This window comes from Bradyrhizobium sp. SZCCHNRI1009 (genome assembly GCF_032487575.1).
In the GTDB taxonomy this organism is placed as follows: domain Bacteria; phylum Pseudomonadota; class Alphaproteobacteria; order Rhizobiales; family Xanthobacteraceae; genus Bradyrhizobium.
Window position 1 is genome coordinate 57509 of sequence record NZ_JAUEUL010000021.1, and the last position, 55096, is coordinate 112604.

Annotated in this window: 54 protein-coding genes (1 of these 54 only partly in view); 33 read left to right on the plus strand and 21 right to left on the minus strand. The window is 65.6% G+C overall.

The genetic code is table 11. The features are described from left to right. From QX010_RS26630 to QX010_RS26675, 10 genes are all read left to right on the plus strand, one after another. Positions 1–823, plus strand: partial view of an ABC transporter substrate-binding protein gene (locus tag QX010_RS26630; RefSeq protein ID WP_316182841.1) — the 3' portion only. It extends 797 nt beyond the left edge of the window; the window shows 823 of its 1620 coding nt (coding positions 798–1620); its start codon lies beyond the left edge, outside the window; it ends in the stop codon at positions 821–823. Between the two features lie 170 nt (positions 824–993). Then, on the plus strand, positions 994–1947 hold the full coding sequence (locus QX010_RS26635; RefSeq protein ID WP_315805220.1) for an ABC transporter permease: 954 nt from the start codon (positions 994–996) through the stop codon (positions 1945–1947). Positions 1948–1949: 2 nt separating this feature from the next. Further along, on the plus strand, positions 1950–2852 hold the full coding sequence (locus QX010_RS26640) for an ABC transporter permease (RefSeq protein ID WP_316182842.1): 903 nt from the start codon (positions 1950–1952) through the stop codon (positions 2850–2852). A 223-nt stretch (positions 2853–3075) separates the two neighbouring features. Next, complete coding sequence (locus QX010_RS26645; protein WP_315805218.1) at positions 3076–4125, plus strand: oligopeptide/dipeptide ABC transporter ATP-binding protein; 1050 nt, start codon at positions 3076–3078, stop codon at positions 4123–4125. Positions 4126–4154: 29 nt separating this feature from the next. After that, positions 4155–4352 (plus strand): hypothetical protein, encoded by a 198-nt coding sequence (locus QX010_RS26650; RefSeq protein ID WP_315805217.1) that lies wholly within the window; start codon positions 4155–4157, stop codon positions 4350–4352. Beyond that, positions 4349–5761, plus strand: a complete 1413-nt coding sequence (locus QX010_RS26655; RefSeq protein WP_316182843.1) for an amidase — start codon at positions 4349–4351, stop codon at positions 5759–5761. Before QX010_RS26650 ends, QX010_RS26655 begins: the two co-directional genes overlap by 4 nt. 235 nt (positions 5762–5996) lie before the next feature. Next, positions 5997–6980: an ABC transporter ATP-binding protein gene (locus tag QX010_RS26660; RefSeq protein ID WP_316182844.1), complete on the plus strand. Its 984-nt coding sequence runs from the start codon at positions 5997–5999 to the stop codon at positions 6978–6980. Positions 6981–7104: 124 nt separating this feature from the next. Further along, positions 7105–7374, plus strand: coding sequence for a GlsB/YeaQ/YmgE family stress response membrane protein (locus QX010_RS26665; RefSeq protein ID WP_316182845.1), 270 nt, complete (start codon positions 7105–7107; stop codon positions 7372–7374). 194 nt (positions 7375–7568) lie between these two features. Next, entirely contained in the window at positions 7569–9311 is a 1743-nt protein-coding gene (locus QX010_RS26670) for a type I secretion system permease/ATPase (protein ID WP_316182846.1), read from the plus strand. Beyond that, positions 9308–10648 carry an HlyD family type I secretion periplasmic adaptor subunit gene (locus QX010_RS26675; RefSeq protein WP_315805212.1) on the plus strand — a complete coding sequence of 447 codons (1341 nt, stop codon included), beginning with the start codon at positions 9308–9310 and terminating at the stop codon, positions 10646–10648. The genes QX010_RS26670 and QX010_RS26675 overlap by 4 nt, the downstream gene beginning before the upstream one ends. A gap of 211 nt (positions 10649–10859) precedes the next feature. Here QX010_RS26675 and QX010_RS26680 read toward each other — a convergent pair whose 3' ends face one another. The 3 genes from QX010_RS26680 to QX010_RS26690 form a co-directional block, all read right to left on the minus strand. Then, on the minus strand, positions 10860–11342 hold the full coding sequence (locus tag QX010_RS26680; RefSeq protein WP_315805211.1) for a CinA family protein: 483 nt from the start codon (positions 11340–11342) through the stop codon (positions 10860–10862). 87 nt (positions 11343–11429) lie between these two features. Continuing rightward, positions 11430–12740, minus strand: coding sequence for an MFS transporter (locus tag QX010_RS26685; RefSeq protein ID WP_316182847.1), 1311 nt, complete (start codon positions 12738–12740; stop codon positions 11430–11432). 120 nt (positions 12741–12860) lie between these two features. Beyond that, positions 12861–13781, minus strand: coding sequence for a transcriptional regulator GcvA (locus QX010_RS26690; RefSeq protein WP_315805209.1), 921 nt, complete (start codon positions 13779–13781; stop codon positions 12861–12863). A 113-nt stretch (positions 13782–13894) separates the two neighbouring features. Here QX010_RS26690 and QX010_RS26695 point away from each other — a divergent pair, with 113 nt between their 5' ends. Together QX010_RS26695 and QX010_RS26700 are read left to right on the plus strand one after the other, a co-directional pair. Further along, complete coding sequence (locus QX010_RS26695) at positions 13895–14098, plus strand: DUF1127 domain-containing protein (RefSeq protein ID WP_316182848.1); 204 nt, start codon at positions 13895–13897, stop codon at positions 14096–14098. A 77-nt stretch (positions 14099–14175) separates the two neighbouring features. After that, positions 14176–14796: a GNAT family N-acetyltransferase gene (locus QX010_RS26700; RefSeq protein WP_316182849.1), complete on the plus strand. Its 621-nt coding sequence runs from the start codon at positions 14176–14178 to the stop codon at positions 14794–14796. A 260-nt stretch (positions 14797–15056) separates the two neighbouring features. Here QX010_RS26700 and QX010_RS26705 read toward each other — a convergent pair whose 3' ends face one another. Beyond that, positions 15057–15758, minus strand: a complete 702-nt coding sequence (locus QX010_RS26705; protein ID WP_316182850.1) for an SDR family NAD(P)-dependent oxidoreductase — start codon at positions 15756–15758, stop codon at positions 15057–15059. A gap of 93 nt (positions 15759–15851) precedes the next feature. Further along, a complete protein-coding gene (locus QX010_RS26710) occupies positions 15852–16871 on the minus strand; it encodes a glutathione S-transferase family protein (protein WP_316182851.1) in 1020 nt (339 codons plus the stop codon). A 110-nt stretch (positions 16872–16981) separates the two neighbouring features. Between QX010_RS26710 and QX010_RS26715 the strand changes: the two genes are divergently transcribed. Beyond that, positions 16982–18766 (plus strand): acyl-CoA dehydrogenase family protein, encoded by a 1785-nt coding sequence (locus QX010_RS26715; protein ID WP_316182852.1) that lies wholly within the window; start codon positions 16982–16984, stop codon positions 18764–18766. Between the two features lie 220 nt (positions 18767–18986). Beyond that, entirely contained in the window at positions 18987–20075 is a 1089-nt protein-coding gene (locus tag QX010_RS26720) for a Zn-dependent alcohol dehydrogenase (protein ID WP_316182853.1), read from the plus strand. 183 nt (positions 20076–20258) lie between these two features. On the opposite strand, the gene QX010_RS26725 is transcribed toward QX010_RS26720, so the two are convergent. From QX010_RS26725 to mbfA, 3 genes are all read right to left on the minus strand, one after another. After that, a complete protein-coding gene (locus tag QX010_RS26725) occupies positions 20259–21728 on the minus strand; it encodes an amidase (protein WP_316182854.1) in 1470 nt (489 codons plus the stop codon). A gap of 82 nt (positions 21729–21810) precedes the next feature. After that, a complete protein-coding gene (locus QX010_RS26730; protein ID WP_315805201.1) occupies positions 21811–22341 on the minus strand; it encodes a cytochrome b in 531 nt (176 codons plus the stop codon). A gap of 77 nt (positions 22342–22418) precedes the next feature. Continuing rightward, positions 22419–23390 (minus strand): iron exporter MbfA, encoded by a 972-nt coding sequence (gene mbfA, locus QX010_RS26735; protein ID WP_315805200.1) that lies wholly within the window; start codon positions 23388–23390, stop codon positions 22419–22421. Positions 23391–23591: 201 nt separating this feature from the next. Here mbfA and QX010_RS26740 point away from each other — a divergent pair, with 201 nt between their 5' ends. Then, positions 23592–24314 carry a hypothetical protein gene (locus QX010_RS26740; RefSeq protein WP_316182855.1) on the plus strand — a complete coding sequence of 241 codons (723 nt, stop codon included), beginning with the start codon at positions 23592–23594 and terminating at the stop codon, positions 24312–24314. 82 nt (positions 24315–24396) lie between these two features. Here QX010_RS26740 and QX010_RS26745 read toward each other — a convergent pair whose 3' ends face one another. From QX010_RS26745 to QX010_RS26760, 4 genes are all read right to left on the minus strand, one after another. Then, positions 24397–24774, minus strand: coding sequence for a hypothetical protein (locus QX010_RS26745; RefSeq protein WP_316182856.1), 378 nt, complete (start codon positions 24772–24774; stop codon positions 24397–24399). Between the two features lie 95 nt (positions 24775–24869). Then, positions 24870–25940: an alpha/beta hydrolase gene (locus tag QX010_RS26750; RefSeq protein WP_316182877.1), complete on the minus strand. Its 1071-nt coding sequence runs from the start codon at positions 25938–25940 to the stop codon at positions 24870–24872. A 245-nt stretch (positions 25941–26185) separates the two neighbouring features. Next, complete coding sequence (locus QX010_RS26755; protein ID WP_316182857.1) at positions 26186–27724, minus strand: acyl-CoA synthetase; 1539 nt, start codon at positions 27722–27724, stop codon at positions 26186–26188. A 180-nt stretch (positions 27725–27904) separates the two neighbouring features. Further along, entirely contained in the window at positions 27905–29077 is a 1173-nt protein-coding gene (locus tag QX010_RS26760; protein ID WP_316182858.1) for an acetyl-CoA C-acetyltransferase, read from the minus strand. A 138-nt stretch (positions 29078–29215) separates the two neighbouring features. Here QX010_RS26760 and QX010_RS26765 point away from each other — a divergent pair, with 138 nt between their 5' ends. The 8 genes from QX010_RS26765 (at position 29216) to QX010_RS26800 (ending at position 38429) form a co-directional block, all read left to right on the plus strand. Then, entirely contained in the window at positions 29216–29875 is a 660-nt protein-coding gene (locus QX010_RS26765; protein ID WP_316182859.1) for a TetR family transcriptional regulator, read from the plus strand. Between the two features lie 90 nt (positions 29876–29965). Then, positions 29966–30724: an SDR family NAD(P)-dependent oxidoreductase gene (locus QX010_RS26770; protein ID WP_315805194.1), complete on the plus strand. Its 759-nt coding sequence runs from the start codon at positions 29966–29968 to the stop codon at positions 30722–30724. A 156-nt stretch (positions 30725–30880) separates the two neighbouring features. Then, the gene (locus QX010_RS26775) at positions 30881–31687 is read left to right on the plus strand and encodes an enoyl-CoA hydratase/isomerase family protein (protein ID WP_316182860.1); all 807 of its coding nucleotides are present in this window, start codon (positions 30881–30883) and stop codon (positions 31685–31687) included. 41 nt (positions 31688–31728) lie between these two features. Beyond that, on the plus strand, positions 31729–33597 hold the full coding sequence (locus QX010_RS26780) for an AMP-binding protein (RefSeq protein WP_316182861.1): 1869 nt from the start codon (positions 31729–31731) through the stop codon (positions 33595–33597). A 135-nt stretch (positions 33598–33732) separates the two neighbouring features. Continuing rightward, a complete protein-coding gene (locus tag QX010_RS26785; protein WP_316182862.1) occupies positions 33733–34860 on the plus strand; it encodes an acyl-CoA dehydrogenase family protein in 1128 nt (375 codons plus the stop codon). A 122-nt stretch (positions 34861–34982) separates the two neighbouring features. Then, entirely contained in the window at positions 34983–36227 is a 1245-nt protein-coding gene (locus tag QX010_RS26790; protein ID WP_316182863.1) for an acyl-CoA dehydrogenase, read from the plus strand. 122 nt (positions 36228–36349) lie between these two features. Beyond that, positions 36350–37597, plus strand: coding sequence for an acyl-CoA dehydrogenase (locus QX010_RS26795; protein ID WP_316182864.1), 1248 nt, complete (start codon positions 36350–36352; stop codon positions 37595–37597). 184 nt (positions 37598–37781) lie between these two features. Beyond that, positions 37782–38429: a nitroreductase gene (locus QX010_RS26800; RefSeq protein WP_316182878.1), complete on the plus strand. Its 648-nt coding sequence runs from the start codon at positions 37782–37784 to the stop codon at positions 38427–38429. Between the two features lie 634 nt (positions 38430–39063). On the opposite strand, the gene QX010_RS26805 is transcribed toward QX010_RS26800, so the two are convergent. The 4 genes from QX010_RS26805 to QX010_RS26820 all read right to left on the minus strand — a co-directional run bounded on the left by QX010_RS26805 (position 39064) and on the right by QX010_RS26820 (position 42625). After that, the gene (locus QX010_RS26805; protein ID WP_316182865.1) at positions 39064–39747 is read right to left on the minus strand and encodes an acyl-homoserine-lactone synthase; all 684 of its coding nucleotides are present in this window, start codon (positions 39745–39747) and stop codon (positions 39064–39066) included. An 82-nt stretch (positions 39748–39829) separates the two neighbouring features. Further along, positions 39830–40564, minus strand: a complete 735-nt coding sequence (locus tag QX010_RS26810; protein ID WP_316182866.1) for a LuxR family transcriptional regulator — start codon at positions 40562–40564, stop codon at positions 39830–39832. 157 nt (positions 40565–40721) lie between these two features. After that, positions 40722–41516, minus strand: a complete 795-nt coding sequence (locus tag QX010_RS26815) for an enoyl-CoA hydratase/isomerase family protein (protein WP_316182867.1) — start codon at positions 41514–41516, stop codon at positions 40722–40724. Beyond that, positions 41513–42625 (minus strand): ion transporter, encoded by a 1113-nt coding sequence (locus tag QX010_RS26820; protein ID WP_316182868.1) that lies wholly within the window; start codon positions 42623–42625, stop codon positions 41513–41515. Before QX010_RS26820 ends, QX010_RS26815 begins: the two co-directional genes overlap by 4 nt. Positions 42626–42918: 293 nt before the next feature. Between QX010_RS26820 and QX010_RS26825 the strand changes: the two genes are divergently transcribed. The 4 genes from QX010_RS26825 (at position 42919) to QX010_RS26840 (ending at position 45689) form a co-directional block, all read left to right on the plus strand. Next, the gene (locus tag QX010_RS26825; RefSeq protein WP_315713745.1) at positions 42919–43587 is read left to right on the plus strand and encodes a cyclic nucleotide-binding domain-containing protein; all 669 of its coding nucleotides are present in this window, start codon (positions 42919–42921) and stop codon (positions 43585–43587) included. 20 nt (positions 43588–43607) lie between these two features. Further along, the gene (locus QX010_RS26830) at positions 43608–44489 is read left to right on the plus strand and encodes a DUF6537 domain-containing protein (protein WP_316182869.1); all 882 of its coding nucleotides are present in this window, start codon (positions 43608–43610) and stop codon (positions 44487–44489) included. A 317-nt stretch (positions 44490–44806) separates the two neighbouring features. Further along, positions 44807–45157 carry a DUF3307 domain-containing protein gene (locus tag QX010_RS26835; RefSeq protein WP_315805268.1) on the plus strand — a complete coding sequence of 117 codons (351 nt, stop codon included), beginning with the start codon at positions 44807–44809 and terminating at the stop codon, positions 45155–45157. A gap of 139 nt (positions 45158–45296) precedes the next feature. Continuing rightward, positions 45297–45689: a hypothetical protein gene (locus QX010_RS26840; protein WP_315805267.1), complete on the plus strand. Its 393-nt coding sequence runs from the start codon at positions 45297–45299 to the stop codon at positions 45687–45689. A 24-nt stretch (positions 45690–45713) separates the two neighbouring features. Here QX010_RS26840 and QX010_RS26845 read toward each other — a convergent pair whose 3' ends face one another. Continuing rightward, the gene (locus QX010_RS26845) at positions 45714–46034 is read right to left on the minus strand and encodes a YkgJ family cysteine cluster protein (RefSeq protein ID WP_315805183.1); all 321 of its coding nucleotides are present in this window, start codon (positions 46032–46034) and stop codon (positions 45714–45716) included. Then, on the minus strand, positions 46027–46725 hold the full coding sequence (locus tag QX010_RS26850) for a YafY family protein (protein WP_315713748.1): 699 nt from the start codon (positions 46723–46725) through the stop codon (positions 46027–46029). Before QX010_RS26850 ends, QX010_RS26845 begins: the two co-directional genes overlap by 8 nt. Before the next feature lie 219 nt (positions 46726–46944). Between QX010_RS26850 and QX010_RS26855 the strand changes: the two genes are divergently transcribed. Further along, complete coding sequence (locus QX010_RS26855) at positions 46945–47673, plus strand: glutathione S-transferase family protein (RefSeq protein WP_316182870.1); 729 nt, start codon at positions 46945–46947, stop codon at positions 47671–47673. 190 nt (positions 47674–47863) lie between these two features. Here QX010_RS26855 and QX010_RS26860 read toward each other — a convergent pair whose 3' ends face one another. Then, positions 47864–48487 carry a pyridoxamine 5'-phosphate oxidase family protein gene (locus QX010_RS26860; protein WP_316182871.1) on the minus strand — a complete coding sequence of 208 codons (624 nt, stop codon included), beginning with the start codon at positions 48485–48487 and terminating at the stop codon, positions 47864–47866. 120 nt (positions 48488–48607) lie between these two features. Between QX010_RS26860 and QX010_RS26865 the strand changes: the two genes are divergently transcribed. Beyond that, positions 48608–49492, plus strand: a complete 885-nt coding sequence (locus QX010_RS26865; protein ID WP_316182872.1) for a LysR family transcriptional regulator — start codon at positions 48608–48610, stop codon at positions 49490–49492. Between the two features lie 5 nt (positions 49493–49497). Here QX010_RS26865 and QX010_RS26870 read toward each other — a convergent pair whose 3' ends face one another. Further along, the gene (locus QX010_RS26870) at positions 49498–49911 is read right to left on the minus strand and encodes a PaaI family thioesterase (RefSeq protein WP_316182873.1); all 414 of its coding nucleotides are present in this window, start codon (positions 49909–49911) and stop codon (positions 49498–49500) included. Between the two features lie 407 nt (positions 49912–50318). Here QX010_RS26870 and QX010_RS26875 point away from each other — a divergent pair, with 407 nt between their 5' ends. The 4 genes from QX010_RS26875 to QX010_RS26890 all read left to right on the plus strand — a co-directional run bounded on the left by QX010_RS26875 (position 50319) and on the right by QX010_RS26890 (position 53905). Beyond that, a complete protein-coding gene (locus tag QX010_RS26875) occupies positions 50319–51338 on the plus strand; it encodes a TRAP transporter substrate-binding protein (RefSeq protein WP_316182874.1) in 1020 nt (339 codons plus the stop codon). A gap of 252 nt (positions 51339–51590) precedes the next feature. Further along, entirely contained in the window at positions 51591–52100 is a 510-nt protein-coding gene (locus QX010_RS26880) for a TRAP transporter small permease (RefSeq protein WP_315805177.1), read from the plus strand. 6 nt (positions 52101–52106) lie between these two features. Continuing rightward, entirely contained in the window at positions 52107–53426 is a 1320-nt protein-coding gene (locus QX010_RS26885; protein WP_315805176.1) for a TRAP transporter permease, read from the plus strand. Then, positions 53426–53905 carry a DUF3237 domain-containing protein gene (locus tag QX010_RS26890; RefSeq protein ID WP_316182875.1) on the plus strand — a complete coding sequence of 160 codons (480 nt, stop codon included), beginning with the start codon at positions 53426–53428 and terminating at the stop codon, positions 53903–53905. Before QX010_RS26885 ends, QX010_RS26890 begins: the two co-directional genes overlap by 1 nt. Before the next feature lie 210 nt (positions 53906–54115). Here the strand turns inward: QX010_RS26890 and QX010_RS26895 are convergent, their stop codons facing one another. Further along, positions 54116–54442 carry a hypothetical protein gene (locus QX010_RS26895; RefSeq protein ID WP_315805725.1) on the minus strand — a complete coding sequence of 109 codons (327 nt, stop codon included), beginning with the start codon at positions 54440–54442 and terminating at the stop codon, positions 54116–54118. Positions 54443–55096 lie beyond the last annotated feature (654 nt).

A 55096-nucleotide genomic window follows, 5' to 3' on the forward strand; every position in this document is an offset into this window, starting at 1 on the left:
TGATGCGCTGCCCGAGATCAAGCAGCGCGGCTTCAAGCTCTACGCCAATGAGCAGCCGCATGTCTGGCCGTGGCAGTTCTCGCGCATCGAAGGCTCGCCGTGGAACGACATCCGCGTCCGCAAGGCCGCCAATCTCTGCGTCGATCGCGAGGGTCTGCGCGACGGGCTGCTTGCCGGCCTGATGGTGCCGGCGACCGGCACGTTCGAGAAGGGCCATCCCTGGCGCGGCAACGTCACCTTCGAGATCAAATACGACAAGGCGGCCGCGCAGAAGCTGATGCAGGAGGCGGGCTTCGGGCCGAACAAGAAGCTCGAGGTCAAGATCCAGACCTCGGCGTCGGGCTCGGGCCAGATGCAGCCGCTGCCGATGAACGAATACCTGCAGCAGGCGCTGGCGGAGTGCTATTTCGACGTCAAGCTCGACGTCATCGAGTGGAATACGCTGTTCACCAACTGGCGGCGCGGCGCTAAGGATCCGTCCGCCAACGGCGCCAACGCCACCAACGTGACCTATGCTGCGATGGATCCGTTCTTCGCGCTGGTGCGCTTCCTGCAGTCGTCGATGGCGCCTCCCGTCTCCAACAATTGGGGCTTCATCAACAATCCGAAGTTCGATGAGCTGGTGAAGAAGGCGCGCCAGACCTTCGATCCGGCCGAGCGCGACAAGGCGCTGGCGGAGCTGCATGCGGCTTCGGTCGATGACGCCGCGTTCCTCTACGTGGCGCATGACGTCGGTCCGCGCGCGATGAGCCCGAAGGTGAAAGGCGTGGTTCAGCCGAAGAGCTGGTTCATCGACTTCTCGCCGATCTCGGTGGAGCCGTAAGCATCCACCATCTACACTTCATCATGGCCGGGCTTGACCCGGCCATCCATGCTTGACCCGCGGAGGGAGCGGTGTGGATGCCCGGGCCTTCGCCGCGCCGAAGCGGCTTCGGCCGCGCAGGCGGGTCAAGCCCGGGCATGACGCTCGATAGACTTTCAGTAAGGTGACTCGTGCTTTCTTATGCTGCCCGGCGGATGGTCTATGCGATCCCGATCATCATCGGCGTCGCGCTCGTCTGCTTCATGCTTGTTCACATCACGCCCGGTGATCCGCTCGTCGCGGTGCTGCCGGCCGACGCGTCGCAGGAGCTCGCGCAGCAGCTGCGCGTCGCCTACGGCTTCGACAAGCCGCTGCCGGTGCAGTTCGGGCTGTGGCTGTGGCGCGCCGTCAATGGCGATCTCGGCAGCTCGATCGCGACCGGCCGGCCCGTGCTCGCCGAGGTGCTGCGCGCGGTGTCCAACACCGTGACCCTGGCGATCGCAGCGGCCATCATCGGCTTCTCGCTCGGCCTGTTCTTCGGCCTCGTCGCCGGCTATTTCCGCGACAGCTGGATCGACAAGGTCGCGACCTCGATCGCGATCGCCGGCGTGTCGGTGCCGCATTACTGGCTCGGCATGGTGCTTGTCATCATCTTCTCGGTCGAGCTGAACTGGCTGCCCGCGGTCGGCGCCGGTCCGTCCGGTTCGGGCGCATGGTCGTGGGACTGGGCCCATATCCGCTTCCTGGTCCTGCCCGCGATCACAACATCGGTGATTCCGATGGGCATCATCACCCGCACCGTGCGCGCGCTGACCGGCGACATCCTCAGCCAGGATTTCGTCGAGGCGTTGCGCGCGAAGGGCCTGCGCGAAACCCAGGTGTTCCGCCATGTGCTGAAGAACGCCGCGCCGACCGCGCTGGCGGTCATGGGCCTGCAGCTCGGCTACATGCTGGGCGGCTCGATCCTGATCGAGACGGTGTTCTCTTGGCCCGGCTCGGGCCTGCTGTTGAACTCGGCGATCTTCCAGCGTGACCTTCCGCTCTTGCAGGGCACGATCCTGGTGCTGGCGATGTTCTTCGTCATCCTCAATCTCGTGGTCGACATCGCGCAGGCCGCGATCGATCCGCGCATCAAGCGAGGCTAACGATGAGCGTCAGTCCCCCCGGCGCCATCGACGACGCCTCGCTGCAGGCCGCGCCGGTCGCGAACGCACGCGGCTATTGGGCGACCGTCGGTCGCCGGATCGTCCGCGACAAGGTCAGCATGGTCTGCGTCGCGATCCTGCTGCTGATCTTTCTCTCGGCGCTATCAGCGCCCTATCTGCATCTCGCTGATCCCTATCAGGGCTCGATGATCCGGCGCCTGCGCCACATCGGCACGCCGAACTATCCGCTCGGCACCGACGAGCTGGGACGCGATATGCTGGCGCGGCTGGTCTATGGCGGCCGGCTGTCGCTGCTGATCGGCATCTCGCCGGTCATTCTCGCGTTCGGCATCGGCACCATGCTGGGCCTCGTCGCCGGCTATGTCGGCGGCTGGGTCAACACCGCGATCATGCGCACCATCGATGTGTTCTACGCGTTCCCCTCGGTGCTGCTGGCGATCGCGATCTCCGGCGCACTCGGCGCCGGCATCACCAACTCCATCGTCTCCTTGACCATCGTGTTCGTGCCGCAGATCACCCGCGTCGCCGAGAGCGTCACCACGGGCGTGCGAAACCGCGACTTTGTCGAGGCTGCGCGGGCCTCCGGCGCGAATGCCTTCACGATCATGCGCGCGCATATGCTCGGCAATGTGCTCGGGCCGATCTTCGTCTACGCGACCGGCCTGATCTCGGTGTCGATGATCCTCGCCGCCGGTCTCTCCTTCCTCGGCCTCGGTACCAAGCCGCCGGAGCCGGAATGGGGCCTGATGCTGAACACCTTGCGTACCGCGATCTACGTCAACCCCTGGGTGGCGGCGCTGCCCGGCGTGATGATCTTCGCGGTCTCGATCTGCTTCAATCTGCTGAGCGACGGCCTGCGCAGTGCGATGGATATCCGGAGCTGATAGGCATGGCCATTTTAAACAACGGTCGAACGGCATCGGCAGTGCACCTCTCCCCGCCTGCGGGGAGAGGTCGGATCGCATCGCAAGATGCGATCCGGGTGAGGGGGTACAGGTCTCACCACATACACTTCCCGTGCGGCTGCCCCTCACCCCAACCCTCTCGCCGTAAGAACGGGGAGAGGGAGCGCAGCGGCATCTGCCGCACCTACCTGGGTCTATCGCTATGAGTGAAGCAACAGCTGTCATGGGTCTTGCCCCGATCGAGGATCTCGGCGGCAAGGCGCAGCCATTGCTGCGCGTTGATGGGCTCACGAAGCACTTCCCGGTGCGCGGTGGCCTGTTCGGCGCGCGCAAGACGGTGCGCGCGGTCGATGATGTCTCGTTCGCGATCGGCAAGGGCGAGACGGTCGGCATCGTCGGCGAGTCCGGCTGTGGCAAGTCGACGACGGCGCGGCTCCTGATGCATCTGATGGACCGCGATGCCGGCGAGATCATCTTCGACGGCCGGCAGGTCGGCCAAGAGATGTCCCTGCGCGAGCTGCGCCGCGGCATGCAGATGGTGTTCCAGGACTCCTATGCTTCGCTCAATCCGCGACTGACGATCGAGGAGTCGATCGCGTTCGGGCCGAAGGTGCACGGCATGGCGGATGGCGCGGCGCGCGCGCTTGCCCGCGATCTGCTCGGCAAGGTCGGGCTGCGGCCCGAAACCTTCGCCAACCGCTATCCGCACGAGATCTCCGGCGGCCAGCGCCAGCGTGTCAACATCGCGCGCGCGCTGGCTCTCTCGCCACGGCTCGTCATCCTCGACGAGGCGGTGTCGGCGCTCGACAAGTCGGTCGAGGCGCAGGTGCTGAACCTGCTGATGGACTTGAAACGCGAGTTCGGCTTGACCTATCTGTTCATCAGCCACGACCTCAACGTCATCAACTACATCTCCGACCGCGTGCTGGTGATGTATCTCGGCGAGGTCGTCGAGCTCGGCCCGGTCGAGCAGGTCTGGGCCAAGCCGGCGCATCCCTATACACGGGCGCTGCTGGCGGCGATGCCGTCCTCCGATCCCGACAGGCGCACGGAGGTGCCGCCGCTGTCCGGGGATCCGCCCAATCCGATCGATCCGCCCGCCGGCTGCCGCTTCCACACCCGCTGTCCATTTGCCGAGGCGCCATGCGCGAATGTCGCGCCAAGGTTGACGGAGCTGGATACAATGGGCCATCAGGCCGCCTGCCACATGGCGATCCCCGGCTCGGGACACAGCCGGGCGCCGGCCGCCTGACGAGCGGACACCAGCAGCGAGAAGCGTCAATGACCAGACCCACGCCCCAGCAAGTCCAAGCCATCGCGGAGGCCTCCGGCCTGCCCGTCGACAAGGAGGTTGCGACCCGGATCGCCGACTCGATCGGACCGGCCTTCGACAACTTCGCGGCCGTTGCCGGCACCCTGCCGTTCGACCTGGAGCCGGCGAGCTACGTCGTGGCGCAGACGCTGAAGGTGGGCCGATGAGCACCGAACCTGCCTTGATGACCCTGATGGACGTCGCGAAGGCGATCGCGGACAGGAAGCTCTCTTCGGTCGAGGTGACGCGCTCCTGTCTGCATCGCATTGCGCAGTGGCAGCCGAAGCTGAACGCCTTCATGGCGATCGAGTCCGAGCCGGCGCTGAAGGCCGCCGCCGAGGCCGATGCCGCGCTTGCCAAGGACGGCCCCAAGGGTCCGCTGCACGGCGTTCCGCTCGCGCACAAGGACATGTATTACGAGGCCGGCCACATCTCGACCTGCGGCTCGCTGATCCGGCGCGACTTCGTCGCAACGACGACCTCGACCGCGCTGCAGCGGCTGAAGGATGCCGGTTCGATCCGGCTCGGCACCTTGCAGATGGCCGAATTCGCCTACGGCCCGACCGGGCACAACGCGCATTACGGTCCGGTGCACAATCCCTGGAAGCTCGGCTACGTCACCGGCGGCTCGTCGTCCGGCTCCGGCTCGGCGGTCGGCGCGCGCCTGACCTTCGCGGCGCTCGGCTCCGACACCGGCGGCTCGATCCGCATGCCCGCGAATTTCTGCGGCGTCACCGGCCTGAAGGTGACCTGGGGCCGCGTCAGCCGCGCCGGTGCGATGCCGTTGTCGCAATCGCTCGACACGGTCGGGCCGCTGGCGCAGACGGCGGAGGATTGTGCGCTGATTCTCGGGCTGATGGCTGGTCCCGATCCCGAGGATCCCACCGCCAGCGCGGCGCCCGTGTCGGACTATGTCGCCGCCACCCAGGCCTCGATCAAGGGTCTCAGGATCGGTGTGCCCAAGGCGTTCTATGTCGACGACCTCGATCCTGAGGTGGCGCGCTGTCTCGATGCGACCATCGCGGTGCTGAAGACCGAGGGTGCCGATGTGGTTCAGGTCGAGCTGCCGGATCAGCGCCAGCTCACCGCAGCCTGCCAGCTCGTGCTCGCGGTCGAAGCGGCGGCCTTCCATAAGCGCTGGATGATCGAGCGTCCGCAGGACTATGGCCCGCAGGTGCTGATGCGGCTGCAGAACGCTCTGGCCGTCTCCGGCGTCGCCTATCTCGAAGCGTTGCGCTGGCGCGGTGCAGCCCTGGCGGCGCATGTCGCGGCAACCTCCGGCGTCGATACCGTGATCGCGCCGGTGTCGCCGCTGGTGACGCCGTCGATCGCCGACAGCGATGTCGGCGGCGCGCCCGGCGCGGAAGCCGTGATCCAGCGCATCACCCGCTTCACGCGCCCGGTGAACTATCTCGGCCTGCCGTCGCTGGCGATCCCGACCGGCTTCACGTCGACGGGACTTCCGGTCGGCATGCAATTGATCGGCCGCTCCTTCGATGAAGCCACCATCCTGACCATCGGCGCCGCGTTCCAGCGCGCGACGGATTTCCACGCCAGGGTGCCGACGCTGCCATGAAGCGTAGCGCTCGCTCCTCACATTCGGTGTCGTCCCGGCCAAGCCTGACGTCGCGCAGCGACGGCAGGCGCAGAGCCGGGATCCATAGCCACCGGCCGTCGTTTTGCGATGGCTCGGAGTGGCGATGGTGCCGCAATTGTGGATCGGGAGTATGGGTCCCGGGTCGGCGCGCGACGGCGCGTTGCGCCGCCGTGCTTGCCCGGGACGACACCGAGTTTGTCAGGATCAGATTGCCATGACCAACCTCGTCGAGATCGACAACCTCACCATCCGCTTCACCGGCGAGCGCACGGTGCATGCGGTGAACGATGTCAGCCTCTCGCTCGGCGATGGCGAGGTGCTCGGGCTGCTCGGCGAGTCCGGCTCGGGCAAGAGCGTAACGATGCGGGCGCTGATGCGGTTGTTGCCGAAGAAGCGCACCCAGATCGCAGGCCACGTCAAGGTGCTGGGCCGGGACGTGCTGGCGATGAGCGATGACGAGCTGTCGCAGTTTCGCGGCCGCTCGGTGTCGATGATCTTCCAGGAGCCGGGGCTGGCGCTCGATCCGGTCTATACGATCGGCCGGCAGATCGCCGAGACCGTGATGCGCCACGAGGGCAAGAGCTACGCGGAAGCCTCCGCGCGGGCGCTGGAGATGCTCGACGTCGTCCGCATTCCCTCGGCCAAGCGGCGGCTGGAGTCCTACCCGCACGAGATGTCCGGCGGCATGCGGCAGCGCGCGATGATCGCGCTGGCGCTGGCGTGCCGGCCGAAGGTGCTGCTCGCCGACGAGCCCACCACCGCGCTCGACGCCACTGTTCAGATCCAGATCCTGCTGCTGCTGCGCGAGCTGCAGCGCGAGTTCGGCATGTCCGTCATCTTCGTCACCCACGACATCGGCGTCGCCATCGAGATCTGCGACCGCGTTGCCGTGATGTATGCCGGAGAGATCGTGGAGCAGGGCAGCTTGCGCGATATCGTCCGTCAGCCCGTGCACCCCTATGCCCGGGGCCTGCTGGCTTCGACCATTCACGGCGCAAAACGCGGCGAGCGGCTGCAGACCATCCCGGGCACGCCGCCCTCGCTCGACCAGGCGCCGCGGAGCTGCTCGTTCGCACCGCGCTGCGGCCTGGCGCAGCCGCGCTGCGCGGAGGCGCCGCCGCCGAACGTCGCGCTCGGCCCGCAGCGGCTGGCGCGCTGCATCCTCGCGGAAGCTTCGGCAGGTGTGGCGGCAACGTAACGGTTGGCCCGAAACGCTCCATTCCCAGGCCGGAACTGTGCATCGCGTGTCGAAGCGTCGCGGTCGCCTCGCTAAGGTGCGGCAATGCGCGCCCTCGATCGGCCGCGCCGGTTGAGGACATGCCATGCACGTATCGAACGAAGGTATCTTGGTCATCCTGTTTGTCGGTCTGATCGCTGGCTGGCTGGCTGGCAAGATCGTCCGCGGCACCGGCTTCGGCCTGGTCGGCGACATCGTGATCGGGGTGCTCGGCGCCTTGGTCGCGAGCCTGATCTTCCCGCGGCTCGGAATCCGGATCGGGACCGGCCTCGTCTCAGAAATCGTCTATTCCGCGCTCGGCGCCATCATTCTCCTGCTGGTGGTGCGGCTGGTGCGGACCGGCGGGCGGCTCTAGGGCTCGCGATCCTGCGCGGCTGAACGTTTGCACCGGGCTATGCGACATACCCGAACACATCACTAATTTACGCTAAAGTGAGCATCGTTGGACGCTCACCGCGGGAATCAGTATATTTCGCCTTGTTTACCGCCAGTTTGTGCCTTTGATCGGCGGTCATGCAGCTCATTTGATCAATTGAAGAGATGGTGGTGATGGCGGCCGCACCTCACGTGAGGCAATCCGAGCTCAGCGATGCCTTGCGCGGTTGCCGCAGCGCCTTCATCGGCGTCGGGGTGATGAGCTGCATCATCAACCTGCTGTATCTCACCGGCTCGATCTTCATGCTCGAGGTCTACGACCGGGTGCTGCCGAGTCGGTCCGTGCCGACGCTGATCGGCCTCATCATCATCGCCGCCGGGCTGTACGCCGCCCAGGGCGCACTCGACATGATCCGCAGCCGCATTCTCGGCCGGATCGGCACCGCGCTCGACGAGAGCCTGAACGCGCGGGTGTTCGACACCGTGGTGCGGCTGCCGCTGTCGGCGGGCGGCCGCAACGAGGGGCTGCAGCCGCTGCGCGACCTCGACAACATCAGGAGCTTCCTTGGCAGCCAGGGGCCGGGTGCGTTCTTCGACCTGCCGTGGCTGCCGCTGTATCTGGCGATCTGCTTCGCCTTCCACGTCATGCTCGGCGTCACTGCCCTGGTCGGCGCCGTTATCCTGGTGACGTTGACGCTGATCACCGAATTCCTCACCCGCACGCCGGCCAAGGAGGCGATGGGGCTCGCCGCGCGCCGCAACGATCTGGTCACCGCAAGCCGCCGCAACGCCGAGGTCCTCGTCGCGATGGGCATGACCGGGCGCATGCTGTCGCGCTGGAGCGAGACCAACGAGAGATATCTCGCCGGCAACCAGCGCGCCAGCGACGTCGCCGGCGGCCTTGGCGCCATCGCCAAGGTGCTGCGCATGATGCTGCAATCGGCGGTGCTCGCGGTCGGCGCCTATCTCGTGATCCACCAGGAGGCGACCGCCGGCATCATCATCGCCGGCTCGATCCTCAGCGCGCGGGCGCTGGCCCCGGTCGATCTCGCGATCGCGCATTGGAAGAGCTTCGTCGCCGCGCGCCAGAGCTGGCACCGTCTCAGCCATCTGTTGCAGACGATACCGCAGCGACCGGCGCCGACCCTGCTGCAGCCGCCAGTCGGCAAGCTCTCGGTCGAGGGCATCTCGATCGTGGCCCCGGGCGACCAGAAGGCGATCGTGCAGGACGTCAGCTTCGCGCTGTCGGCCGGCAACGGCCTCGGCATCATCGGTCCGAGCGCGTCGGGCAAATCCTCTCTGGTCCGCGCGCTGGTCGGTGTCTGGCGTCCGGTGCGCGGCCATGTCCGGCTGGATGGCGCCGCGCTCGACCAATGGTCGACGGATGAGCTCGGCCGCCATGTCGGCTATTTGCCGCAAGACGTCGAGCTGTTCGCCGGCACCGTGGCGCAGAACATCTGCCGCTTCGACCCGAATGCCTCGGCCGACGGCATCATCGCCGCCGCCAAGGAGGCCGGCGTGCATGACATGATCATCAAGATGCGCGAGGGCTACGACACCCAGATCGGCGAGCAGGGCGCGGCGCTCTCCGCAGGGCAGGCGCAGCGTGTGGCGCTGGCGCGCGCGCTCTATGGCAACCCGTTCCTGATCGTGCTCGACGAGCCCAACTCCAATCTCGACACCGAGGGCGACGAGGCGCTGTCGCGCGCCGTGCGCTCGGCGCGGGCGCGCGGCGCCATCGTCATCGTCGTCGCGCACCGGCCCATCGGCATCGAGGCGGTCGATCAGGTGCTGGTGATGAAGGACGGCCGGGCCCAGGCGTTCGGTCCGAAGGAGACGGTGCTGGCGCAGGTGCTGCAGCCGCGTGCGCCGTCGCCGATCAAGATCGTCTCGGAAGCCGGAGTGGCGAAGCCATGAGCAGTCAGGTCATTGCCGGTCCACTTCCTGGCGGCCGCAAGACGGAAAGTGTGCGCGAGTCGATCCGCCGCCACCTGCTGATCGGCATGGGCGTCGTCGTCGCGGTCGCCGGCGGGTTCGGCGGCTGGGCGGCAACGCAGCAGATCTCCGGCGCGCTGATCGCGCCCGGCCAGATCGTGGTCGAATCCAACGTCAAGAAGGTGCAGCATCCGACCGGCGGCGTGGTCGGCGAGCTCCGGGCGCGCGACGGCGACGTCGTCAAGTCCGGCGACATCGTTGTCAGGCTCGACGACACCGTGACCAAGGCAAGTCTCGCCATCGTCACCAAGAATCTCGATGCGCTGCAGGCCCGCGCCGCGCGGCTGGAGGCCGAGCAGCGCGGCTGGGCCAAGATCCTGTTTCCGCCGCAGCTGCTGCAGCGCATGAGCGATCCCGAGGTCAAGAGCCTGACGGCGAGCGAGACCAAGCTGTTCGAGGTCCGCGTCAACGGCCGCATCGGCCAGAAGGCGCAGCTGCGCGAGCGGGTCACCCAGCTGAACGAGGAGATCGAGGGGCTCTCGGCGCAGGTCAGTGCCAAGGACCAGGAGATCGCGCTGGTGCAGAAGGAGCTCGACGGCGTGCGCCAGCTCTATGAGCAGCATCTGGTGCAGCTGTCGCGCCTGACCACCTTGGAGCGCGACGCCGCCCGCCTCAACGGCGAGCGTGCGCAGTTCATCGCGGCGCGGGCGCAGGCCAAGGGCAAGATCAGCGAGACCGAGCTGCAGATCATCCAGGTCGATAAGGACATGGTCAGCGAGGTGTCCAAGGATCTGCGCGAGACCACCGACAAGATCGGCGAGTTCGTCGAGCGCAAGGTGACCGCCGAGGATCAGCTCCGCCGCGTCGACATCCGCGCGCCGCAGGACGGCATGGTGCTGCAGTCCTCCGTGCATACCGTGGGCGGCGTCATCACCGCCGGCGATACCATCATGCTGATCGTGCCGCAGAGCGACGATCTCCAGGTCGAGGCCAAGGTCAACCCGCAGGACATCGACAAGCTGCAGGTCGGTCAGAAGACCTTGCTGCGGCTGTCCGCCTTCAACCAGCGCACGACGCCGGAGCTGAACGGCGTCGTCAGCCGCGTCTCGCCCGACGTCACCACCGACCAGCGCACCGGCCAGAGCTACTACACCATCCGCGTGTCGATGCCGCCGGAGGAGATCGCACGGCTCGGCGACGTCAAGCTGATCCCGGGCATGCCGGTGGAAGCCTTCGTCCAGACCGGCGACCGCACCGTGATCTCCTACCTGATGAAGCCACTGCACGACCAGCTGATGCGCGCGTTCCGGGAGAAGTGAGGTCGTCGGCCGGTCGCTGAGTGGCCACTGGCGGCGCCCCAATTTCGGTGTCATCCCCGCGAATGCGTGGATCCATAGCCACAGGGGGAAGTCGGTTTGCGCAACCGGCGCAACACGCAGCCTGCCCCAAGACAGATCACGCGGTATGGGTCCCGGGTCGGCGCCCGCCGCCGCTTCGCGTCGCCGGGCTTGCCCGGGACGACAGCGGAGGCTATTCGCCGAGCTTCTCCAGCAACAACTCCAGCGCGCTCTTCGCGAACAGACGCATATTGGCGAAGCGGTCGTTGCTGCCGCTTTCCAGTGTCACCACCGCCGACGCTGGCCCGGCCACGGCAAAACACGCATGGCCCGCCGCATCACCGTAGCGATTGCCGGCAGGACCCGCGGCGCCGGTCTCCGACACTCCCCAATCAGTGGCAAAGCGCGTCCTGATCTGCCGCGCCAACAGCTCCGCATACGGCTCGGACGCCGAGCGGATCCCTTTCATCGCGTCGTCCGGAATGTCCATCAGCACCCGACGCGCGTCGCGGGTATAGACCACGGCGCCGCCGAGGAAATAGGCCGAGGCGCCGGGCACCGCGAGCAGCGACGCCGCGATCAGGCCGCCGGCGGAGGATTCCGCCACCGCGATCGTCTGCTTGCGTGCGACCAGCCGCGCGCCGACCTGACCGGCGATGGCAATCAGTTCATCCATGGCAAACCTCGCTCCGGCTCCCGCCGCACCGTCAAAAAAATGGGCGGCATCCGATGATGCCGCCCGCGACGTGAACAGACAACCCGATCAGGCGGCCACGGGTTCGCGCGCCGCGACCGCCTGGCGGCCGCCGCGATAGACCGTCATTGCCGCGATGATGCCGAGCACGGCGGCGCACATCAGCCAGTAGCCGGGCGAGGCCTTGTCGCCGGTCTTGTTGATGAGCCAGGTCGAGACCGCCGGCGTCGCGGTGCCGAACAGCCCAGCGGCCAGCGCAAAGGCGATCGAGAAGCAGGTGGTGCGGACATGCGCAGGCACGATCTCGACCAGGCAGCCCAGCATGGTGCCGCTATAGACGCCGAAATAGAACGAGAACAGCATTTCGACAGTGAGCAGCTTGCCGAAGCTCGGCGCCGCCGCGAGCCAGTGCAACGCCGGGTAGGCGGTGAGGAATGCCAGCGCCGCGATGGTCACGAGCACCGGCTTGCGTCCGATCCGATCCGACACCGCGCCGCCGACCGGATTCCAGAGAAAGTTGGTCACGGCGACCAGCAAAGTGACGAGCAGTGAATCCGACGCCGACAGCTTCAGCTGCTTGCCGAAACCGGGACCGTAGACGGTGATGAAGTAGAACATCGTCGTGGTCAGCACGGCGATCATCATGCCGAGGATCACGATGCGCCAGTTCTCCAGCGCCGAGGCGAACACTTCGCGCGCGGTCGGGTGCTTCTTCATCGCGAGGAAGGCCGGCGTCTCCTCCAGCGTGCGGCGCAGGAAGAAGATCAGCGGAATGATCAGGCAGCCGATGAAGAAGGGAATGCGCCAGCCCCAGGCGGCCACGATGTCCGCCGGCATGGCCTGGTTGAGCACGTAGCCGATGACCGACGCGACGAAGATCGCGACCTGCTGGCTCGACGACTGGAACGAGGTGTAGAGGCCGCGATTGCCGGGCGTGGAGATCTCGGACAGATAGACCGACACGCCGCCGAGCTCGACACCGGCCGAGAAGCCCTGCAACAGCCGGCCGAGCAGCACGATGATCGGGGCCGCGATGCCGATCGTCGCATACGTCGGGCAGAATGCGATGACGATCGTGCCGATCGCCATGATGCCGAGCGTCACGATCAGGCCCTGGCGTCGGCCGATCTTGTCGACATAGGCGCCGAGCACGATAGCGCCGACCGGTCGCATCAGGGCGCCGAGCCAGAACACGCCATAGGCATTGAGCAGCGATGCAGTCTCGTTCTCCGATGGGAAGAACGCCTTGGCGATGATCGGCGCGTAGAAGCCGAACAGGAAGAAGTCGAACTGCTCAAGGAAATTGCCGCTGGTGGCGCGCAGGATCGCGCCGATGCGCGAATGGATCGTGGCCGGCTGCGGGATTGACGTTGAGGACACGCGGGGAGACTCCTACCGTCGAGAGGCTCGTGCGGAGGATTTCTACGCCGGCCGAGGGGAAAGGTGCGACAATCTGCCACGCCAGGCCCTGGCGGCCAATAGTTTTGCGCCTAAGGAGCCCTAGGCCTGAACAGAATTGGCCGCGGCCGACTTCTGCTGCACTGCACCCTTCAGCCATTGCCGGAACGCCTTCAGCTTCGGCGGATCGGTCCGGCCCTCCGGCGTCACCAGATAGAAGCCGGCATCGCTCGGCAGGGTCATCTTGAACGGCACCACCAGCCGGCCCTTGGCGATGTCGTCCTGGACGTAGGCCGTCCGCCCGATCGCAACGCCGAGCCCGTCGATCGCGGCCTGGACGGTCATCAGCGACAGGTCGAAGCTCAGCCGGCCCTGCCTCGACATCTCGACCGGCAGACCCGCCGCGGTCAGCCAGAGCCGCCAATCGTCGTCATAACCTCCGCTGGCCTGCAGCAGCGTGTGATGCGCGAGGTCCTCCGGACAGCGCAGCGGCTTGTCGCCCTGCAGCAGCGCCGGACTGCAGACCGGAAACAGCTCGTCGGCCATCAGCCATTCCGCCCGCACGCCCGGCCAGTGGCCGCGGCCATAGCGGATCGCGGCGTCGACGTCGTCCTTGCGAAAATCGACCAGGCCGGTCGAGGTCGTGATGCGCACGTCGATGCCGGGATGAGCCTCCTGAAAGGCCGTCAGCCGCGGCAGTAGCCATTTCGCCGCCAGCGAGGCGATGGTCGAGACCGTCAGCACCTTGGCGTTGTCCTTGCGAACCAGCCGTTCCGTTGCCAGCCGGAGATCGTCGAATGCGGCGCGCACGAGCGGAAGATAGTCGCGGGCCTGTGGCGTCAGCGCGAGACTGCGGTTCTGGCGGACGAACAGGCGGATGCCGAGCTCGTCTTCCAAGCGCTTGATCTGATGGCTGATGGCGGTCTGCGTCACGTTCAGCTCGGAGGCCGCGCGGGTGAAGCTCAGATGCCGCGCCGCAGCCTCGAACGCCCGCAATCCATTCAGCGACGGTAGCCGGGCCATTCGCGGCCTCCCGGTTCATGACGTTATTTCATCCGAAACGGTAGTAAATGTCGTTTGTGGATGAAGCGCAAGCGCTCGATATTGCAGCCTCAAGGAATTTTCAGGAGGCTTTCATGTCCGTCTACGTCTCCTCGTCAATGACGAAACATCATGGCCCGGGGTTCTGGTCCGGCGTCGTGGAGCTGCTTGCGGCCTGGCGCTTCCGCTACCAGACCCGGCACGAGCTCGCGCAGTGGTCGGAGCGCGACCTGCACGATCTCGGCCTGTCCCGCAGCGATATCGCCGCCGAGATCGATAAGCCTTTCTGGCGGGGTTGATCCCCCTCACTCATCCCGCCGCGCCGGCGCCGCTCCGCAAAGGAGGGCGCCGGCAAGCTTCCCCGTTGGAGCCGCGCATGCCGACGCACGCCATTGCCGATCTCGCTGCCGGCTCCAACACCATTCACACGCGGCGCGGTGAGGAGGTGCGCCTGCGTTTCGTCACACCTGACGACGCGGAGGCGCTGCAGAGCTATGTTCGGTCCTTGAGCCAACGCTCGCGGCACAAGCGTTTCCTCGGCGCGCTCAACGAGCTGCCGAAGACGGTGCTCGAGGATTTCGTCGCGCTCGGCCGCAACGACCGCTACAGCCTGATCGCGACGATGGACCATGACGGTGTCGACGGCATCGTGGCCGAGGCGCGCTATGCATTCGATCGCGGCACCGGTCGTGTCGAGTTTGGCCTGTCGGTCCATGACCGCTGGCAAGGCCACGGCATCGGTCCGGCCCTGATCGCAAATCTCGAGCGGCGCGCCCGCGCGCTCGGCGGCGCCACGCTGTCAGGCGACGCGCTGCGTACCAACGACGTGATGATCGCGCTCGCCCGCAAGGCCGGTTTCACGATCCAGCCGCATGCGGATGACTGGACGCTGGTGAGGTTCGAGAAGGGGCTGAGCGGCGTGGTGGCGGATTCACCGAGTGCAGATTTTCAACTTATCGGTCGCGGGCTGCAAGCCGTGATGTTCGACAACAAATAGCGGTCGTCATGTCCCGCGAAGGCGGGGCATCCCGTACGCCGCGGCGTTACAGTGTCTTGGGCTATCAGTTGCGATTGCAAAATCGCTCGATCCAGCCGGGCGATGACAGTCGTTGTGAGGCGCCGACCTATCCACGTCATTGCGAGCGAAGCGAAGCAATCCAGAGTCCTTGCTCGGCCCTGGATTGCTTCGCTTCGCTCGCAATGACGAGGTGAGAGAGCGGTGCTCGAAACAGCTACAGCTCCGAGCGACATCAGCTCTCAAAACGTCTCGACCCATGGCCGCAGCTCCATCTCCCAGCTCCAGGCGCTGCGCGGCTGCTGCAGCACGCTCCAATAACTCGCGGCGATGGCATCCGGATCGAGCATCGAATTCGGTCGCTCCGCCGGCTCCTGGCGTTCCGCGCTCCTGATCGCGCCGTCGATGACGAAATGCGCGACGTGGATGCCCTGCGGCGACAATTCGCGCGCCATGCTCTGGGCTAGGCCGCGCAGCGCGAACTTGCCCATCGCGAACGGCGCCGACTGGGCGTAGCCCTTCACGCTGGCGGAGGCGCCGGTGAACAGGATCGCGCCGTGCTTGTTCGGCAGCATGCGCTGTGCCGCCTGCTGCGCCACCAGGAAGCCGCCGAAGGCGCTGATGGCAATCGACTGCTGCACGTCGCCCGGCACGAGATCGGTGAGCGCTCCGCGCGCCCGCGCGCTGGCGTTGTAGACCACGAGATCGGGCGCGCCGATCTCGCGCTCGACGATGCCGAACAGCCGCTCGACCTCCTCCGGATTGGTCGCATCGCAGGGGTAGGCGCGGGCGCCGGTTTCGTTGCAGAGCGCTCCGAGCTTCTCGATCTTGCGGGCGGCCAGCGCCACGCGGATCTTCTCGCGCGCGAACAGCCGCGCCAGCGAGGCCGAGAGCCCTTCGCCGGCACCGACGATGAGGGCGATCTTGTAGGCAGGGATGTCCATGGGCATGTCCTTGGGCCAAAGCGTCCGCAGACATCAAGCTAGTGCACCGGCGGCCGACTTCCTACGGCTCGTCCCCACATTTTTGCCGCGCCCTCAGGATGGGCGCGGCTGCAATCCGGCGAGGCAGCCGATCTCCTCCAGCACGACATCGAGCCGGCTGCGATCGTGCAGGAAGGCATATTTGCCGCGGAGCATCGCCAGCGAGCGCGCGTGATATTTCTGCGGCTTCTGCATCCAGGTGAAGTCGCCGAACTGGACGCGAAAGGCATCGCGTTTCTCGGCCAGCGCCTGTTCATTGGCGAGCGTCCACGGCATGAACAGCGCGCCGACCTGGCGGGTCAGGATCGGCATCAGGGTCAGCGACAGTTCCGGCCACAGCTCGAATTCGCCTTCGGCGCGCGGCCACAGCATGCGGTGGATCCAGGCCAGCACATGCGGCGCGCGGCCCTCGATCAAAGCGCCTGCGGTCGGATCGGTCCACAGCTCGTAGAACTGGCCCCACAGTCCGAAATCGCCGTAGGCCGGACGGTGGCCGAACAGATACGGCCTGACTGAGAGATGCCGTTCGAGCAGGTCGAGCATTTCGGCAAAGCCCTGCTCGATCTGCGGCGCGTTGATCTCGTTCGAGCCGACGTACCACAGCCGCTCGACCATGCGCGCGCGGATCTTCTCGGCCAGTTCGCCGACCTCGATCTCGTCCGCCTTGGGGGCGCGGATGCGGGCGATGCGCCCGGCTGAGGCGCGCTGGTCGAGATCGCGGGCCCAGCGATAGTGGAACATCCACTTGTTGCCCCACTCGTCGCCGAACTCCTCGATCAGGGCCGAGATGAAGCTCGTCAGCGCGTCGCCTGGATGAATCGTCGGCTGCGGAAAGTCGAGCTCGAGCGCATCGATGATCGGCGTCGAATCCTGCATCGGCACCTCGTCGGGAGCGACCACCAGCGGAATGATCGGCATCTTGGCGTGCCGCGCGAACTCGGTCTCGCTTTCCGCGTTGCGCAATATCCAGTGATGCGGAATGCCCTTGTAACGCAGATACGATCGCACCTTGACCGAATAGGGCGACATCTCCGCCCCGAAGATGCGATAAACCTCCGTCGGCTGATTGGTCATGGATCTGCTCCCGGTTCGGCGCACGCCGCTGCCTGTTGTGTATCCGATCAGGCGCAACCTGTCGAAGAGTCCATCAGAGACTTGCGGAAACGAACGAGGGCTTAACGATCATGCATCAGTTCCTGAAGCGCGATGACGTGATGACCGGCGGCGCGAGGCCGGAGCTGCTGGCGCCCGATACCACCGGGCTGAACTTCTATCGCGCCGACCCCGCGCTCGCCGATCTCTTGCGCATCCATCTGCCCGAGGCGCTGTTTCGGCACCTCGTGCCGCATCTCGACCGCCTCGGCGAGCTCGCCGGCTCCTATCTCGACGAATGCGCCCGCCTGGCTGACCGCCATGGCCCTGTGCTGCACCAGCGCGACCGCTTCGGCCGCGACGTGCAGTGGGTCGAGTACCATCCGGCCTATCGCGAGCTCGAGCGCGCCGCCTTTGGCGAGTTCGGCATCCACGCGATGTCGATCCGCAAGGGCATTCTCGGCTGGCCGACCAAGTATCCGGTCACGGCCAAGCACGCCTTCACCTTCCTGTTCAACCAGGCGGAGTTCGGTCTGGGCTGTCCGATCAACGTCACCGACGGCTGCGCCAAGCTGCTGGCGAGCTTCGGCAGCGACGGGCTCAAGGCCAAGTACCTCGATGGCCTGACCCAGACCGACATGAGAAAGCTGACCCAGGGTGGCCAGTTCATGACCGAGAAGGAAGGCGGCTCCGATGTCGGCACGTTGACGACGGTCGCCGTGCCGGAGGGCGACCATTGGCGCCTGCATGGCGAGAAATGGTTCTGCTCCAATGCCGACGCGAAAGTGGTGATGCTGCTGGCGCGGCCACAAGGTGCCGAAGCGGGAACGCGCGGCGTCGGCCTGTTCCTGATGCCGCGCTTCCTCGATGACGGCAGTCAGAACCACTATCGGATCGTGCGCCTGAAGGACAAGCTCGGAACGCGCTCGATGGCCTCGGGCGAGATCAAGCTGGAGGGCGCCGTCGCCTATGCGGTCGGGAGGCTCGATCGCGGCTTCGTGCAGATGGCCGAGATGGTCAACTCGTCGCGTCTCTCCAACGGCGTCAAGTCGACGGCGCTGATGCGGCGGGCCTGGCACGACGCAATCACGGTCGCGCGCAACCGCGTGGTGTTCGGAAAACGCATCGTCGACCTACCGCTCGGACGGCGACAACTGCTGAAGATCCTGCTCGCGACCGAGCAGGCGCTGTCGCTGAGCTTCCTTACCGCCGACGCGCTCGACCGTGCCGAGGCCGGCAGCCAGGATGCCGCGGCGATGCTGCGCATTCTGACGCCGACATTGAAATTCCGTGCCACGCGCGACGCGCGCAAGGTCTGCGGCGATGCGTTGGAGATGCGCGGCGGGATCGGCTATGTCGAGGAGTTCGTCACCGCGCGGCTGCTGCGCGATGCCCATCTCGGCTCGATCTGGGAGGGCACCGGCAACATCGTCGCGCTCGATGCGCTGAAGCGCGCCGTGGGCCGGCACGGTGCGGAGGCCGCGCTGGCAGCCGACCTGCATGCGCGGCTCGACGACAGCGCCGCCGTGCCGCAGGCCTGGCGCGATCGGCTGCATCGACTCGTGGATCGTGCCGTGGGCTTTGGGCGCGAGGTCGCGGGACGCGCCGACAAGGAGTCGGAAGCGCGCCGCGCCACCAGCCTGCTGTATCACGTGGCGAGCGCCGTCTCGACGACCTGGGAAAGCGCGCGCATCCACGCGATGCGCGGCGACGCACGGCGGTTGCTATTGGCGAAGCTCGTCGTCGATCATCGTCTGACGCCGTCCGATCCGTTCCGGCTCGCGGAAAACGAGACGGACGACGCGATGGCGACGTTGCTGCTCGGCGATCGCGTCGCAGGTATGGACGAGGTTGGCGAACTGATTTCGGCGGCGTAGTCTTGTGGAATGTCACGAAGATGGATCGCGAGCTCATGGCTTCTGCTTTGTGCGAGTGATGAGCGAACAGGCTGGGGGTACAGGTCTAATCATTTGCACCACCCGTGCGGCTGCCCCTCACCCCAACCCTCTCCCCGTGAAGAATGGGGAGAGGGAGCGCAGCGGCTACGTCGAAACAGCCGGGTAACAACTCACAATAAACAAGACAGGGAGAACGCCAATGAAAGCCGCCGTGCTGATGGAGGTCAACAAGCCGCTCGTCATCGAGGACGTCAGCGTGCCCAAGCCGGGGCCGCGGGAAGTGCTGATCCGCACGGCGGTGGCGGGGCTCTGCCATTCCGATCTGCATTTCATCGAGGGCCTGTATCCGCATCCGCTGCCCGCGGTGCTGGGCCATGAATCCGCTGGGATCGTCGAGCAGGTCGGCGCCGACGTCACCTATGTGAAGCCGGGTGATCATGTCGTCACCTGCCTCTCGGTGTTCTGTGGCACCTGCGACAACTGCACCACGGGACGTCCGGTGCTGTGCACCGACACCACGGTGAAGATGCCGCCGGGCGCCTCCAACCGGCTGTCATGGGCGAGAGCTGAGAAGCTGCACCAGTTCCTCAACCTGTCGTCCTTCGCCGAGCAGATGCTGGTGCACGAGAATGCGATCGTGAAGATCCGCAACGATATGCCGCTCGACCTCGCCGCGCTGATCGGCTGCGGCGTCATCACCGGCTATGGCGCCGTCGTCAACACGGCGCGGGTGCAGGCCGGCGAGACGGTGGCCGTGATCGGCTGCGGCGGCGTCGGCATGGCCGCGATCAACGGGGCGGAGATCGCGGGCGCGGGCCGCATCATCGCCATCGACACCAATCCGGCCAAGCTGCAGCTTGCGACGAAACTGGGCGCAACCGACATCATCAATCCCACTGAGGGCGACGTCGTGGCCCAGGTGCGCGAGCTCACCAAGGGCGGCGTGCATCACGCCTTCGAGGTGCTTGGGCGCAAGGAGACCGCCGAGCAGGCGTTCGCGATGCTGGCGCCGGGCGGCACCGCGACCATCGTCGGCATGATCCCGTTCGGCCAGAAGATCGAGCTGCACGGCTTCGACTTCCTGCGCGAGCGCCGCATCCAGGGCTCTTCGATGGGCTCCAACCACTTCCGCGTCGATATGCCCCGCCTCGTCGAGTTCTATCTGCGCGGCAAGCTGCACCTGGAAGACTGGATCTCCGCCAAGCTGAAGCTGTCGGAGATCAACGAGGGCTTCGCCAACATGAAGGCCGGCAAGACGCTGCGCAGCGTGATCATGTTCGATGCATGAGGGGCACGGTCGAGTGTGAGGAAGTTGATGGGGTTTGGCGGGTCTGCCTATTAGTCACTCGTCATGCCCGGGCTTGACCGGGGCATCCAGCCTCTGGAAGATGGATGGCCGGGTCAAGCCCGGCCATGACGATGTAGGACGGCGGAATTTGGTGAGGCGTTGTTGAAGAAGTCGAAGCACTAACTAATTCGCGAACCGTGGCGGCGGAACGAAGCCGCCGAACTCGCGCTCGATCAGGTCGGCGAGCTTGAGCGGCGTGCGGTCTTCGAGGAATGGGCCGACGATCTGCACGCCCACCGGCAAGCCGTTGGCGAGGCCGAGCGGGATCGCGGTCGCCGGCAGTCCGGGCAAGGTGGCGATGCCCGGCCAAGCGAGCTGATCGGCGTAGCAATGCTCGACGCCGTCGATGCTGATGCGGCGCTGCTCCTGGTCGGGCGAATGGTCGTGCGGATAGGCCGGAGTCGGCATGATCGGGCAGATCACGGCGTCGAACTGCTCGAACAGCGTTCGCCATTGCGCGCGCAGCCGCGCCCGCGCCCCGCCGGCCTGAACCCAGTCGCGATGGCTGAGCGCGATGCCGCGCAGTCGCTCGGCCGCGAGGCTCGCCGCCTCCTTCGGCAATTGCGCGGCCGCGTGGCTGGCGCCGGCGTGGACCTCCGCCGGCATGGTGGCGCCGATGAAGCCGAGCAGCAGGCGCATGTAGAGCCGGCTCGATGCGGCGAAGTCCGGCAGCAGCGGGCTCTCTGTCGCGACGTTGACGCCGGCCCGTGCCAGGTCGGCCGTCAGCCGCTCGATCGCGCCGCGCACGGCGCTGTCGGTCGGCAGCAGCGGATCGCTCGCGACCACCAGCACGCGGAAATCCTGCAGGCGACCGTGACGCGCCGGCGGCAGGTCGAGGCGATACGCCTTGCCGGCCTCGAGCGGGTCGGGGCCTGCGATCACATCGAGCAGCAGCGACAGATCGGCGGCCGAACGGGCCATCGGGCCGACGACGGCGAGGTCGGCCTCGCCGGGCAGCGGCTGAAATGGCGGCGGCGTGTGGCCGCGCGAGGCCACCAGGCCGTAGCTCGGCTTGTGCGCGGTGACGCCGCAGTGAAACGCGGGGACCCGCAGCGAGCCGCCGATATCGGACCCGAGCGACAGCGAGCCGTAGCCGGCGGCCAGGGCCGCGGCCGATCCGCCTGACGAACCGCCTGGCGTGCGGCCGAGATCGTAGGGATTGTTGGTGATGCCGTAGATGTCGTTGTAGCTCTGCCAGTCGCCGAGCCCGAGCGGCACGTTGGTCTTGCCGAGCACGATGCCGCCGGCATCCTTCACGCGCGTCACCGTCAGCGCATCCTCGGCCGCGATGAAATCCCTGTGCTGCGGAAAACCCCAGGTCGTCGGCAGGCCGGCGACGTTGTAGGATTCCTTCACCGTGAGCGGAAGGCCGAGCAAAGGCCGCCGTTCGCCGCGCGCCAGCGCCGCGTCGGCGACGTCAGCGGCAGCGAGCGCGCGCTCGAAATCGCGCACGCAGACGGCGTTGATCTCGGAGTCATGACGTTCGATGCGATCGATGGCGAGCCTGGTCAGCTCCACCGACGAGATCTGACGGTCTGCCAATGCCTTCGCCGTGTCGACGGCGGTTGCGAACGTCCATTGCGGTGCGGCCAATGTCGATCCTCCCGGTGCGATGTTTGCCGGGAGTCTAACCGATGCGGATGGCGATCACTTGACCAAAATTGCGGACTATCCTCTAGCCCGGCAGCATCCGCTGCATGACGCGGTCGCGATAGATGAAGACGTGCGCGATTGCGGCGGCGACGTGAGCGACGATCAGGATCAGCAGCAGCCATTCGGATGCCTGGTGCAGCCCGTCGATGGCGCGGTTACCGGCCGGGTTGCGCGCCGCCAGCATCGGCAACGGAAGCAGGTAGAAGAACGACACGCTCCAGCCGCGGAAGGAGGCGAACAGCCAGCCGGTGATGGTGCTCGCCATCACCATCACATAGAGCATCCAGTGCACGACCTCCGAGCTCAGCCGCTGCCAGGGCGGCAGCGAACTCTCCGGCGCGACCGGATGGGTGAGCCGCCAGACGAAGCGCACGGCGATCAATGCCAGAATGGTGAGGCCGAACGAAATGTGCAGGATCATCGGCGCGCCGGGGGGCGTGTTGGCATGCAGGTCCGGCATCAGCCAGCCGATCGGATACTGGATGGCGAGCAGCGCCACCACCAGCCAGTGCAGGATCTTCGCGGGCGTGCCGTAATGCAAGCGTGGCGTCATGACGATTTTCCGTTGTGATCGGTCCGGCGCCATCAGCCTCGCGGCTGGACGTTTTGCAAGACGCCGGGGTGCGGAGGCTAGGCCGCTCCTATGAGAATTCCGACGCCGAGCACGATGATGCCGCCGAGCACGATCTGGAACACCGCCTGCAGGAACGGCGTGTCCATGTAGCGCGCGCGGATATAGGCGATCGCCCACAGCTCGAAGAACACCACGAGGCTCGCGATCGCGGTCGCGATCCAGAACGCGTTGGTCCAGGAGTCCGGGACGAGATAGGGCATCGTGTGCCCCAGTCCGCCGAGCGTCGTCATCGCGCCGCAGACGGCGCCGCGCAGCCACGGCGAGCCGCGTCCCGTCAGTGAGCCGTCGTCGGACAGCGCCTCGGCAAAGCCCATGCTGATGCCGGCGCCGATCGAGGCGGCAAGGCCGACCAGGAAGGTCTGGAAGTTCTGATGCGTGGCGAAGGCGGCGGCGAACAGCGGCGCCAAGGTCGACACCGAGCCGTCCATCAGGCCGGCGAGACCGGGCTGGACATATTGCAGCACGAACACGCGCCGCCGCGTCTCATCCTCCTTGTGCCGGACGTCCGGACTGAGGATCTTGTCGGTCAGTTTCGCCGCAACCTTCTCGTGGCCCTTCTCGGCCTCGGCGAGATCGCCGAGCAGCCGGCGCACGCCGACATCCTTGGCCTGCTCGGCGGCCTTGGCGTAGAAGCGCTCGGCCTCGAACTCCATCGTGCCGACCTCGCGGCGGATGGCGTCGAGCGACAGGTTCTTGGTCAGCCAGATCGGCCGGCGCTGCAGGAAGCCCTTGACGTTCTCGCGCCGGATCGGCGGCAGGTTCTTGCCGAAGCGCTCCTCATAGAGCTCGAGCAGCATGTGGCGGTGGCCCTTCTCCTCCTCGGCCATCTGCTCGAACAGCTTGGCCGAATCCGGATAACGTTCCGCCAGATCCTCCGCGAAGCTCATATAGATGCGGCCGTCTTCCTCTTCGGCCGAGATCGCGATTGCCAGGATCTCGCGCTCGGTGAGGTCGGCGAAGTTCTTCATTCCAAGGTCCCCGGATCTCTCGCTCTCAACATTCGGCTGTTTAGAACGTTTCTAAAGTCTATATGGATTTGCCGCACCGCGGTCAAACTCCGGCCGCCGATTGGTCGCGAACGCTTTCGTGACCCCGCATTCAAGCTCCAGTCATGGAACTGCGAGGATAGTCCGTCGTTCGCGTTCCGCTCAGCCACCTAAGGAGTTCCAATGGACAGCGTCAAATACCGGCTCAACGATCCAGGGTTGGCGCCGCGCCGCACCCGGATGGATATCCCGGGCTGGGCAGGCGAACGCCAGCCGCGCGCGAATGGCTCGCATGAGCAGGTCTGGCATTGCGTACCATTCTCGGAAGGTGCGCAATATGGCATCGAGCTATTTTATCCCTACGACTTCGAGCTGCAGGTCACCACGCGCGACGGCAAGCTGGAGCTGTCCGGCGACTGGGGCGAGCCGCCGAGCCCGAGCCTGCAATGGCCGCCATTCCGCAATTTCGGCGATACCTTCTACACCTACCAGATCCTGCTCGATCTCAAGGTGCCCAAGGGCTTTGCGATCCGGACCGAGCCGCATCCGCGCTTCTACACCGATCGCACCGATACCTGCCCGATCGCGGTGCCGGCATTGGTGCGCAATTTCTGGCCGATGCTGTTCTTCTGCGTCTTCAAGGCGCCCGCGGAAGGGCGGACGCACATCTTCCGTCCGGGCGAGCCGTTCGCGCAGGTGATCGTGATTCCGGAGGAGGCGAATTTCACCGTCGAGCCGATGGGGCCAGAGGAAGCCGCCGAGCGCGAATTGCAGTCACGGCGCATCCATGCCAGCCGGCCTGTTCTGGCCAAGGAGACCGAATGGGTGTCCAGCACCGATACCGTGTTCGACGGAACCTATCGCCATCTGCATCGTGCTGCAAAGGAGAAGGCGCGCAAGTCGTGATGGCCGGATGAAAAGAGAAGGGTAGAACGAGAAGGGCGCCGACCTTCCGGCCGGCGCCCTCCAGACCACTATCGCAGTGCGATCAATAGCGATCGTAGTACCAGTGGTGATGGTGATGATGGTGGTGGTGATGATGGTAGTAGCGGCGCGGCACCACGTAGACGCGCGGCCCATAGCCGTAGCCATAGCCATAGCCGCGCCAGTAGCCATGGTGGTGATGGTGATGATGATGATGGTGATGGTACCACTGCGCGAGCTGCACCTTCGGCTCGGCCGCCGGCGGTCCCTGCTCGTCGAGCGCCTGCAGCACCCTCGCGGCATCGGGGATCGGCTCGAGCAGGTCGGCGTAGGAATTGGCCTTCAGGACATCGGTCGGGGCCGGAGCCGCCGACGCCTGCACCGTGCCGAGCGCGCCGACAGCGGCGACGGCGCCCAACAAGCCTGCGATCTTCTTATCCATAAATCATCTCCTGATGCGCATTGCCCGGATGCGGAAACGTCAACCCCGAATGTTCGTTCCTCGATTCGCCTGATAGTTCGAAACGGCGTCCGAAATCAGGCTGTCAGTCTGTTCAGGAACGTTAACAGGAGCTCATGGACTCGTTCATGTTGCTCCTGCTGCACCCAATGACCGGCACGATCGATCAGCTCGCACAGCATCATGTTGGTGCACACTCGGGATTGCATCGCTTCGAACACGCCGGGCCGTTGGTAGATGCCCCAGTCTTGCAGGCCGGAGATGAATGCAGACGGAACGTCGATGGTGCGATCCGACCACGTCTGCAATTCCGCTTCGAACAGGCCTGACGTGCCGCAGCGATACCATTGCAGCGCGCCCTGGAAGCCGGTCCGTTCATATTCGGCGGTATAGACCGCGAGCTCGCTGTCAGGCAGCCAGTGATTCGCGGCGATCGCCGCCGCGTCTGGCATCTCCTCGGCGGCGGTCTCGGCCATCGTCTTGCCGAGGTCCATCACGTAGTAGGTCGGCAGCTTGGCGAGCTCGTCCGCGCTCCATGTCGCCAGCGGATAGGGCTTGTTGCTCCACCAGTCGGCACTCTTGTGATGATAATAGGCGCGCAGGAAGTCATGCAGCCCCTGCGGGGCGCGATGCATGTCCGCATTGGCCTGCCGCGTCGCGTAGTACCATTGATAATGCTTGCGCGGCCGCGGCAGCGCCGCCAGTTCGCGATGCACCGGATCCGCTTGCGGCGCGAGGGGCTGGCTGGCGATGTCGAACGGCGCTGCGGGTGGCCCCGGGAACGGTGCGCTCATCATCACGACCGATCGAAAGACATCGGGGCGGATCACAGCGCACCACGACGCGACGGGGCTGCCGAAGTCGTGGCCGATGACGGAAGCAACATGGCGATGGCCGAAGGCATAGACCACGCCGAGCGCATCACGGACCAGATTGGTGAATCGAAACGGCGCGAGATCACCGTCATAGTCCGCGCTCCACCCCGTGGTGCGGCCATAGCCGCGCTGGTCCGGCGCCAGCACGTGGTAGCCGGCGGCCGCCAGCGCCGGCATCACCTTGCGCCAGCTATAGGCCAGCTCGGGAAAGCCGTGCAGCAGCAGTACACAGGGACGGCCGGGCGTCTCGAACCCGGCTTCCAGCACATGCATGCGCAGGCCGTTGATGCCGTCGACGAAGCGCGAGCGGATGGTGGGCGGAAGGGGGAGCGGGGGAAGAGGGAGCGGGGGAAGAGACTGAGACACGGCGTGTACTCTCCTCGCGTCGTCCCGGCGAACGCCGGGATCCATAACCACAGGACAATGTGGTGAGGCTGACTGGCGGCTCCAGCCTTCGCAAAACTCAAGACGGTGACTATGGGTCCCGGCTCAAGGCCGGGACGACACCGTTGGTGGGGCTAAGCCGCGCCTTTCTTCGGCCAATAGCGCTCGCGCAGATGCCGCTTGACCAGCTTGCCCGTCGGTGTGCGCGGCAGCTCCGGCTCGAAGTCGATCGAGCGCGGGCATTTGATCGGTGACAGATGCTGGCGGCAGAACAGCATCAATTGCTGCTCGAGCTCCTTGCCGGCGCGCGCCATGTCGTGGGGCTGCACCACCGCCTTGACCTCCTCTCCCATCTCCTCGTTCGGCACGCCGAACACGGCGACATCGGCGACGTCGGGATGCGTGATGAGGACGTCCTCGGTCTCCTGCGGGTAGATGTTCACGCCGCCGGAGATGATCATGTAGGACTTGCGGTCGGTCAGATAGAGAAAGCCGTCGGCATCGAGATAGCCGACGTCGCCGAGCGTCGACCAGCCCTTGTCGTTGTAGGCGCGCTTCGTCTTCTCCGGATCGTTGTGATAGGAGAACACCGGCGCGTCGGCGAAATACACCGTGCCGATCTCGCCGGTCGGCATCTCCTGATCGTCTTCGCCGAGGATCTTGATCTTGCCGACCACGGCACGCCCGACGCTGCCGCGATGCTCCAGCCACTGCTTCGAGGTGCAGACGGTGACGCCGTTGCCTTCCGAACCGGCGTAGTACTCGATGAGGATCGGGCCCCACCACTCGATCATCCTGGCCTTGACGTCGACCGGGCAGGGGGCCGCAGCATGGATGGCGCCCTTGAGCGTGGAGACGTCATAGCTCTTGCGGACGTCCTCCGGCAGCTTCAGCATGCGCACGAACATGGTCGGCACCAGCTGGGACTGCGTGACCTTGTATTTCTCGACCAGTTTCAGGAACTTCTCGGCGTCGAAATGCTCCATGATGATGGAGGTGCCGCCGAGCACCGAGACCATCATGTTGAAGCGCAGGGGAGCTGCATGATAGAGCGGCGCCGGCGACAGGTAGATGCTCTCGGCATTCATGCCGCACATGTCGGCGCAGAGCACGCGCAGGAACTGGTTGGGCTGATCGATCGGATTGCCTTCGAAATCCTTCTTGATGCCCTTGGGACGCCCGGTCGTGCCCGACGAATACAGCATGTCGTAACCGGCGACCTGGTCGGGGATCGGCGTCTTGGGCTGGGCGCCGGCCTCCTTGTCCCAGGAGCGGAAGCCCGGCTCGGGTTCGTCGACCATGAAGAACAGCGGACCATCCTTCTCCGTCGCGAGATCGCGCACCTGCTCGGCGCATTTCGGCGAGGTGATGAAGACCTTGGCGCCGCAATCCCTGATGATGTAGGCGATCTCGTCCTTGGTGAGATAGCGGCTGATCGCGGTGTAGTAGAGGCCGGAGCGCTGCGCGGCCCAGGCGATCTCCATGAAGGCGAGCCGGTTCTCCATCAGGAAGGCGACGTGATCGCCGGCCTTCAGGCCGAGCGCGCGGAACAACTGCGCGCCCTGGTTGGAGAGCTCGTCGAGCTCGCGATAGGTGATGGCCTTGCCGGTGCCGGCCATCTGGTAGGCGATCTTGTCGGGATGGCTCTTGGCGTGAATGGAGGGGTGGGTCATGAGGGCACACCGCTGATCAGGAAAAAGGTGTCATCCCCGCGAACGCGGGGACCCATAGCCACAGGAGCCTGTGGTGAGAGCGAGCTGTGGCTCCAGCTCGCCCAAAACTCAATTCGGTGGTTATGGGTCCCCGCGTTCGCGTGCGACTAGGCGAGGGCGACACCGTTGGTGCGGAAGGAGCTAGAGTCTCTCGACGATCGTCACGTTGGCCATGCCGCCGCCTTCGCACATGGTCTGCAAACCATAGCGCTTGTTGCGCTGCTTCAGTGCATGCAGCAGCGTGGTCATCAGCTTGGTGCCGGAGCCGCCGAGCGGATGGCCGAGCGCGATCGCACCGCCATTGACGTTGAGGCGGCTCGGATCCGCGCCGGTGGTCTTCAGCCAAGCGGTCGGCACGGACGCGAACGCCTCATTGACTTCATAGAGATCAATCTCGTCGATCGACATGCCGGCCTTCTGCAGCGCGCGCTGCGTCGCCGGGAGCGGCGCCTCCAGCATGATCACGGGGTCGCCGCCCATCATGGTCATGTGATGGACGCGGGCCAGCGGCTTGACGCCGAGCGACTTCAGGCCGCGCTCGTTGACGACCATCACGCCCGAGGCGCCGTCGCAGATCTGGCTCGCGGTCGCCGCGCTGAGCTTGCCGTTCTCGGCGATCAGCTTGACGCCCTTGATGCCGTCGAGGGTGACATCGAAGCGGATGCCTTCGTCGATGTGATGGGTGTCGGTCGAGCCGTCGGCCCTGACGATCTCGAGCGGGATGATCTCGTCCTTGAAGTGGCCTGCCTGCGTGGCGGCAATCGCGCGCTGATGGCTGTTATAGGCGTATTCGTCGAGCTCATCCTTGGAGAGACCGTACTTCTCCGCCATCATTTCCGCGCCGGTGAACTGGCTGAACTGGATGTTCGGATAGCGGCTCTCGATGCCGGGGCTCTTGTAGTGTCCGAAGCCGTTCTTCGCCGGAAGCGTGGAGGAGAGACCCATCGGCACCCGGGTCATCGACTCCACGCCGGCGGCGATCACGACATCCATCGCGCCCGACATCACGGCCTGCGCGGCGAAATGCAGCGCCTGCTGCGACGAGCCGCACTGCCGGTCGATCGAAGTGCCAGGCACGCTCTCCGGCAGCTTCGAGGCCATCACCGCATTGCGCGCGATGTTGTTCGACTGCTCGCCGGTCTGCATCACGCAGCCCATGATCACGTCCTCGACCTGGTCCGGCGCGGCGCCGGAGCGCTCGACCAGCGCGTCCAGCACCTTCGCAGCGAGGTCGGCCGGATGCCAGCCGGCCAGGCGGCCTCCCTTGCGGCCGCCGGCCGTGCGTGCAGCCGCGACGATGTAGGCTTCCGCCATGACGTGTCCTCCCTAGACTTGGTGTTCGTGATTGGCTGCGATTTAAATGCGCGATTGAGCCTTAGTCAATCGATCAATTAACTCTTGAGATCAACTCCGGCTTCGGCTTATCTGCCTCGATCAAGCGCGAGACATGTCTTGGGACCCCAGCTTCAGAACAGCGTGCCGGAGAAACTTCCCGCGGGGCGGAATGCGACAGCAGAGAAGCTGCTGGACGCCGCCAGCGAGCTGATGATCGCGAGGTCCTCGATCGAGATCTCGCTCAGCGACATCGCGCAGAAGTCCGGGGCAAACGCTGCGCTGGTCAAATACCATTTCGGCAACAAGGACGGCCTGCTGCTGGCGCTGCTCGCCCGTGACGCCGCGACCGAGGTCGCAAATCTCGAATATCTGCTGGCGCAGCCGCTGCCGCCGACGGCCAAGCTGAAGCTGCACATCAGCGGCATCATCCGCGCCTATCACCGGTTTCCCTACATGAACCGGCTGATCCACTATCTGCTGCACGAGAGCAGCGCCGAAGCGGCCGACGAGGTGTCGAAGTTCTTCGTGGCCCCGCTGCTCGATTTCCATCGCAGGCTGATCGAGGAGGGCGTCGCCGAGGGCGACTTCCGCGCCGTCGACCCGGTGCTGTTCTACACCAGCCTGATCGGCGCCTGCGATCATTTGTTCTTCGGCCGCCACGCCATGTCGCGCGCGATCGGCGTCGGCCCCGTCACCGATGACGTCTGCCGCCAGTACATCGCCCATATGGAGGCGCTGATCTGCGGCGGCATATTGAAACGCGCGAATGGCGAATAGGGAGTAGCGAATCGGGGGATGCCCTACCTTCCCTGTTCGCTACTCCCTACTCGCCATTCGCCAACAACAAACAAACGGAGGAAACGCACCATGCAACTCAACAACGTTGCCGTTCTGATCACCGGCGGTGGCTCGGGCCTCGGCGCCGCCACGGCGCGCGCCATGGCCGCCAAGGGCGCGAAGATCGCCGTGCTCGACCAGAGCAAGGAGAACGCGGAGAAGGTGGCGGCCGAGCTCAACGGCGTCGCCATTCATGCCGACGTCACCGACGAGGAGCAGGTCAAGGCCGGCATCGCCAAGGCCGAAGCCGCCCACGGCATCGCGCGCGTGCTGGTCAACTGCGCCGGCATCGGCGGCTCGCAGCGCATCGTTGGCAAGGACGGCGTCTATCCGCTCGCCAAGTTCGCGCGCATCATCAACGTCAACCTGATCGGCACCTTCAACGTGCTGCGCCTGTTCGCCGAGCGCCTCGTCACCGCCGAGCCGATCGGCGAGGAGCGCGGCGTCGCCATCAACACTGCGAGCGTCGCGGCCTATGAAGGCCAGATCGGCCAGATCGCCTATTCGGCGTCGAAGGGTGGTGTCGTCGGCCTGACCCTGCCTGCCGCGCGCGATCTCGCCAGCCAGAAGATCCGCGTCAACACCATCGCGCCCGGCCTGTTCCTGACACCGCTGCTGATGGGGCTGAACGAAGAAGCGCGCAAGAGCCTGGGCGCCCAGGTGCCGCATCCGGCCCGGCTCGGCGACGCCTCCGAGTACGGCAACCTCGCCGTCCACATCGTCGAGAACCCGATGCTGAACGGCGAGACCATCCGCCTCGACGGCGCCATCCGCATGGCCCCGCGCTAGGCGGCATTCTCCGCTGTCGTCCCGGCCTTGAGCCGGGACCCATACTCCGCGGCGTCTGTGAGAGGCACTCTGGCAGACGCCGCGCTCTAACCAATCAGGCCGGTGGCTATGGATCCCGGCGTTCGCCGGGATGACACTGAGGCTGGAGCGCGCGCCATGTCCCAACCGCTGCTGATCGAACACGACAATGGTGTTGACCGGGTGACGCTCAATCGTCCGGAGAGCCTGAACGCGCTCGATCCGGCGTTGATCGATGCGCTCAACAGTTATTTCGAAGGCCTGCAGCGCAATCGCACCACGCGCGTGGTCGTGCTCAAGGGGGCCGGCAAGAATTTCTGCGCAGGGCTCGATCTCAAGGCTGCGATGCAGCGGCGCGGCGGTGTCAACGAGCCGCCGAGCGTGACCGAATCCCTAGACTCGCAGCGGCGCATCGCCGACATCGTGATGCTGATGCGGCGCTGCCCGCAGCCGATCATTGCGCTGGTGCAGGGCGCGGCGGCCGGCGGCGGCTTCGCGCTGGCGCTCGCGGCCGACATCCGCATCGCCGCGCGCTCGGCGCGGATGAACTGTGCCTTCATCAAGCTCGGCCTGGGGGGCTGCGACATCGGCACCAGCTACTTCCTGCCGCGCCTCGTCGGCGTCTCCGTCGCATCGGAGCTGATCCTCACCGGCCGCTTCATCGGCGCCGAGCGCGCGCTCATGGTCGGCCTGGTGTCGGAGATCGTCGAGGACGATATGCTCGAGAACGCGGCCGCGCCGTTCGTCGACGCGATGATGACGGCCTCGCCGGTCGGACTTCGACTGTCGAAGGAATGCCTCAACATGAGCGTCGATGCGTCGTCGATCGAGGCCGTCATCGCGATGGAAGATCGCAACCAGGTGCTGTGCAGCCGCTCGGAGGATTTCAAGGAAGGCATTACAGCCTTCCTCGAGAAGCGAAAGCCGGTCTATACCAACCGCTAGATATCAAGATCCGCAAAGGACGATATTTCGGGAGACGCAAAATGGACGGGACGGCAGCGAAGGTGTTGGAGAAGCCGGCATTCCGCAAGGTCAACTGGCTGGCGCGCGACATCGATATCGAGCGGCGCGGTGACGGCGTCATCGTCATCAAGTCGCGCATTCCGCTGCAGGCCTATGAGCCGCATCTGGCGGCGCCGCTCGCCCGCTGGGCCAAGGAGGCGCCGACGCGGACCTGGCTCGCGCAACGCAGCGGGGCCGAGCGGCAATGGCGCAAGCTGTCCTATGCCGAGGCCAAGCGCACCGTCGATGGGCTGACGCAGGGCCTGCTCAATTTGAGGCTGGACGGCCGTCCCGTCGCGATCCTCTCCGGCAATTCGATCGAGCATGCGCTGATGACGTTCGCGGCCATGCAGGCACGGTCGCCGGCGGCGCCAGTGTCTCCGGCCTACTCGTTGATGAGTCACGATCACCTCAAGCTGAAATACCTGTTCGGACTGGTGAAGCCGGGCGTGGTCATGGTGCAGGACGGCCCGACCTTCGAGAAGGCGCTGAAGGCGCTCGATCTCGACGGCGTCACCGTCGTTCATGTCGCGCGTCCGTGCGAGGGCGTTGCGAGCATCAGCTTCGCTGATCTCGCCGCGACGCCGGTCACCGGCGCGGTCGACGCGTCGATTGCGCAGATCACACCGGACACGGTCGGCAAGCTGCTGTTCACCTCCGGCTCGACCGGCATGCCCAAGGCGGTCATCAACACCCAGCGCATGATGTGCGCCAATGCGGCGATGATGATGCAGACGCGGCCGCGTGGACCGGAGGCGCCGATCTCCACGGTGCTCGACTGGATGCCGTGGAATCACACCATGGGCGGCAATGCGCTGTTCAATCCGCTGTTGATCGAGGGCGGCACGCTCTACATCGACGACGGACGGCCGATGCCCGGCATGTTCGACGAAACCATCCGGAACCTGCGCGAGGTGTCGCCGACCTATTACGCCAATGTGCCCGCCGGCTATGCGGCGCTGGCGGCGGCGATGGAGAAGGACGACGCGCTGTGCCGCTCGTTCTTCAAGGATCTGGGCATCATGGCCTATGGCGGCGCGCGGCTGCCGGACGATCTCTATGAGCGCATGCAGGCGCTGGCGGTGAAGACCACCGGCGAGCGCATCGTGTTCTACACCGGCTGGGGCTCGACCGAGACCGCGCCAACCTCGACCGGCACCTATTGGAACACCGAGCGCGTCGGCCTGATCGGCCTGCCGTTCCCCGGCGTCGAGCTGAAGATGGTGCCTGTCGGCGACAAATACGAGCTGCGCCTGCGCGGCATCAACGTGATGCCCGGCTATTTCGGTCAGCCCGAGCTGACGAAGAAGGCGTTCGACGAGGAGGGCTTCTACTGCATCGGCGACGCCGGCGTATTCGTCGATCCCAATGATCCGGCGCAAGGCATCATCTTCGCCGGCCGCGTCGTCGAGGATTTCAAGCTCACGACCGGCACCTTCGTCCATGTCGGCTCGCTGCGCACCGATGCGATCGCAGCCGCAACGCCGGCGATCCACGATGCACTGGTGACCGGGCAGGACCGCGAATATGTTGGTCTGCTGGCGTGGCCGAACCTGCACGCCTGCCGCCAGTTGGTCGGCGATCCCAATGCGACGTTCGAGGATGTGGTGAAGCATCCCGGGGTCATCGACTGCGTCCGCCGCGGCCTTCAGGCGCACAACAAGGACTGCGAAGGCGCGAGCAGCCGGCGCATCGGCCGCGCGATGCTGATGGTCGAGCCGCCGTCGATCGACGGGCACGAGCTGACCGACAAGGGCTACATCAACCAGCGCGCCGGCCTCGAGCGCCGCGCCGCGCTGGTCGAGCGGCTTTATGCGGCTACGCCCGACAGCGACGTGATCGTGCTGTGATGCGGAATTTTAGAACCGTCATTCCGGGGCACTCGCGAAGCGAGTGAACCCGGAATCCAGAGATGAATCAGATCGAGATTCCGGGTTCGATGCTGCGCATCGCCCCGGAATGACGATCAAGAAGCAGGTGAGGCCATGAACTTCGATTTCTCCGACGACCAGAAACAGCTACGCGACCAGGCGCGGAAATTCCTCGCCGAGAAGTGCCCGCCCAAGGCGGTGCGCGTGGTGCTCGACGGCAAGGAGCCGTATGACCGCGCGTTGTGGAAAGGCTTTGCCGAGATGGGCTTCCTCGGCGTCGCCATTCCGGAGGAGTATGGCGGTGCGGGCGCCGGCCATCTTGAGCTTTGCGTGATCGCCGAGGAGGTCGGCCGCGCGCTGGCGCCGGTGCCGTTCTCATCGACCGTGTATCTTGCCGCGGAGGCGCTGATGCTGGCCGGCAGCGATGCGCAGAAGCAGGCCTGGCTGCCGAAGATCGCGAGCGGCGAGACGATCGGCGCCTTGGCGCTGTTCGAGGGCACCGGCAATCCGTCGCCGAAGGCGATCAAGCTCGAGGCTGCCAACGGCGTGCTCAACGGCACCAAGAAGCCCGTCGCCGACGGCGCCATCGCCGATCTCGTCATCGTTGCCGCGCGTACCGGCTCGACCGGCCGCGACAGCGACATCTCGCTGTTCCTGGTCGACACCAAGGCGGGCGGCGTCGAAGCCAAGGCGCTGACCAATCTCGATCCGACGCGCGGCCAGGCCGAGCTCACCTTCAAGAACTGCAAGGCGGAGCCGCTCGGCGCCGCCGGCGAGGGCTGGAGCATCATCACCCAGGTGCTCGACCGCGCCGCGGTGCTGACGGCGTTCGAGCAGGTCGGCGGCTCCGACCGCGCGCTGGAGATGGGCCGCGACTACGCGCTCGATCGCATCGCCTTCGGCCGTCCGATCGGCTCGTTCCAGGCGGTCAAGCACATGCTGGCCGACATGTATGTGTCTGCGACCCTGGCGCGCTCGAATTCCTACTACGGCGCGTGGGCGCTCTCGACCAACGCCCCGGAGCTGCCTGAAGCCGCGGCCTCGGCGCGCATCAGCGCGACGCAGGCGTTCCAGCACTGCGCCAAGAACAACATCCAGGTCCATGGCGGCATGGGCTTCACCTGGGAGTTCGACTGCCACATGTACTACCGCCGCGCCAACGCGCTCGCGCTCGGTCTCGGCAGCCTGTCCTATTGGGAGGACCAGCTGATCGACCGCATGCGCAAGCGCAATGCGGCGTGACGCACGATGGGAATCCGTAGGGTGGGCAAAGCGAAGCGTGCCCACCGTCGGTGGCGCGGGTTTGAATCGGTGGGCACGGCGCGTTGCGCCTTTGCTCACCCTACGAGATGAGAGGCTTGCCGATGAACTTCGATGACACTCCGCATGAGGCCGCGTTTCGCAGCCAGGCGCGGGCCTGGATCGCCGCCAACGCGCCGAAGCAGTATGAAGACGAGCTGCGCGCGACCTCGCTCGGCCGCGTCGCGCTGAAGAACGCCAACATTCTCGAGGTTGCCAAGGCGTGGCAGAAGAAGAAGGCGGATGCCGGCTGGGCCTGCCTGCATTGGCCGAAGGACTACGGCGGCCGCGGCGCCTCGCCGATCGAGCGCGTGATCTGGCAGCAGGAGGAGGGGCCCTACGGCAAGCTCTCCGGCCTGTTCATCATCGGCCACGGCATGTGCGGGCCGACCATGATGGCCTACGCGTCGGAGGAGCATAAGCGGCAGTATCTGCCGCCGCTCGCCTCCGGCGAAAAGGTCTGGTGCCAGCTGTTCTCCGAGCCGGCCGGCGGCTCCGACGTCGCCGGCCTGCGTACCCGCGCCGAAAAGCGCGGCGACGATTGGGTGATCAACGGCCAGAAGATCTGGACCTCGGGGGCGCATTATTCCGACTACGGCATCCTGCTGACGCGCACCGATCCGACCGTGCCGAAGCACAAGGGCCTGACGATGTTCTTCCTGGACATGAAGAGCCCTGGTGTCGAGGTCCGGCCGATCAAGCAGGCGAGCGGGCACTCGGATTTCAACGAGGTCTATTTCACCGACGTCGTGATTCCGGACTCGCAGCGGCTCGGCGCCGTCGATGACGGCTGGAACGTCGCGCTCACCACCTTGATGAACGAGCGCATGTCGATCGGCGCCGGCGTCGCCACCGGCTTCCCGGAGCTGTTCGACTTCTGCTCCAACCTGATGCTGGACGATCGTCCCGCGATCGAGGACCGCAACGTGCGCTCCAAGCTCGCGAGCTGGGCGGTGAAGGCGAGCGGGCTGAAATACACCAGCATGCGCGCCATCTCGGCGCTGTCGAAGGGCGAGCGGCCGGGACCTGAGAACTCGATCGGTAAGCTGGTCGCCGGACCGATGATCCAGGACGTCGCAGCCTACGCGCTCGACCTGCAGGGTGCGGCCGGCGTGCTCAGCGGTCCCGAGGCCGAGCTTGCGGGCAAATTCCAGGCGATGCTGCTGCGCGCGCCCGGCACCCGTGTCGAAGGCGGCACCGACGAGATCATGCGCAACATCATCGCCGAGCGCGTGCTCGGCCTGCCCGGCGACATCCGTGTCGACAAGGACGTGCCGTTCAACCAGGTGCCGACCAAGGGACGTGCCTAGCAAGCGGAGTCGTAGGGCGGGTTAGCGCAGCGTAACCCGCCCTTGGCTCGTGCAATGCTGATCAAAGCGGCGGGTTACGCCTTCGGCCAACCCGCCCTCCGCATACGAAGCGAGGTTAGATCATGAACTTCGACGACACCCCTGAAGAAGCCGCCTTTCGCGACACCGCGCGCGCCTGGATCGCGGCCAACGCGCCGAAGGAGCTGGAGGGCGAACTCGCGAGTTCCTCGCTCGGGCGCATCAGGCTCAAGCACGCCGATATCGTCGAGGTCGGCAAGGCCTGGCAGAAGAAGAAGTCCGATGCCGGCTGGGCCTGCCTGCACTGGCCGAAAGCGTATGGCGGCCGCGGCGCGACGCCGATCGAGCGCGTGATCTGGCAGCAGGAGGAGGGCGTCTATGGCAAGCTGACGCAGCCGTTCCAGATCGGCGAGGGCATGTGCGGCCCGACCGTGATGGCCTATGGCAGCGAGGAGCATAAGCGGCGCTATCTGCCCAAGCTCGCCTCGGGCGAGGAGATCTGGTGCCAGCTGTTCTCCGAGCCGGCGGGCGGCTCCGACGTCGCCGGCCTGCGCACCCGCGCCGAGAAGCGTGGCGATGACTGGGTCATCAACGGGCAGAAGATATGGACCTCGGGCGCGCACTACTCGGATTACGGCCTGCTGATCACGCGCACCGATCCCAACGTGCCCAAGCACAAGGGCCTGACGATGTTCTTCCTGGACATGAAGAGCCCGGGCGTCGAGGTCCGTCCGATCAAGCAGGCCAATGGAATGCAGGAGTTCAACGAGGTCTATTTCACCGACGTGGTGATCCCCGACAGCCAGCGGCTCGGCGCGGTCGGCGACGGCTGGAACGTGTCGCTCACCACCTTGATGAACGAGCGCATGTCGATCGGCGCGCGGCTCGCCACGGGCTTCCCGGAGATGTTCGAGTTCTGCGCCAACCTGATGACCGAGAATGGTTTGGCGATCGATGACCGCGCCACGCGTTCGAAGCTCGCCTCCTGGGCGGTCAAGGCGAGCGGATTGAAGTACACGAGCTATCGCGCCATCTCGGCGCTGTCCAAGGGCGAGCGGCCGGGACCTGAGAATTCCATCGGCAAGCTGGTCGCCGGCGTCATGCTGCAGGATATCGCGACCTACGCGATGGATCTCGAAGGCGGCGCCGGCGTGCTGACCGGCGCGGACGAGGCGGTGACGCAGGGCCAGTTTCAGCAGATGCTGCTGACCTCGCCCTCGATGCGCATCGCCGGCGGCACCGACGAGATCCTGCGCAACATCATCGCCGAGCGCGTGCTCGGCCTGCCCGGTGACATCCGGGTCGACAAGGACGTGCCGTTCAACAAGGTGCCGACCAAGGGACGTAGCTAACCCTCATGCTGAGGAGCTGCGCAGCAGCGTCTTGAAGGATGAGGCCGATATCCGGGCCTCATGGTTCGAGACGGCGCTGCGCGCCTCATCATGAAGGGACGTTTCTCCGTTGTAGTGAGAACCATAAATGAAAGCTGACGCCGCAGCCGCACAGGCCACTCCCATCACCGTTCTCGAAGAGCTGATGGCCGCGCGCTTCTCCTGTCGCAGGTTCCTGCCCGAGCCCGTGCCGCGCGCCACCATCGAGCGCATCCTGGAGGCGGCGCAGAAAACCGCGTCGTGGTGCAACAGCCAGCCGTGGCGTGTCGATATCACCTCCGGTGTGGCGACCGAGGCGTTCCGGAAGGTGATGTATGCGGCGGCCTCCAGCGGCAAGGCGGCGTCAGGCGACTTTCCTTTCCCGCGCGAATACACCGGTGTCTATCTCGAACGGCGGCGCGAGAGCGGTTTCCAGCTCTACAACGCGCTCGACATCCCGCGCGGCGACAAGGCGGGCTATGCCCGGCAGGCGCTGGAGAACTACAATTTCTTCGGCGCGCCGCATGTGGCGATCATCCACAGCGACGAGGCGCTCGGCACCTATGGCGCGATCGATTGCGGCGGCTACGTCACGAGCTTCATGCTGGCGGCGCAGGCGCTCGGCATCGCCACCGTGCCGCAGGCGGCGCTCGCGTTTCATTCCGACGTGGTGCGGCAGCACTTCGGGCTCGGCGGCGACCGCAAGGTGGTCTGCGGCATCTCGTTCGGGCATCCCGATCTCGGTGACAAGGCCAACTCCTACCGCACCCGCCGCGCCACGGTCGCGGAGACCGTCCGCTTTCACGACAAATAACGTCCCGTCCGTGGGTCGCGCGCGCGTATTGTTTGCCGGTGGAGTTCCGTTATCCGGGACTCCGGAGGGGGCGAGACGACCCGCGAGTCCATTTTTGTAAACCGAGTTTGCTGAACAAGGAGCAGCTCGGGCGGCGGCGCCATGATTTTGCCGAGGTGTCGTCCGAGTTCGGCAAGCGCGTTTCGGCAACGATGCGCGCGCTCTCCTGTCCGACCTTCACATCGAAAGCCGCCCTGAAATCAACAGTTTGTGTCTGTGATGCGCCAACCGAGACGCGTTGCTACGGGGACCAGACGTGTTGCGAGAGTCGGTGCAGGAGCGCTAATGGCTGCTGTTTGTCGAATTGGGCGCGCACTTTTCCTTCAGCTCGTGGGCTTCAAGCAATGATATTGACAAAATTCTCTCTAACATTTTGAGTTGCATCGCCCGAGCGTCAACGATGCAAAATTGCAGACGCTCGATGATCTTCTCGATTGAAGGTTCAGTCACGGCTCGAAACCTGAAGTGTCAGCGATGGATTCCATGAACACGCCGTCCAACCTTTATGCCCTCGAGGTGGATGAGGCGACGCTCCTTGGTCACCGCCTCTTGAAGGCCTTCCATAAGCTCAGGCTGAAGCGGCACCGGGAACAGCTCATTGCGCTGGCTGAGCGGCTGGTGGAAGATGAAGAAAGATATCCGGCAGGGCCTGGCGGCTGACGTCTTCGAGCCCTTGCCACGTCAGCGTCGGCCGCGTCAGGCCGATCTGCTCGCAGAGTGACTTCCATGTCGTTTCATCGCAGTCGACGAGCACGGCCATCACCGACATCCCGTCCATCATGTGAGGTACGCCGAGCGGCCGCGCCTTCCAGCCGCACTTCTCGAACCGCGGCAGCCACCAGGTTTCGAGCACGATCGAAAAGCCGGTCAGCCCGATCGAGATGCCGTATTCCATGATTGCAGTGAGCAGCAGCATGTCGACCCGCGGGCCGGCGTGCTCGCCGCGGCGCTCCGGGATCACGAAGATGCGCGACAGCTCGTAGACGTCGGGGCGCTGGATCGGGCCGCGCAGATTCAGATACGGGAAGATGTCGCTCATCAGCGTCGGCAGCAGCGTCGGCACCGCGCGCATCGAGCCGATCAACTGGCCCTTGTCGATGCAGAACAGATAGACCGAATCCTCGGTGTCGAACTGATCGATCTCGCGCCCGTCCGGACGATCGAGCGCCATCCACTTGCGCTGCTTGACGTAGATCTCGTGGCGCAGACGGTAATACGAATCGAAATATTTCTCGTACAGAGCGCGATTATCTTTTCGAACGACATGAATCTCAGGCATCGAAACCCCCGGTCGTCTGAATCAAATTGGGGTTTGCAGATTGCCGATGCGCTCGAATTGATCCAGTGGGAGAAACGCCAGATCAGATCGAGATCTCGCCGTTGACAAGAGCGGTCGCAACCGTCGCCGTCTTGTTCTTGGTTGCTAGCTTGCGCTGCGCTTCTTCCAGATGCCACCGGACGTTGCGTTCGGAGACGCCGAGGATGCGCGCCGTCTCCCACGCGGTCTTGCCGCGCGCCGCCCAGCCCAGCACCTCGGCCTCGATCCGCGACAGGCGTCGGCCCTGGTTGCTCGCGGCCGAGCGCGCCAGCGCGCGCAGCCGGCTGTGGGTGAAGATGCTGATCAGGTGCAGCGCGCCCCGCGCGTCCGGAGCGAGATTCGGATTTTCGCCTGCAAGGCTGACGGCGCCCACGGCATCGTCGTAGTGGATGGGGACGCAGAAGCCTTCGTTCAATCGGAAGTCCTTCGCGCGCATCATCACCTCATGCGCGCCGGGCTCGTCCTCGCGGTCATAGGGAGCCTCAGACCACGCGAATGGATTCAATGTCGAGATGCAGTGTCGCGGAATCGGATCGCAGCGGTGAAACTGCTCGCGCGCATACATGTCGAACCATTCCCGCGGCCAGCCGTTGGCGAGAATGGTTTGCTGCAGCGATTGGCCCGAGGTCGGCACGCCGGCCATGATGTAGGCGTGAAAGCCCAGGTCGCTGATCATCTTCTCGAACTGGGAGAGCACGCTCGCGCTGGTCTTCGACGCTTCGATCGCATCGACGTACTCCAGAGCTCGTCGTCCCCAATACGCGTCCATCACTTGCATGTGAAAGTCTCCGCCCGTGGTTCAAGCTAGCCACGGACAAAAGGCTGTCAACCGCAAATTGGAGATTTAGGTCGATAGTTCGTTGAGCGTGTGTCGGAGCACCGGCTGGATACAGACATTTGCATGCAAAATTTATGAGTTCGGAGCGCGGCTGCGCTCAGAATTTCGGGGTTCTTTTCTCTGCAAACGATTTCATGCCTTCCTGGATTTCGGCGCCGCGCATGCTGTCCTGATGCCTGCGGCGCGCCGTCGCATCGTCGAGGGCTCCGCGCGCGAAATCGTTGATGGCGCGCTTCATGCCGCGCATGGCCAGGGGGGCGTTGCCGGCCAGGACCGTCGCCAGCCGGTCGACCTCCGCATCGAGCGCATCGGCCGTCACCATGCCGGTGAGATAGCCGATGCGCAGCATCTCGGCCGCGCCGATCTTCTCCGCCGTCAGGAACAGACGCTTCGCATTATCGACGCCGAGGCGGGACACGTAGCGCTTGATGCCGTTGGGGTAATAGTGCAGCCCGAGCCGCGCCGCCGGCATGAACATCTCGCTGGTATCGACTCCGATCCGGAAATCGCAGGCCAGCGCCAGATCGGTCGAGCCGCCATAGACCCCGCCGTTGAGCCGGCAGATCGTCGGCAAAGCGAGGTCCTCAAGCCGGTCGACGACCTCCTCGAATGCCGGGCTGGAAGCCTCGGCCTTATCCGCCGGCGTTGCGCCGATGGCGCCAAGGTCGAAGCCGGCGCTGAACGCCCGCCCGGTGCCGGTCAAGACCAGCACGCGCAAGGCGGCGTTGGCCTCGACCCGGTCGAACAGCGCCAGCAGCTCGGCGAGGTCCTCCGGCTGGAGCCGGTTGAGATGGCGCGGACGATTGAGCCGAATGGTGGCGCGGGCGCCGTCGATGGTGAGCAGCGGCATGCTCGGCGCGTCATCGGCCTGGGTGGTCCGTCCGGTCGTCATGTCCTGTTCTCCATGGTTCGGCGCCTCGCCTCGGCAGCGATGCTCTGCGCCAGATCGGGGTGGCGTGCCATCAGCACGCGGAAATCGACGAGGTCGAGGACCAGCAGCTTCGACAGCCCTGTCGTGCTGATGTCGGCCGAGCGCAGGTTGTTCCCGAGCAAGGCCATCTCGCCGAAGAACGCGCCCTCGCCGAGCCGGACCTTCTTGCCGGGAAGGTCGACCTCGACCTCGCCGGAGGCGATGAAATACATGCAGTCGCCCGGCTCGCCCTTGCGGATCACGGTGGCGCGGGGCGGCAGGTCGATGGTGCGCAGCATTTGCGTGACGTCGGCGATCGTCGAGGGCCCGAGGCTGGCGAAGAACGGTACCTTGCTGACTGATTCCCAGGTCTTGAGAAAGTTGTCGCGCCGGGTTTCCGCGGCGAAGCCGGTCGCCAGGATGCCGGTCCATAGGCCGAACACGCCGAGGCCGGAGATCATCACCGTGGCGGCGACCACCCGCCCGAGCGGCGTGACCGGCACCACGTCGCCATAGCCCGTGGTGGTGAGGGTCACGACCGCCCACCACAGCGCGGACGGGATGCTGCCGAAGGTGGCCGGCTGCTCGTCATGTTCGAGCGCGTATTCGGCGACCGATCCGACAAACAGCACCACCAGGAACAGCACCAGCACCGACAGCAGCGGACGCGCTTCCAACACCAGCACCCGGCGGAGCCGGCGCAGGCCAGGCACGCCGGGGATCACCTTGAGCACCCAGATGACCGCCAGCAGCCACGCCGTGCGTGCCTCCATGCCCGAGACCAGCGCGGTCGGCACGGCGAGAGCGGAGATCGTGTCCAGCAGTCCCCGGCCCGACATGAGGTAGGCGGCGACGCGATGCGCCCGGGCCGCCTGCTGAACCCGAACCGCCCATTCGACGACGAAAAAGACAAGGCATCCGCACAGCAGGGCGATGATCCAGCGCCGTCCGGCCTCGTAGGCCGGGTCCATCGTCAACAGCACCATGGCGCTCATGCCGAGCGCCACGGCCGCAAAGGCCGCCTTGGTCATGTTGCGTCCGGCCAGCGCGGTGACGAATGCCGCCAGGGCAGGGTGCTGCGGTTTGGTCATTGCTGGCGGGCGTCGGTCGCTGATCTCAGAGCCGCAGGAGATCGCGGCGGCGGCAAGGTGCCCCGATCGGGGGAATCCCGTCAACGATGCGGGCCGGTCGGTTGCGCGGGTGCCTCCGGCAGGTCCAAACCGTCCTACTTCGAGCGGGAATTTTTGAGTGTCGGCTCAAATACCGGTTCAAACGTCGTCTGTTCGCCGTATATCAGAGGTCGGCATGGACACGCTAAATTAGGCAAAAGGAGGCCGGAACCGAGCGTCCGCCCTCCTGCGTCCCAAGAGTCTGGTTGATCCCAATGGATACCTCACACCTGGTCGAACATGCGGGCGCCGCCGGCAGCCTCTTCGCCTCGATCTTCGTGGTCGCCACGCTGTCGATGCGGACCATGATTCCGCTGCGGGTTTTCGCCATCCTCACCAACATCGTCCTGATCGCGACCGCGGTGCCGATGCACAACTATCCGGTCCTGATCCTGCACGGGGTGCTGCTGCCGCTCAACAGTTACCGGCTCCACCAGATGCTGCAACTGGTCCGCGACGTGAAGCAGTCGGTCAACAGCGACCTCTCCATGGAATGGCTGAAGCCGTTCATGACCGAGCGCAAATGCGGTCCCGGCGAGGTGCTGTTCTACAAGGACGAGAAGGCCGACAGCATGTACTACATCGTCAGCGGCCGCTTCCGCCTGGTCGAATCCGGCATCGAGCTGCCGGTGGGCGCGATCGTCGGCGAGTTCGGCATGATTTCCCCGTCCAATACGCGCACGCAGACCTTGGAATGCGTCGAGGGCGGGCTGATCCTGTCGGTGTCCTACGACCAGGTCGAGCAGCTCTACGTCCAGAACCCCGCCTTCGCCTTCTACTTCCTGCGCCTCGCCAGCGCCCGGCTGTTCCAGAACATCGAAACGCTCGAGCGGCGGCTGGCGCAACAGACCACCGCGCCGGCGCCCGTCGCCAAGCCGGCGTGATCCGGGGAGCCTGAAGCCCAGTGGAAAGCGTCCGGTCCTCGCTGCGATATCTGTTCGCCGACGTCATCGGCGACGACGATGGCGAGCCGCCTTTTCTGCCTCAGGGCCTGCCTGACGCCGCCGTGCCGACGGTGAGCGACGGCATCCATCTGCTGATGGAGTATCAGGGCGCGAGCTATGCGCAGCTCTACGTCGATCGCATCAAGCGATTCGTGCGCAGATCGAACGTCGATGCCGGCATGCTGTCTCAGATCGCGCAGCTGCTGGCCGCCCGCATGGCCTACGAGGATCCGATCCGGATCGCCCAGCTCAGATTGATCAGCCTCGACATGGGGCAGCGCCCGGGGGGACGCGAGAGCGATGACGTGCGGCGGTTTCGCCTCGACGAACTGATCGGTGTGCTGCCGCAGGCCGTGGCGGAATCGTTGCTGGCAGCCTTCGAGCAGGTCGGCTGGCTGGGCCGGCGCCGGGTCAAGGTCCGCTTCTCGGTTCGATCGCCGCTCGCCATTCGCCGTCTCAAGCTGATGGCCGGCCTGCGGCGCTGGCGGCTGCAGTCGGTGCGCTATGGCGAGGAGCGCGCCTGGGCCGAACGGTGGCTGCACATGATCGCGCGTGCGCTGGACAAGCAGCCTGCGGCGGCGTCCGCCGTGATCGGCACGGCGACCATGATCCAGGGGCAGGGCGACGGCTACCGGCAGGGTCTCGCCGATTGGCATGCCATCATCGATGGCCTGGCCAAGCCCACCTTCGATGGCGTGCTGCCGATCTCGGATCTCGCCTCCGCCATCGCCGAGGCGCGCGCCGTTGCGCTGGCAGAGCCGGGACAGGGCGCGCTGAAGCGGGCCATCGCGCAGATCCGGGCGAGGGCGCTGTCAGCACCGAAGACCGACGCCGCTGAATGAAACGCCGCGACTGCGGCCGGTTCGCAGATGCACGGTGGCGGGTAACCTTACCCCCCGCGGAATTGCCGGGAAGGGTAGCAGGGCGCGATTTGAGGTTCCCTTTCGCGTGCAATTCGCTACCGGAGATGTCATAAGCGTCGCATACGCGTCGAATTGGCCGGGTATTCTCATCAGATTGCGCTGAACGCCTCCAGTTCCCCGTGCGTCCAAGGGTTGGTTCCCAGGGTTGGTTCCAAGGGTTAGTCGTAGCGAGAGCGTCAGCTTTGTCTTTTCCTTCTTTGTCGTCGCAGGTTCCGGTTGGTGCGCTGGTCGGCTGGATGCTGCTGCTGACCTTCAAGCACATCATTGGCGACTTCGTTCTGCAGAACGCCTGGATGGCCTATGGCAAGGACCAACGGAAGGGCTGGGCGCTGCCGCTGTTGGTGCACTGCCTGATCCATCTCGCCGTCGCCATGGTTCTGATCCTGATCGTCGCGCCGAGATTCTGGTTCGTCGCCGTGATCGACTTCGCCATTCACATCACCATCGATCGCATCAAGGGCATCTGCTCGTCGCGGTTCGGCATGAACACCGAGCACCGATGGTTCTGGACCCTGATCGGCGTCGATCAGGCGCTGCATCACCTCACCGGATTCGGGCTCTCGATCTTCATGGCCGCGAACGGCTGAGTCCGGTCGCGGTGCGTCGCGGCGAAGCTGCGCCGACGGCGGCAGCCCCGTGTCAAGCCGGGGGTGGGACGACCGTTCGGTTTGGTTAACCGGACGTTAGCGATTCGCGCCGCATCGTCGCGCCATGGCAATCAAACAGATGCTTCAAAGTCGCGATGCGTTCGACAGCGATTCGTGCCCGGTCGGCGACGAGCTTCTCGGCGAGCTCTACCGTGCCGACGCCAACGGGCTGCCCGCGCTGGTCGAGAGCGTCTCCGCCGATGTGAGGGCCATGCTGGCGCTGTTCTGTTACAGGCGCACGCATCTTCACCCGCTGGCGCTTGCGATTGCATCCACCTGCAGCGAGCAGGACCTGTCGCAGTTCGGCGGCCGGGTCGGATCGGCGCTGTATGCGCAGTCCCGCGGCGGTCGGGCGGGTCCGGCCAGCGCGACCTCGAGCCGCAAGCCGATCTCGCTGTCGACCAAGCCGCTCTCGGTGATGAAGCCGTTCGAGGACGATCTCGACGACAGCCCCGAGCCGGTCACGGCCTGACTCCCCGTCTTCCTAGCCTTTGGCTCAGGCGAGCACCGGCAGCCCGAACTTGCGCCGGGCCATCGCGCATTCGGCGTCACCCGGCATGCAGATGCGGCACACCTCAGGGCGGATCGCGTAGATCCGGCACGCGACGGCGCGCGCGATCTCGCCATCGAGCGCGCAGCAGCGGTCGCCGTCGCAGCGCATGCCCGACAGCCGTTCGTTGACCAGCTCGGCCGGGATCAGGTCGAGGGCTTCATCCTCCTCGATCGTGAAGCGCGGCCAGTTCGACGAATAGGCGCAGCACGCGCCGCAGCTCTGACAGGGGCTGCTGTCAGTCTCGCCAGACACCGGTTCAGACATCCTTGGGAACCTCCCACACCAGGCTGCGCCGCCATTTGGCGCGCAGCGCCTCGCGCCTTTCAGGATATTTGTCGTCGAGATAATCCGCCTCGACGACACGGTCGGTCCTGAAGCTGCGGAAGTCGCGACGCAGCTCGCACCAGGCGGCGAGGATGCGCACCGCGTCATGATAGCCGATCGCGATCGGCCAGATCACGCGCTCGCTGTCGCGGCCCTGCTCGTCGCGATAGCGTAAGCGGATCTTGCGTCCCTCGTGGATCTGCGAGCGCGTGCGTGACATGTCGATGCGGTCCGGCTCGCGCATCCACGGCCGCGGCGCGCGGCTCGCCGGCTCCAGCACGAATGGCCTTAAGCGCTCCGGCACGGTGTCGGCGATCTTGGCCATCAGGTCTTCCGCCGCGCGCGCCAGCACCGGGTCGGCGTTGACCGCGACCCATTGCGCGCCAAGCACCGCCGCCTCGATCTCGTCCGGCGTCAGCATCAAGGGCGGCAGATCGAAACCCTTCTCCAGGATATAGCCCATGCCGGCCTCGCCGCGGATCGGCACGCGCTGCCCGATCAGGGTGGCGATGTCGCGATAGATCGTGCGCTTCGAGGTCTCGAGCTCGGCCGCGATCGCATCCGCCGTCAATGGGCGGCGCGTGCGTCTCAGCACCTGGATGATCTGGAACAGCCGGTCGGCGCGTCTCATGGTGTGTCCTGCGAGCGGCGAGCACCCCCGCCGATGCTGACAGGATGCTGGCAGCAGCCTGTCCTTATACCGGGCCAACAACGAGATTGAAGGGGTGATGTCGATGATGATGTTTTATGGCCTTGGCCTGGCCACCACGCTACTGCCGCTGCTGACACCATGGTGGCAGCAGCACGTTCGTAGCGTCCGGCGTCTGCTCAGGAAGTCGGGAGTGCTGTCATGATCACATTGTTCGGTTTGGGCGCGGGCTTCGGCCTGCCGGAGATCAGCCCCTTCGTCACCAAGACGGAGGTGCAATTGAAGATGGCGGGCCTCGACTATCGGAAGCAGCGGGCGATGCCGCCGGCGTCGCCGAAGGGGCAACTGCCCTTCATCGACGATGGCGGCGAGCTGATTGCCGATTCGACCTTCATCCGTGCCCACATCGAGCGCAAATACGGCTTCGACTTCGATTCCGGACTCGACGTGCGCGCGCGGGCGCAGGCCTGGGGGTTCGAGCGCATGATCGAGCATCATCTGTATTTCGCGCTGGTCGGGGCGCGCTGGGTCGATCCGGTCAACTTCGCCAAGGGGCCGGCGCATTTCTTCGACGGCGTGCCGGCCGACAAGCGCGAGAAGCTGCGCGAGGACGCGCAGTTTCGTGTCGCCGAGAACTATCTGATCTCCGGGCTCGGCCGGCACGCGCCGGACGAGGACGTCGATCTCGCCGCGCGCTCGCTGCGCGCGCTGTCGGTGCAGCTCGGCGACCGGCCTTATCTGATGGGTGATCGTCCATGCGGCACCGACGCGACCGCGTTCGCCGTCATCGCCGGCATTCTCACGCCGTTCTTCGACTCCGAGCTCCGCCGCAGGACCGAAAGCTTCGGCAATCTCGTCGCCTATGCCGAGCGCATGATGGCGCAGTACTATCCCGAGTTCGATTGGGGCAGGGCGGCCGAGGCCGCCTGAGTTCTTAAGCCCCACCCACGTCATTCCGGGGGCAAGGCCGCAGGCCTTGAACCCGGAATCTCGAGATTGTTTTGCGCTCTACTCATGTCGAGATTCCGGGTTCAATCGCCCGTGCACTACCGCGCACGAACGATTTGCCCCGGAATGACGACCAAGCACAGGTCCACAGTGCTGAAGGCAGAGGACTTCGTCAGAGGGCCTCGCCCTTCAACCGCGTCACCTCCGCCTCCAGCTCCGCGATGCGCGCATCGCGCACGGCCAGCGCTTCCGCGACGTCGGCCGCGTCGAACTTCTGCGGGATGTGCTGCGGGCAGTTGGTGTCCCAGGCGCTGATCGTGAACAGCATGACCTGCTCGGGCCGCGCCTTGTAGCCTCTCGGCATCAGCGAGGCCGTCAGCGCGGCATCATCCTCGACCACCCGCGCCGTCCCCCAGATCTTCACCCGGCGGCGGTGCGCGTAGTCCATGACGAAGATGTAGGCGTGCGGGTTCTCCGACAGATTGCCCTGGGTGATGTACTGCCGGTTGCCGCTGAAGTCGGCGAACGCCAGCGTGTGGCTGTCGAGCACCTTGAGAAAGCCCTTCGGTCCGCCGCGATGCTGGATATAGGGCTGGCCGTCGGCCGAGGCGGTCGCGAGATAGAAGCTCGTGGCCTCGGCGAGGCGGCCGGCGAGATCGTCGTCGACCTCGTGGCGAAAGCCGCGGCTCTGCTCCACATGCGCGTAGCTCTCGCGCGACCCCTTGCGGGCCTGGATCGCCTTGACGGCGGGTGAGAACATGACGTCGCCGGGTGCCTGGATGGTTGGCTGGGTCATCGCAATGACTCCTTGTCGCTGCGGCCGTGACTGCCGCCGTGAAGGCAATATGGTCCCAATCCCCCAGGGAAATAATCTGGCCAGTTGACATTGGATCGTTGCAGATGCTGCAATAATCTGATGGACCGCATCGATGCCATGCAGGCGTTCGTGACCGTCGCCGAGCTGAACGGCTTCGCACCGGCAGCGCGCCGGCTCAAGCTGTCGCCATCGGCGGTCACCCGGTTGGTCGCCGCGCTCGAAGCGCATCTTGGCGTCCGCCTGCTGCAGCGGACGACGCGCTCGGTGACCCTGACCGATTCCGGACGACGCTATCTCGAACGCGCGAGCCGCATTCTGGCTGATCTGGCGGAGGCCGAGCGCGCCGCGGAGAGCGAGCGCCTGCAGCCGGTGGGGCGGCTGGTGGTCTCGGCGCCCGTCGGCTTCGGCCGGCTCCATGTCGGTCCGGTCATGGCCGCGTATCTGAGCCGCTATGCCGAGGTCGCGGCCGAGCTGCGCCTCGAGGACCGCCAGATCAACCTGGTGGAGGACGGCGTGGACTGTGCCGTTCGGATCGGCCATCTCGGCGATTCTTCGCTCGTGGCGCGCCAGGTCGGCAGCATGCGCCGGATCGTGGTCGGGGCTCCCGCCTACTTCAAGGTCCATGGTGAGCCGCGGACGCCCGATGCGCTGGCGAAGCACCAGACCATCCAGTTCGGCCCGGCCGATGAATGGCGCTTCGTCAGGGAGGGCCGGGAACTGCGGATTGCGGTCAGCCCGCGGCTCGTCACCAACAATGCCGACGCCGCGATCCAGTATGCCGAGGCGGCCGGCGGCGTGACACGGGTGATGGCCTATCAGGCTGCGGACGGCTTGCGCGGCGGCCGCCTCAAGCGGGTGCTGGCGAAATACGAGCCTCCGCCGCTCCCGATCCACATCGTGTTTCCGAGCTCCCGCCTGCTCTCCGCCAAAGTGCGCGCCTTCATCGACCTGATCACCGCAACCTGCGACTGGCGTTTCGACTGACGACGTCACTCCTTCTTCGGCACCACGCGAAACGTCGCGTTCGCCCGCGCGATCACGGCGTCATCCGCCAGCACCAGGCTCTGGACGAAGCAGACGGTGCGTCCGCTCCTGATGACGTCGCTCTCGACGCTGAGCCATTGTCCGATCCCGGCGCTGCCGATGTAGTCGACCGCGAGATTGATCGTCACCAGCGACGCCTCCCAGCCCAGCGCCTGGGCGCAGCTGTAGCCCATCGCATTGTCGGCCAGCGATGCGATCAGGCCGCCATGGATCAGCCCGCGCGAATTGGTGTGCGGCACGGCAAGCCTAAGGCCGAGGATGACGGCCTTGTCGGTTCTCCTGGCGTAGAGCGGCTCCCAGGGATCGGTGAACGGGCTCTTGCGGAAATGCGGCTCGAAGCCGGCGGGAATGCTGCTCACGCGTGTCTCGATCGTTGCTGGCGATGTCCGCAGTCAACGACGTCTCCGCGCGTTTTGCACCGCCTACAAAGTTTCAAACGTGTTTTGCGCCGATGTTTGAAACGGTGCGCGCCGACGCCGGCGGAGATGGCGCACGATGTCGCAGGGCCGCTCGACCCCTCGTGGCAATTTCGCGGTGTGCCGACGCAGCCGTGCAATTTCGGGTGCACTCAAGATGCTTAACGTGTTAATGAATTGGTCGCGCGGCTGCAACTTTCGTCTGCCAGACTTGCGTTGGCTGGCGCGATAGGGGCAGGCTCGCGCGTGCAGCGACGGCAGGTCTGCCGTCACGCTTGCAATGATGGTTATATGCTATAACAATGAAGCAAAGGGCCCTCGAAGGCCCATGATGGAAGGAGAGGATCCCGATGAGGAAGACGCTTCTGGCGTTGGCGCTGGCTGCCGGTGTGACCACCCCCGCGCTCGCGCAGGACAAGACGTTCGAGCTGAAGATTTCGCACTGGGTGCCCGCCAGCCATCCGCTGCAGAAGGCGCTGGAGGATTGGGCCGCATCGGTCGAAAAGGCCTCGGGCGGCACCATCAAGGGCAAGGTGTTCCCGGCCCAGCAGCTCGGCAAGGCCTTCGACCATTACGACATGGCGCGCGACGGCATCGCCGATGTCACTTACGTCAATCCCGGCTATCAGCCCGGCCGTTTCCCGATCATCGGCGCCGGCGAGCTGCCGTTCCTGGTCTCCGACGCCAAGGGCGGCTCGGAAGGTCTGGACGCGTGGTACCGAAAATATGCCGAGAAGGAGATGAAGGACGTCAAGTATTGCCTCGCCTTCGTCCACACGCCCTCGGCTTTCCACACCCGCACCAAGAAGGTCGTCGTGCCCGAGGACGTCAAGGGCATGAAGATCCGCCCGGCGGATGCGACGATCGCCAATTTCGTCACCCTGCTCGGCGGCACCAATGTGCAGTCGTCGGCGCCGGAAGTGCGCGACATCATCGAGCGCGGTGTCGCTGACGGCGTCACCTTTCCGGCGGGCTCGCTGGTGCTGTTCGGAGTCGACAAGGTCACGAAGTACCACATGGACGCGCCGTTCTACGTGACGACCTTCGTGTTCGTCATGAACAAGGACAAGTACAACCAGATGTCGGCGATGCAGAAGAAGGCGATCGACGACAATTGCAACACGGAGACCGCCGGCAAGGTCGGCGAGCCCTGGGGCAAGTTCGAGGACGCCGGCGTCGACAAGATCAAGGCCGAGTCCGGCCAGGAGGTCTACAAGCTGACGCCGGAGCAGACCGCTTTGTGGAAGAAGGCCTCCGAGCCGCTGTTCAAGACCTGGGCCGACGGCGTCAAGAAGACCGGCGTCGACGCCGAGGCCGCCATGACCGAGCTGAAGGCCTCGCTCGCCAAGTACAACGCGCTGGCGCAGTAGCGCTCTTTACATCGCGCTGTTGCGCAGCAGACGGTGCGCTCCCTCTCCCCGTTCTGACGGAGAGAGGGTCGGGGTGAGGGGCAGCCGCACGGGTGGTGCGAGCCGTTAGACCTGTACCCCCTCACCCCAACCCTCTCCCCGCCTTAGCGAAGCTTCGCTTCGCCCTGGCGGGGCGAGGGGGCGCACCGCCTGCTGCGCGGCAGCGCGCGCTCCAATCTTCAAGCCTACGACCAGATTTCAAACGGGGACGCCATGCAGCGCGCCTACATGGACCGGATCATCGATGCGATCGAATGGATCGCCGCGTTCTTCGTCGGCATCGTCGCGCTCGACATCTTCCTGTCGGTGCTGCTCCGCAACACGCTGAACTATTCGATCCCCGATTCCTTCGACATCGGGCGCATGCTGCTCGGCATCCTGATCTTCTGGGGCATCGCTGCGACATCCTATCGCGGCACCCACATCACCGTGGATCTGATCTGGGGCAATGTCGGCCCGCGCTATCAGCGCTGGATCGACATCTTCGCAACGCTGGTGCTGCTGTTCGTCGTCACGGTGCAGACCTGGACCCTGTTCGACAAGGTGCGCGGCACCTATGAGGACAACGTCCTCACCTTCGATCTGCACATGCCGACCTGGCCGTTCTTCGCCATCGCCTGGATCGGCGACGTTTCGGCGGTGCTCCTGATCGCCATCCGGACCTATCGCCTGATCTTCCACCCCGAGGAGATTCATGACCCTCACGTCAAGCCCACGGAGTAGTGCCGCATGAGTACGGATGCGGTTGCCGTCATCGGCTTCGTTGCGCTGTTTGCGCTGATGCTGCTGCGCGTGCCCGTCGGCATGGCGATGGGACTCGTCGGCGTGTCCGGCTTCGCCTATCTCGTCAACGGCACGGCGGCGTTGAAGCTGGTCGGCCAGACCTCGATGCGCACGGTCACGGACTACACGTTCGGCGTGATCCCGATGTTCCTGCTGATGGGAACGTTCGTGTCCAACTCCGGCATGAGCCGCGAGCTGTTCCGCGCCGCCAACGGCTTCGTCGGCCATCTGCGCGGCGGGCTCGGCATCGCCACCGTCGCCGCCTGCGGCGGCTTCGCCGCGATCTGCGGCTCGTCCGTGGCGACCGCCGCGACGTTCTCGGCGGTGGCCTATCCCGAGATGCGCCGCTTCGGCTATCCGCAGTCCTTCGCCACCGGCGTCATCGCCGCGGGCGGCACGCTCGGCGCGATGCTGCCGCCGTCGACCGTGCTCGCCGTCTACGGCATCATCACCGAGCAGGACATCGGCAAGCTGTTCATCGCCGGCATCATCCCCGGCCTGTTGGCGATGACCATGTACATGATCACCATCACGGTGATCGGCCGTGTCAGGCCGGATTTTCTCCCGAAGGGCGAGGCGCCGCCGTGGCGCGAGCGCATCGCGGGCCTGAAAGGCATCTGGGCGCCGGTGCTCCTGTTCCTGTTCGTGATCGGCGGTCTCTATGGTCTGCCGTTCCTGCCGCGCTTCACGCCGACGGAAGCCGGCGGCGTCGGCGCCACCGGCGCATTCCTGATAGGCGTGTTCACCGGCCGGCTCGACAAGGACAAGATCCTGGCTTCGCTGCTGCAGGCCACGCGCACCGCGGCCGCGGTGTTCACCGTGCTGATCGGCGCGCTGATCTTCGGCTACTTCCTGACGGTGACGCAGACGCCGCAGAAGGTGACGGAGTTCCTCACCGGCCTCGGCCTCGGCCCCTACGGGGTGCTGGCGCTGATCATGGTGATGTATCTCGTGCTCGGCTGCCTGATGGATGCGATGGCGATGATCATCCTGACCGTGCCGATCATCTTCCCGGTCATCTCCCATCTCGGCTTCGATCCGATCTGGTTCGGCGTCATCATCGTGATGACCGTCGAGCTCGGCCTGATCCATCCGCCGGTCGGCATGAACGTCTTCGTCATCAAGAGCGTGGTGAAGGACGTGTCGTTCTCGACGATCTTCAAGGGCGTGCTGCCCTTCGTCGTCACCGACCTGATCCGCCTGGTGATCCTGATCGCCTTCCCGCTGCTGGCCACCTGGCTGCCGCAACAGATGATGGCCCGCTGATGACGACCCCGATCCTCGAGACCCGCTACGTCTTCACCCTCACCGTGATGATCGGCGACGTCACCAGTGCCGGCGAGACCGGCATCGGCGTGCGCCGGATCATCCCGATCCATGGCGGCGAGGTGAAGGGCCCCGGCCGCGCCGGTGAGGGCATCAGCGGCAGGATCTGCAATTTCGGCGCCGACTTCCAGGTCATCCGTCCGAACGAGCTGATCGACCTCGAAGCCAAATATGGCTTCGAGACCGACGACGGCGCGACGATCTACGTCGAGAACCGCGGCATCCGCTTCGGACCGGTCGACCTGTTGCAGAAGCTCAAGCGCGGCGAGCCGGTCGATCCCAAGCTGATCTACTTCCGCACCCACCCGCGGTTCGAGACCGGCCACGACAGATATCGCTGGCTGATGGAGTACGTCTTCGTCGGCTCGGCGGCCCGGCACGCCGACCGCGTCATCATCGACGTGCACGTGGTGCTGTAGGCTGCACGGCCTGCGTAGTGCGATCGCATCAGGCGGCCTGAGTTTGGCGGTAGCCTGTCTCCACGTCGTCATGGCCGGGCTTGTCCCGGGCATCCACGTCCTCCGGCTGCGGAGAACGACGTGGATGCCCGGGACAAGCCCGGGCATGACGGAGTTCTTGGCTGACCGGGTCGTTCGTCGCGACAGCTTCGTATTCGGGAAGGCCGGCGACTAATCCTCGTCGTCCCAATCCGCCGCCCGGCCATAGCCGCCGTGGTCGCAATTGCGATAGCGCTGGGCCGGCACGTAACGGTAGCGCTCGTAGCCGTAGCCGTCATACGCCGCGTCGCGATAGTGCGACCGGTAGACCGGCGCGGGCTCATAGGCTTGCGCTTCCGACGCCAGCGCGCCGCCGACGAGAGCGCCGACCAAGAGACCACCGATAAGCGCCGCGTTGCGGCCGTCATGGGCCTGAGCCGGCGCCACGCCGGCGAGCAGGGTGGTGGTCACGGCGAGCGCGGCGATGCCGCCTGCGAGAGATGTCTTCAGCGAAACCATGATCCCCTCCATTGGGAAGTGTGGTGACGGTAGAGGTTCTACAGCGCGCGCTTTGAAGGCACCCTGAATGCGATGTTGTCGGCCGTTCACTTTGCTGTCGGCCACGCTGCCCGCCGCAACGGCGGTGTCGTCCCTGCGAACGCAGGGACCCATACCGCGGAATCTGTCGGTTGGGCATAACTGGCAGTCCTCATCTCACGAGGGCCGGTGGTTATGGGTCCCTGCGTTCGCAGGGACGACAGCGGAGAGCGGTGAGGCGCCGTTGCCTCCGATCCTTGATTTTTGCAAAACAAAAATATCTTGCGTTTTTCCAGAAGTTATGATCATATCGCGCCATCCCGTCCCAAGCCGAGGGGCGTAGCGCGCGATCGTCACGACACGCGGGGCGGGGAGCGGTGGCCGCGATCATGTCGCAGCGTGTCTTCGGGCGCGCGGACGAACGATGTGACGCGGACGTGAAATCGCAGCGTCCTGATACCCCGACGCTGGTATCAAGCCGTGATGGCGCCGCAGGCGCTGCGCGGTGATGGTGGCCAAAAAGCCCGGCGCACCAGGGAGACTGCGTATAAGCGTGAAGACCATCGCGCAGGGAAGGCCGGGCGTTCTCGGCTGCACCTGTGGTACCTGCCGCCTGCATTCTTTTCGCAGGCGGGC

What these genes read in the sequence shown, in the direction of transcription:
- QX010_RS26640 (WP_316182842.1), top strand. Translation starts at nt 1,950, where the DNA reads ATGAGCGTCAGTCCCCCCGGCGCCATCGACGACGCCTCGCTGCAGGCC.
- QX010_RS26645 (WP_315805218.1), top strand. Translation starts at nt 3,076, where the DNA reads ATGAGTGAAGCAACAGCTGTCATGGGTCTTGCCCCGATCGAGGATCTC.
- QX010_RS26650 (WP_315805217.1), top strand. Translation starts at nt 4,155, where the DNA reads ATGACCAGACCCACGCCCCAGCAAGTCCAAGCCATCGCGGAGGCCTCC.
- QX010_RS26655 (WP_316182843.1), top strand. Translation starts at nt 4,349, where the DNA reads ATGAGCACCGAACCTGCCTTGATGACCCTGATGGACGTCGCGAAGGCG.
- QX010_RS26660 (WP_316182844.1), top strand. Translation starts at nt 5,997, where the DNA reads ATGACCAACCTCGTCGAGATCGACAACCTCACCATCCGCTTCACCGGC.
- QX010_RS26665 (WP_316182845.1), top strand. Translation starts at nt 7,105, where the DNA reads ATGCACGTATCGAACGAAGGTATCTTGGTCATCCTGTTTGTCGGTCTG.
- QX010_RS26670 (WP_316182846.1), top strand. Translation starts at nt 7,569, where the DNA reads ATGGCGGCCGCACCTCACGTGAGGCAATCCGAGCTCAGCGATGCCTTG.
- QX010_RS26675 (WP_315805212.1), top strand. Translation starts at nt 9,308, where the DNA reads ATGAGCAGTCAGGTCATTGCCGGTCCACTTCCTGGCGGCCGCAAGACG.
- QX010_RS26680 (WP_315805211.1), bottom strand. Translation starts at nt 11,342, where the DNA reads ATGGATGAACTGATTGCCATCGCCGGTCAGGTCGGCGCGCGGCTGGTC.
- QX010_RS26690 (WP_315805209.1), bottom strand. Translation starts at nt 13,781, where the DNA reads ATGGCCCGGCTACCGTCGCTGAATGGATTGCGGGCGTTCGAGGCTGCG.
- QX010_RS26695 (WP_316182848.1), top strand. Translation starts at nt 13,895, where the DNA reads ATGTCCGTCTACGTCTCCTCGTCAATGACGAAACATCATGGCCCGGGG.
- QX010_RS26700 (WP_316182849.1), top strand. Translation starts at nt 14,176, where the DNA reads ATGCCGACGCACGCCATTGCCGATCTCGCTGCCGGCTCCAACACCATT.
- QX010_RS26705 (WP_316182850.1), bottom strand. Translation starts at nt 15,758, where the DNA reads ATGGACATCCCTGCCTACAAGATCGCCCTCATCGTCGGTGCCGGCGAA.
- QX010_RS26710 (WP_316182851.1), bottom strand. Translation starts at nt 16,871, where the DNA reads ATGACCAATCAGCCGACGGAGGTTTATCGCATCTTCGGGGCGGAGATG.
- QX010_RS26715 (WP_316182852.1), top strand. Translation starts at nt 16,982, where the DNA reads ATGCATCAGTTCCTGAAGCGCGATGACGTGATGACCGGCGGCGCGAGG.
- QX010_RS26720 (WP_316182853.1), top strand. Translation starts at nt 18,987, where the DNA reads ATGAAAGCCGCCGTGCTGATGGAGGTCAACAAGCCGCTCGTCATCGAG.
- QX010_RS26730 (WP_315805201.1), bottom strand. Translation starts at nt 22,341, where the DNA reads ATGACGCCACGCTTGCATTACGGCACGCCCGCGAAGATCCTGCACTGG.
- mbfA (WP_315805200.1), bottom strand. Translation starts at nt 23,390, where the DNA reads ATGAAGAACTTCGCCGACCTCACCGAGCGCGAGATCCTGGCAATCGCG.
- QX010_RS26740 (WP_316182855.1), top strand. Translation starts at nt 23,592, where the DNA reads ATGGACAGCGTCAAATACCGGCTCAACGATCCAGGGTTGGCGCCGCGC.
- QX010_RS26745 (WP_316182856.1), bottom strand. Translation starts at nt 24,774, where the DNA reads ATGGATAAGAAGATCGCAGGCTTGTTGGGCGCCGTCGCCGCTGTCGGC.
- QX010_RS26750 (WP_316182877.1), bottom strand. Translation starts at nt 25,940, where the DNA reads ATGCATGTGCTGGAAGCCGGGTTCGAGACGCCCGGCCGTCCCTGTGTA.
- QX010_RS26755 (WP_316182857.1), bottom strand. Translation starts at nt 27,724, where the DNA reads ATGACCCACCCCTCCATTCACGCCAAGAGCCATCCCGACAAGATCGCC.
- QX010_RS26760 (WP_316182858.1), bottom strand. Translation starts at nt 29,077, where the DNA reads ATGGCGGAAGCCTACATCGTCGCGGCTGCACGCACGGCCGGCGGCCGC.
- QX010_RS26770 (WP_315805194.1), top strand. Translation starts at nt 29,966, where the DNA reads ATGCAACTCAACAACGTTGCCGTTCTGATCACCGGCGGTGGCTCGGGC.
- QX010_RS26775 (WP_316182860.1), top strand. Translation starts at nt 30,881, where the DNA reads ATGTCCCAACCGCTGCTGATCGAACACGACAATGGTGTTGACCGGGTG.
- QX010_RS26780 (WP_316182861.1), top strand. Translation starts at nt 31,729, where the DNA reads ATGGACGGGACGGCAGCGAAGGTGTTGGAGAAGCCGGCATTCCGCAAG.
- QX010_RS26785 (WP_316182862.1), top strand. Translation starts at nt 33,733, where the DNA reads ATGAACTTCGATTTCTCCGACGACCAGAAACAGCTACGCGACCAGGCG.
- QX010_RS26790 (WP_316182863.1), top strand. Translation starts at nt 34,983, where the DNA reads ATGAACTTCGATGACACTCCGCATGAGGCCGCGTTTCGCAGCCAGGCG.
- QX010_RS26795 (WP_316182864.1), top strand. Translation starts at nt 36,350, where the DNA reads ATGAACTTCGACGACACCCCTGAAGAAGCCGCCTTTCGCGACACCGCG.
- QX010_RS26800 (WP_316182878.1), top strand. Translation starts at nt 37,782, where the DNA reads ATGGCCGCGCGCTTCTCCTGTCGCAGGTTCCTGCCCGAGCCCGTGCCG.
- QX010_RS26805 (WP_316182865.1), bottom strand. Translation starts at nt 39,747, where the DNA reads ATGCCTGAGATTCATGTCGTTCGAAAAGATAATCGCGCTCTGTACGAG.
- QX010_RS26810 (WP_316182866.1), bottom strand. Translation starts at nt 40,564, where the DNA reads ATGCAAGTGATGGACGCGTATTGGGGACGACGAGCTCTGGAGTACGTC.
- QX010_RS26815 (WP_316182867.1), bottom strand. Translation starts at nt 41,516, where the DNA reads ATGACGACCGGACGGACCACCCAGGCCGATGACGCGCCGAGCATGCCG.
- QX010_RS26820 (WP_316182868.1), bottom strand. Translation starts at nt 42,625, where the DNA reads ATGACCAAACCGCAGCACCCTGCCCTGGCGGCATTCGTCACCGCGCTG.
- QX010_RS26825 (WP_315713745.1), top strand. Translation starts at nt 42,919, where the DNA reads ATGGATACCTCACACCTGGTCGAACATGCGGGCGCCGCCGGCAGCCTC.
- QX010_RS26835 (WP_315805268.1), top strand. Translation starts at nt 44,807, where the DNA reads ATGCTGCTGCTGACCTTCAAGCACATCATTGGCGACTTCGTTCTGCAG.
- QX010_RS26840 (WP_315805267.1), top strand. Translation starts at nt 45,297, where the DNA reads ATGCTTCAAAGTCGCGATGCGTTCGACAGCGATTCGTGCCCGGTCGGC.
- QX010_RS26845 (WP_315805183.1), bottom strand. Translation starts at nt 46,034, where the DNA reads ATGTCTGAACCGGTGTCTGGCGAGACTGACAGCAGCCCCTGTCAGAGC.
- QX010_RS26850 (WP_315713748.1), bottom strand. Translation starts at nt 46,725, where the DNA reads ATGAGACGCGCCGACCGGCTGTTCCAGATCATCCAGGTGCTGAGACGC.
- QX010_RS26855 (WP_316182870.1), top strand. Translation starts at nt 46,945, where the DNA reads ATGATCACATTGTTCGGTTTGGGCGCGGGCTTCGGCCTGCCGGAGATC.
- QX010_RS26860 (WP_316182871.1), bottom strand. Translation starts at nt 48,487, where the DNA reads ATGACCCAGCCAACCATCCAGGCACCCGGCGACGTCATGTTCTCACCC.
- QX010_RS26865 (WP_316182872.1), top strand. Translation starts at nt 48,608, where the DNA reads ATGGACCGCATCGATGCCATGCAGGCGTTCGTGACCGTCGCCGAGCTG.
- QX010_RS26875 (WP_316182874.1), top strand. Translation starts at nt 50,319, where the DNA reads ATGAGGAAGACGCTTCTGGCGTTGGCGCTGGCTGCCGGTGTGACCACC.
- QX010_RS26880 (WP_315805177.1), top strand. Translation starts at nt 51,591, where the DNA reads ATGCAGCGCGCCTACATGGACCGGATCATCGATGCGATCGAATGGATC.
- QX010_RS26885 (WP_315805176.1), top strand. Translation starts at nt 52,107, where the DNA reads ATGAGTACGGATGCGGTTGCCGTCATCGGCTTCGTTGCGCTGTTTGCG.
- QX010_RS26890 (WP_316182875.1), top strand. Translation starts at nt 53,426, where the DNA reads ATGACGACCCCGATCCTCGAGACCCGCTACGTCTTCACCCTCACCGTG.
- QX010_RS26895 (WP_315805725.1), bottom strand. Translation starts at nt 54,442, where the DNA reads ATGGTTTCGCTGAAGACATCTCTCGCAGGCGGCATCGCCGCGCTCGCC.